Source organism: Phocicoccus pinnipedialis (assembly GCF_903994035.1).
In the GTDB taxonomy this organism is placed as follows: Bacteria; Bacillota; Bacilli; order Staphylococcales; family Salinicoccaceae; genus Phocicoccus; species Phocicoccus pinnipedialis.
In genome coordinates this window covers 173,015-216,322 of record NZ_CAJEWB010000004.1, presented here as the reverse complement: position 1 = coordinate 216,322, position 43,308 = coordinate 173,015, and the positions used below count along the sequence as shown (strand labels likewise).

General features: G+C 37.7%; 49 protein-coding genes (1 of these 49 running past the window's edge). 4 read left to right on the top strand and 45 right to left on the bottom strand.

Annotation, left to right across the window (positions count from 1 at the left end):
• The first annotated feature begins 176 nt into the window (after positions 1-176).
• Positions 177-1,709, top strand: a complete 1,533-nt coding sequence (locus H9D55_RS01720) for a catalase (protein ID WP_186076302.1) — start codon at positions 177-179, stop codon at positions 1,707-1,709.
• Between the two features lie 64 nt (positions 1,710-1,773).
• Here the strand turns inward: H9D55_RS01720 and H9D55_RS01715 are convergent, their stop codons facing one another.
• From H9D55_RS01715 to H9D55_RS01650, 14 genes are all read right to left on the bottom strand, one after another.
• On the bottom strand, positions 1,774-3,921 hold the full coding sequence (locus H9D55_RS01715; protein WP_186076301.1) for a Tex family protein: 2,148 nt from the start codon (positions 3,919-3,921) through the stop codon (positions 1,774-1,776).
• A gap of 35 nt (positions 3,922-3,956) precedes the next feature.
• Positions 3,957-4,751: an RNA polymerase sigma factor SigB gene (sigB, locus tag H9D55_RS01710; protein ID WP_186076300.1), complete on the bottom strand. Its 795-nt coding sequence runs from the start codon at positions 4,749-4,751 to the stop codon at positions 3,957-3,959.
• Positions 4,729-5,202 (bottom strand): anti-sigma B factor RsbW, encoded by a 474-nt coding sequence (gene rsbW, locus H9D55_RS01705; RefSeq protein WP_186076299.1) that lies wholly within the window; start codon positions 5,200-5,202, stop codon positions 4,729-4,731. Before rsbW ends, sigB begins: the two co-directional genes overlap by 23 nt.
• Positions 5,192-5,530, bottom strand: a complete 339-nt coding sequence (locus tag H9D55_RS01700) for an STAS domain-containing protein (protein WP_186076298.1) — start codon at positions 5,528-5,530, stop codon at positions 5,192-5,194. Before H9D55_RS01700 ends, rsbW begins: the two co-directional genes overlap by 11 nt.
• A gap of 72 nt (positions 5,531-5,602) precedes the next feature.
• Entirely contained in the window at positions 5,603-6,625 is a 1,023-nt protein-coding gene (locus H9D55_RS01695) for a PP2C family protein-serine/threonine phosphatase (RefSeq protein WP_186076297.1), read from the bottom strand.
• A 19-nt stretch (positions 6,626-6,644) separates the two neighbouring features.
• A complete protein-coding gene (locus H9D55_RS01690) occupies positions 6,645-7,022 on the bottom strand; it encodes a type II toxin-antitoxin system PemK/MazF family toxin (protein ID WP_186076295.1) in 378 nt (125 codons plus the stop codon).
• Between the two features lie 4 nt (positions 7,023-7,026).
• Positions 7,027-7,185 (bottom strand): antitoxin MazE, encoded by a 159-nt coding sequence (locus H9D55_RS01685; protein ID WP_186076293.1) that lies wholly within the window; start codon positions 7,183-7,185, stop codon positions 7,027-7,029.
• A gap of 55 nt (positions 7,186-7,240) precedes the next feature.
• Entirely contained in the window at positions 7,241-8,380 is a 1,140-nt protein-coding gene (gene alr / locus H9D55_RS01680; protein WP_186076291.1) for an alanine racemase, read from the bottom strand.
• Between the two features lie 14 nt (positions 8,381-8,394).
• Entirely contained in the window at positions 8,395-8,742 is a 348-nt protein-coding gene (gene acpS / locus H9D55_RS01675; protein ID WP_186076289.1) for a holo-ACP synthase, read from the bottom strand.
• Positions 8,739-9,224 carry a PH domain-containing protein gene (locus H9D55_RS01670; RefSeq protein ID WP_186076288.1) on the bottom strand — a complete coding sequence of 162 codons (486 nt, stop codon included), beginning with the start codon at positions 9,222-9,224 and terminating at the stop codon, positions 8,739-8,741. The genes acpS and H9D55_RS01670 overlap by 4 nt, the downstream gene beginning before the upstream one ends.
• A complete protein-coding gene (locus tag H9D55_RS01665; RefSeq protein WP_186076287.1) occupies positions 9,196-10,752 on the bottom strand; it encodes a PH domain-containing protein in 1,557 nt (518 codons plus the stop codon). Before H9D55_RS01665 ends, H9D55_RS01670 begins: the two co-directional genes overlap by 29 nt.
• Positions 10,745-11,212, bottom strand: coding sequence for a PH domain-containing protein (locus tag H9D55_RS01660; protein ID WP_186076286.1), 468 nt, complete (start codon positions 11,210-11,212; stop codon positions 10,745-10,747). The genes H9D55_RS01665 and H9D55_RS01660 overlap by 8 nt, the downstream gene beginning before the upstream one ends.
• 88 nt (positions 11,213-11,300) lie before the next feature.
• Positions 11,301-12,785: a DEAD/DEAH box helicase gene (locus tag H9D55_RS01655; RefSeq protein WP_186076285.1), complete on the bottom strand. Its 1,485-nt coding sequence runs from the start codon at positions 12,783-12,785 to the stop codon at positions 11,301-11,303.
• Between the two features lie 82 nt (positions 12,786-12,867).
• On the bottom strand, positions 12,868-14,214 hold the full coding sequence (locus H9D55_RS01650) for a UDP-N-acetylmuramoyl-tripeptide--D-alanyl-D-alanine ligase (protein ID WP_186076284.1): 1,347 nt from the start codon (positions 14,212-14,214) through the stop codon (positions 12,868-12,870).
• A gap of 100 nt (positions 14,215-14,314) precedes the next feature.
• Here H9D55_RS01650 and H9D55_RS01645 point away from each other — a divergent pair, with 100 nt between their 5' ends.
• Positions 14,315-15,505, top strand: a complete 1,191-nt coding sequence (locus H9D55_RS01645) for an FtsW/RodA/SpoVE family cell cycle protein (protein ID WP_328795558.1) — start codon at positions 14,315-14,317, stop codon at positions 15,503-15,505.
• A 49-nt stretch (positions 15,506-15,554) separates the two neighbouring features.
• Here H9D55_RS01645 and H9D55_RS01640 read toward each other — a convergent pair whose 3' ends face one another.
• Positions 15,555-15,692, bottom strand: coding sequence for an Lmo0850 family protein (locus tag H9D55_RS01640; protein ID WP_186076283.1), 138 nt, complete (start codon positions 15,690-15,692; stop codon positions 15,555-15,557).
• Between the two features lie 131 nt (positions 15,693-15,823).
• Between H9D55_RS01640 and cls the strand changes: the two genes are divergently transcribed.
• Positions 15,824-17,305 (top strand): cardiolipin synthase, encoded by a 1,482-nt coding sequence (gene cls / locus H9D55_RS01635; RefSeq protein ID WP_186076282.1) that lies wholly within the window; start codon positions 15,824-15,826, stop codon positions 17,303-17,305.
• Between the two features lie 159 nt (positions 17,306-17,464).
• Here cls and yidC read toward each other — a convergent pair whose 3' ends face one another.
• From yidC to fsa, 30 genes are all read right to left on the bottom strand, one after another.
• Positions 17,465-18,325, bottom strand: coding sequence for a membrane protein insertase YidC (gene yidC / locus H9D55_RS01630; protein WP_186076280.1), 861 nt, complete (start codon positions 18,323-18,325; stop codon positions 17,465-17,467).
• An 85-nt stretch (positions 18,326-18,410) separates the two neighbouring features.
• Entirely contained in the window at positions 18,411-19,199 is a 789-nt protein-coding gene (gene thiD, locus H9D55_RS01625; protein WP_186076278.1) for a bifunctional hydroxymethylpyrimidine kinase/phosphomethylpyrimidine kinase, read from the bottom strand.
• Between the two features lie 102 nt (positions 19,200-19,301).
• The gene (locus H9D55_RS08230; RefSeq protein ID WP_186076276.1) at positions 19,302-20,147 is read right to left on the bottom strand and encodes a LysM peptidoglycan-binding domain-containing protein; all 846 of its coding nucleotides are present in this window, start codon (positions 20,145-20,147) and stop codon (positions 19,302-19,304) included.
• A 723-nt stretch (positions 20,148-20,870) separates the two neighbouring features.
• Entirely contained in the window at positions 20,871-21,305 is a 435-nt protein-coding gene (fabZ, locus tag H9D55_RS01615; RefSeq protein ID WP_377275330.1) for a 3-hydroxyacyl-ACP dehydratase FabZ, read from the bottom strand.
• A gap of 5 nt (positions 21,306-21,310) precedes the next feature.
• Entirely contained in the window at positions 21,311-21,505 is a 195-nt protein-coding gene (locus H9D55_RS01610; RefSeq protein ID WP_235963075.1) for a DNA-directed RNA polymerase subunit beta, read from the bottom strand.
• A 16-nt stretch (positions 21,506-21,521) separates the two neighbouring features.
• Positions 21,522-22,802, bottom strand: a complete 1,281-nt coding sequence (murA, locus tag H9D55_RS01605) for a UDP-N-acetylglucosamine 1-carboxyvinyltransferase (protein ID WP_186076272.1) — start codon at positions 22,800-22,802, stop codon at positions 21,522-21,524.
• A 72-nt stretch (positions 22,803-22,874) separates the two neighbouring features.
• Positions 22,875-23,081: a DUF1146 family protein gene (locus tag H9D55_RS01600; RefSeq protein ID WP_235963081.1), complete on the bottom strand. Its 207-nt coding sequence runs from the start codon at positions 23,079-23,081 to the stop codon at positions 22,875-22,877.
• Between the two features lie 71 nt (positions 23,082-23,152).
• Positions 23,153-23,560, bottom strand: coding sequence for a F0F1 ATP synthase subunit epsilon (locus H9D55_RS01595; RefSeq protein WP_186076268.1), 408 nt, complete (start codon positions 23,558-23,560; stop codon positions 23,153-23,155).
• A 16-nt stretch (positions 23,561-23,576) separates the two neighbouring features.
• Complete coding sequence (atpD, locus tag H9D55_RS01590; protein WP_186076266.1) at positions 23,577-24,992, bottom strand: F0F1 ATP synthase subunit beta; 1,416 nt, start codon at positions 24,990-24,992, stop codon at positions 23,577-23,579.
• A gap of 23 nt (positions 24,993-25,015) precedes the next feature.
• Entirely contained in the window at positions 25,016-25,891 is an 876-nt protein-coding gene (gene atpG, locus H9D55_RS01585) for an ATP synthase F1 subunit gamma (RefSeq protein ID WP_186076264.1), read from the bottom strand.
• Between the two features lie 33 nt (positions 25,892-25,924).
• Positions 25,925-27,433 (bottom strand): F0F1 ATP synthase subunit alpha, encoded by a 1,509-nt coding sequence (gene atpA / locus H9D55_RS01580; RefSeq protein ID WP_186076262.1) that lies wholly within the window; start codon positions 27,431-27,433, stop codon positions 25,925-25,927.
• 14 nt (positions 27,434-27,447) lie between these two features.
• A complete protein-coding gene (atpH, locus tag H9D55_RS01575) occupies positions 27,448-27,990 on the bottom strand; it encodes an ATP synthase F1 subunit delta (RefSeq protein ID WP_186076260.1) in 543 nt (180 codons plus the stop codon).
• Positions 27,990-28,508 carry a F0F1 ATP synthase subunit B gene (locus H9D55_RS01570; RefSeq protein WP_186076258.1) on the bottom strand — a complete coding sequence of 173 codons (519 nt, stop codon included), beginning with the start codon at positions 28,506-28,508 and terminating at the stop codon, positions 27,990-27,992. Before H9D55_RS01570 ends, atpH begins: the two co-directional genes overlap by 1 nt.
• Positions 28,509-28,600: 92 nt before the next feature.
• Positions 28,601-28,813 carry a F0F1 ATP synthase subunit C gene (gene atpE / locus H9D55_RS01565; RefSeq protein WP_186076256.1) on the bottom strand — a complete coding sequence of 71 codons (213 nt, stop codon included), beginning with the start codon at positions 28,811-28,813 and terminating at the stop codon, positions 28,601-28,603.
• A 47-nt stretch (positions 28,814-28,860) separates the two neighbouring features.
• A complete protein-coding gene (atpB, locus tag H9D55_RS01560) occupies positions 28,861-29,598 on the bottom strand; it encodes a F0F1 ATP synthase subunit A (RefSeq protein WP_186076254.1) in 738 nt (245 codons plus the stop codon).
• A 4-nt stretch (positions 29,599-29,602) separates the two neighbouring features.
• Positions 29,603-29,965 carry an ATP synthase subunit I gene (locus tag H9D55_RS01555; protein WP_186076252.1) on the bottom strand — a complete coding sequence of 121 codons (363 nt, stop codon included), beginning with the start codon at positions 29,963-29,965 and terminating at the stop codon, positions 29,603-29,605.
• A gap of 122 nt (positions 29,966-30,087) precedes the next feature.
• Positions 30,088-31,212 (bottom strand): non-hydrolyzing UDP-N-acetylglucosamine 2-epimerase, encoded by a 1,125-nt coding sequence (wecB, locus tag H9D55_RS01550; RefSeq protein WP_186076250.1) that lies wholly within the window; start codon positions 31,210-31,212, stop codon positions 30,088-30,090.
• 1 nt (position 31,213) lies between these two features.
• A complete protein-coding gene (gene upp / locus H9D55_RS01545; RefSeq protein WP_186076248.1) occupies positions 31,214-31,843 on the bottom strand; it encodes a uracil phosphoribosyltransferase in 630 nt (209 codons plus the stop codon).
• A gap of 23 nt (positions 31,844-31,866) precedes the next feature.
• Positions 31,867-33,102: a serine hydroxymethyltransferase gene (gene glyA / locus H9D55_RS01540; protein WP_186076246.1), complete on the bottom strand. Its 1,236-nt coding sequence runs from the start codon at positions 33,100-33,102 to the stop codon at positions 31,867-31,869.
• A gap of 26 nt (positions 33,103-33,128) precedes the next feature.
• On the bottom strand, positions 33,129-33,677 hold the full coding sequence (locus H9D55_RS01535; RefSeq protein WP_186076244.1) for a TIGR01440 family protein: 549 nt from the start codon (positions 33,675-33,677) through the stop codon (positions 33,129-33,131).
• Positions 33,646-34,074, bottom strand: a complete 429-nt coding sequence (gene rpiB, locus H9D55_RS01530) for a ribose 5-phosphate isomerase B (RefSeq protein ID WP_186076242.1) — start codon at positions 34,072-34,074, stop codon at positions 33,646-33,648. The genes H9D55_RS01535 and rpiB overlap by 32 nt, the downstream gene beginning before the upstream one ends.
• A 46-nt stretch (positions 34,075-34,120) precedes the next feature.
• The gene (locus tag H9D55_RS01525) at positions 34,121-34,543 is read right to left on the bottom strand and encodes an arsenate reductase/protein-tyrosine-phosphatase family protein (protein WP_186076240.1); all 423 of its coding nucleotides are present in this window, start codon (positions 34,541-34,543) and stop codon (positions 34,121-34,123) included.
• A 5-nt stretch (positions 34,544-34,548) separates the two neighbouring features.
• Positions 34,549-35,598, bottom strand: a complete 1,050-nt coding sequence (locus H9D55_RS01520) for an L-threonylcarbamoyladenylate synthase (RefSeq protein WP_186076238.1) — start codon at positions 35,596-35,598, stop codon at positions 34,549-34,551.
• Positions 35,599-36,438, bottom strand: coding sequence for a peptide chain release factor N(5)-glutamine methyltransferase (gene prmC, locus H9D55_RS01515; protein ID WP_186076236.1), 840 nt, complete (start codon positions 36,436-36,438; stop codon positions 35,599-35,601).
• Positions 36,425-37,504 carry a peptide chain release factor 1 gene (gene prfA / locus H9D55_RS01510; RefSeq protein ID WP_186076234.1) on the bottom strand — a complete coding sequence of 360 codons (1,080 nt, stop codon included), beginning with the start codon at positions 37,502-37,504 and terminating at the stop codon, positions 36,425-36,427. Before prfA ends, prmC begins: the two co-directional genes overlap by 14 nt.
• A 110-nt stretch (positions 37,505-37,614) precedes the next feature.
• Entirely contained in the window at positions 37,615-37,836 is a 222-nt protein-coding gene (gene rpmE / locus H9D55_RS01505) for a 50S ribosomal protein L31 (protein ID WP_186076232.1), read from the bottom strand.
• A gap of 135 nt (positions 37,837-37,971) precedes the next feature.
• Positions 37,972-39,300 carry a transcription termination factor Rho gene (gene rho, locus H9D55_RS01500; RefSeq protein WP_186076230.1) on the bottom strand — a complete coding sequence of 443 codons (1,329 nt, stop codon included), beginning with the start codon at positions 39,298-39,300 and terminating at the stop codon, positions 37,972-37,974.
• Positions 39,301-39,654: 354 nt separating this feature from the next.
• A complete protein-coding gene (gene glpX / locus H9D55_RS01495) occupies positions 39,655-40,614 on the bottom strand; it encodes a class II fructose-bisphosphatase (RefSeq protein ID WP_186076228.1) in 960 nt (319 codons plus the stop codon).
• A 123-nt stretch (positions 40,615-40,737) separates the two neighbouring features.
• Positions 40,738-41,997 (bottom strand): UDP-N-acetylglucosamine 1-carboxyvinyltransferase, encoded by a 1,260-nt coding sequence (locus H9D55_RS01490; RefSeq protein WP_186076226.1) that lies wholly within the window; start codon positions 41,995-41,997, stop codon positions 40,738-40,740.
• A 26-nt stretch (positions 41,998-42,023) separates the two neighbouring features.
• Positions 42,024-42,665: a fructose-6-phosphate aldolase gene (gene fsa, locus H9D55_RS01485; protein ID WP_186076224.1), complete on the bottom strand. Its 642-nt coding sequence runs from the start codon at positions 42,663-42,665 to the stop codon at positions 42,024-42,026.
• Between the two features lie 154 nt (positions 42,666-42,819).
• Between fsa and H9D55_RS01480 the strand changes: the two genes are divergently transcribed.
• On the top strand, positions 42,820-43,308 hold the 5' portion of the coding sequence (locus H9D55_RS01480; RefSeq protein ID WP_186076222.1) for a DUF2529 family protein. The gene runs 27 nt beyond the window's last position; the window shows 489 of its 516 coding nt (coding positions 1-489); its start codon is at positions 42,820-42,822; its stop codon lies off the right edge, out of view.

Sequence of the window (43,308 nt, the reverse complement as noted above, 5' to 3'; positions counted from 1 at the left end):
CGTGTTTTCATCTGGATCCTTTTTGAGATATATATAGTAATCTTAATTTTCACGAACTGAATAATAGTCCCTTTTTAATAATATGTATACTGTATTATCTCCAGTGACTTGAAGATTTTATATATACTTGTTATACTTTATTTAGAATGATTATAAATAAAGGTGGAGGTTCTATAATGCACAAAAAACTTAATTCTGACGACAATAAGTTAACTACTCTTTTCGGTAACCCTGTTGGAGATCGAGAGAATACTATGACTGCTGGACCAAGAGGTCCACTTGTTATGCAAGATCCGTACTTCTTAGACATGATGGCACACTTCGATCGTGAAGTAATTCCTGAGCGCCGTATGCATGCTAAAGGATCTGGTGCATATGGTACATTTACTGTAACACATGACATTACTAGATATACCAAAGCAGCAATCTTTAGTGAAGTTGGTAAAAAAACTGAAATGTTCGCACGTTTCTCAACTGTAGCTGGAGAACGTGGAGCTGCGGATGCTGAGCGTGATATTCGCGGATTTGCTCTTAAATTCTACACTGAGGAAGGTAACTGGGACTTGGTAGGTAACAACACACCTGTATTCTTCTTCCGTGACCCTAAACTATTTCCAAGCTTAAACCACGTTGTTAAACGTGATCCAAAAACAAACATGCACAACCCAGAAAGCAACTGGGATTTCTGGACTTCATTACCAGAAGCATTACACCAAGTAACAATTTTAATGACTGAGCGTGGCATTCCGAATGGCTTCCGTCATATGCATGGATTCGGTTCACACACTTACAGCATGATTAATGCTGATAATGAACGCGTTTGGGTTAAATTCCATTTTAGAACTCAACAAGGTATTGAAAACTTAAGTGCCGATGAAGCTGCACAAATCATTGCAAACGACAGAGAATCTTCACAACGTGACCTCTTCAATGCTATCGAAGAAGGGAACTTCCCTAAATGGAAAGTATTCATCCAAGTTATGACTGAAGAAGAGGCAAGAAATCATCCACACAACCCATTCGATTTAACTAAAGTTTGGTACAAAGGTGACTATCCACTTATCGAAGTTGGAGTGTTTGAGTTAAACAGAAACCCTGAAAACTACTTCGCAGAGGTAGAACAAGCAGCGTTTGCACCAACTAACATTGTTCCTGGACTAGGATTTTCACCAGACAAAATGTTACAAGGCCGTCTATTCTCTTATGGAGATGCGCAAAGATATCGTTTAGGAGTCAACCATCACCAAATTCCAGTTAACTCACCTAAGGGTGCAGTAAATGTATGTCCATTCAGCCGTGACGGTGCGATGAGAGTTGACGGTAACTTAGGTTCACATATCAACTATTACCCTAATAGCTACGGCGCACACAATTCACAAAAGGAACACAAACAACCTGTACTTGACTTGCAACTAGGTCATGTAGCTGAGTATGACTTCCGTGAAGACGACGACAATTACTATGAGCAACCGGGTAAATTATTCAGACTACAATCTGAAGAAGGAAAAGAGATTATTTTCAAAAATACTGCAGCAGAAATGCAAGGTACATCTGATATGGTGAAACACAGACATATATTTAACTGTTACCAAGCAGATCCTGAATACGGTAAAGGGGTTGCTAAAGCACTAGGAATCGACATCAACGATGTGGACCTAGAAAAAGGCGATCACCCATTTGAAGGTAAACCAGTAGAAGTTAAGAAGTAAATCTATATAAAATAAGCCTCTTATGGAATTTCCATAAGAGGCTTATTTTTGTTTAAACATTATTTCATTGCTTTTTCATCGTAAGAGAAATTCGTTTTTTATGAATCTCTATGTCCATTACTGTTACTTCTACAATATCACCTGAACTTACTACATCTAGTGGATGTTTCACAAAGCGATTTGAAAGTTGTGATATATGCACGAGCCCATCTTGTCCGACTCCCACGTCTACAAACGCACCAAAGTCTGTAACGTTTCTAACAGTTCCAGATAATTTCATTCCGGGTTTTAAGTCTCTCAGTTCTAACACGTCTGACTTTAGTAATGGCGTGTCGTATTGATCGCGGATATCTCTAAGTGGTGCAATTAAACTCTTCACCATGTCTTCGAGCGTTGGTAATCCGATGTCATTTTCTTCAGCAAAGGCACGTTGGTCTAACTTTTCTAACTTCATCTTGATGTCATCAGTACCAATTTCTTCTATTGATGATCCGATTGTTTCTAATAGCTTCTTAGCATTCTTATATTGTTCTGGGTGGATTTCTGTTTGGTCTAAAGGTTCTTTCCCATCGATGATTCTTAAGAACCCAACACACTGTTCGAACGTCTTAGGTCCAAGTCTAGGAACTTTCTTGAGATCTGTTCTCTTATGGATTCCTTTATTTTCTTCCCTAAACGCTACAATATTTTTAGATATCTGTGGAGATAAACCAGCCACGTGTTCTAAAAGTGTATATGATGCTGTATTCACATCCACTCCTACTTGGTTTACCACTGTTTCTACCACAAAGTCGAGTGCTTCTGATAAATTCTTCTGGTTCACGTCGTGTTGATATTGTCCTACACCAATTGACTTCGGATCAATCTTAACTAGTTCAGATAGAGGATCTTGTACACGTCGTGCGATTGACACTGCACTTCTTTCTTCTACCTGGAAGTCGGGAAATTCTTCACGCGCAACTTCAGATGCCGAATACACAGACGCTCCCGCTTCATTTACAATAATAAACGGCAAATCAAGATTATTATTATTGATTAACTCACTGACAAATTCTTCTGTTTCTCGTGATGCTGTCCCGTTACCAATCGCAACAAGTGAAATGTTGTGCTTCTTAATCATATCTAGCATAATCTTTTCAGATTGCTTTTTCTTGTTTACTGGCATATGCGGATATATCACGTTTTTATCGATGAATGTTCCCGACGGATTAATGACTGCCAGTTTGCATCCAGTTCTAAATGCTGGGTCAACACCTAAAATCATGTGCTTTTTAAGAGGCGGTTGCAGTAGTAAACTCTTCAAGTTTTCTTCAAAGATGTTGACAGCATGACTCTCTCCTATTTCAGTCATACCGTTTCTCACTTCACGTTCTAATGAAGGTAAGATAAGTCTCTTCAGACTATCTTCAATCACGGTGTTTAACTTTTTCGCTATCTTAGATTTTTCGTTGATTACTTTAGAGGATAAATATCCTTCAATTCTTTGCATATTATGTTCAAATTTAAGTGTTAATATATTCATTTTTTCACCACGATTCAGCGCTAAAGTTCTATGTGGTGGAATGTTTTTAACCGCTTCACTATAATCATAGTAAATTTCAAACACTTTTTGCTCGTCTTCTGCATTTTTCTTTTTTGTCGAAATGAGAAGCGATGAATTTTTAATCTCACGTAAAATCACTTTTCTGTATTGTGCATTGTCAGATATATGTTCTGCATATATATCATACGCACCACTTAGAGCATCCTCTACATTACTAACTTCTTCATTTAAATACTTTTCTGCTTCTTTTTCTAAGTCTGATTCAGAGATATCTTGCTTTAGCATCAATTCAAATAGAGGTTTCAATCCTTTACGCACCGCTTCAGTTGCGCGCGTTTTTCTCTTTTGTCTAAATGGACGGTATAAGTCTTCTACTCTCGCGAGTTCTGTCTGTTTTAAAATGTCTGCCTTTAAGTCTTTTGTCAGCATTTTTTGCTCTTCAATTAAACGAATGACCTCATCTTTTCTCTTTTCGAGATTTTCCAGATATCTGTATTCATCTTCGATCTTCTTAATTTGTGTCTCGTCGAGTCCACCCGTTTGTTCTTTACGATACCTTGCAATAAACGGTACTGTTGAGTTTTCTGAGAGCATCGATAATACATTCTTTATGTATTCTGGTTTTATTTTAAGTTCTGTTGATAAATTCTTAATGAGTTGATCGTTCATATGTCCTCCTAAAAAATAAAAACCCAATCTCTCGATCAGGTTTGTGATTCTGTATCTTCTGATTTCAGCATCGCTTCACGCAATTTCTCTAAAGCGTTTCTCTGTAGTCTAGAAACATGCATTTGACTTAGTCCAATGCGTTCTCCTGTTTCTTTTTGACTCAAGCCTTCTAAGAATGTCGATTCGATAATACTACGTTCTCTATCAGAAAGTATTGGTAATAGCCTTTCTATCAACATACGTTCTTCTGTAAGTTCATAATTCTTATCCACATTTCCCATGACATCTAGCAATGTGACTGCTGAGCCTTCGTTATCTGCATCAATGGAATGATCCACACTAAGTGCATTATAACTTTGCCCCATCTCCATTGCTTCAAGTACTTCTTCTTCAGTTGCTTCTATATGATCGGCAATTTCTTTAATTTTAGGTGAACGCTCAAGTTCCGCAGTTAACGTGTCAATCGCATTCTTAATTTTTGGGCCGATCTCTTTAATTCTACGCGGTACATGAACACTCCATGTCTTATCCCGTAGATATCTCTTAATTTCACCAAGCACAGTCGGTACTAAGAAAACTTCAAACTTTCTGTTAAAAGATAAGTCAAAGCGTCTAATTGCACCAAGTAGCCCTACCATTCCAACTTGAACCAAGTCTTCATGATGAGATTGACCACGTGAATAACGATACGCTAGAGAATCAATCAACCTTTGATAATGCATAACAAGTTGTGTCTGTGCATCATCATTTCCGGTTTCCTGATATCTCATTATCAAAGCGTTTATTTCGTCAGGCGTTAATTCAGTTTTACCCTGTGATTGTTTCTCCATCTTTTTGCACCTGACCTTTGCCAACAAACTTAACCATGCTAATTGTCACTCCCGGTGACTTTTTCACATGAACATCGTCCATCAGCGTTTCTATTAAGAATAACCCAAGACCGCCTTCTCTAAGGAAACTCACAGAATCATCTTCCTTATATGGTCCCAGTTCTTCTTTCACTTGTTCGTAATCGAAGCTCTTACCTGAGTCTCTCACAATAATTTCAACACGATCACTAAACACAGCAAAACCAACAATGATTTCGCCTTCTTCATCTTGTTTATATGCATGCTTAACAGCATTAGATACTGCTTCAGATACAGCAATTTTTGAGTCTTCAATTTCCTCAAACGACGCATTCGCAGAAGATAAAATTCCTGATAACGTAAGTCTCACAAGTCCAACATATTTTGGATTTGACGGAATTTTCATCTCAACATATTCAAAGTTATTTTTCAATTTCCTCACCCTCCGGATACTTAGTTATGTACATTAAATCTCTAAGTCCAGTGATTTCAAATAACTTCATGATGCGAGGCTGTACATTTGTCACTCTTAATTCTTTGTCATTTTTATTTAAATCTTTAAGCGTTCCTACAAAAAGTCCAAGACCTGTAGAGTCCATATAGCTTAGGCCCTTCAAATCAACGTGTAAGTTTTTCGTCCCATCTGTTGCAACTGGTTCAAATACTTTTTTTAATTCTGGAGCTGTATAGATATCTAATTCGCCAGCGATACTTACATGAGTAACTTCTGGTTTTTCGTCTACATTAATTTTAATATTCATTTAACGTTTCTACCCCAATCAAATATTACTTTTCAAATACATTTATACCCTTAACTTTAGAGACTAAACATATTAATAATTATTTTTAGCATTCTTAATTATTATCATGGTTAAATCGTCTTTACGTAAGTTATGCTGCATGCGTGTCAGTGTTTCATATAGGTACTGAACAATATCTTGTGGGTGACACTCTTTCTTCTCTCTAATCATCTCTAATATATTATTCATATCAATAAATGTGTCGTCATGCTTACGTAATTCTGACACCCCATCCGTAAAAATAAAAATCATATCATTCTCTTTCAAATGGGCGTTTTTTTCAAAGTATGTATTGCCTTGACGTACGCCGAGTACTAAACCTTTTGTATCGATTTCTTCAAATACATCTTCATCATATCTATAAATAAACCCGGGCTCATGTCCTGCACTCGAGAAGCTTAAATCACCGCTTGTAAAGTCATAGACACCATAAAACATCGTTATAAACATATTTTTATTTACGTTTTGTTCTACGAGGTTATTGAGAGTTTCTAGTGCTTTGGCAGGTCCTCTATTAAGATGTGCAAACTCCATACCGAACTTGAGCATCGTCATCGCAATAGCGGCAGGTATTCCTTTTCCAATCACATCTGCGACTGCAAATGAAATCTTGTCATTATTATGGTGAATGATGTTAAAATAATCTCCGCTCACTTTACCAGCAGGAATGCTAATCGCGCCAATTTGCATAGTATCTACTGCAGGAATTGTCGCTTTTAACATCGTTTCTTGTAAGCTAGCTGCGATGTCTAACTCTTGGTCGTGTAAGTTTAATTTATCTAGCATCGCTCTATAATCTCGATATGTAAATCCAAATGAAATCATAACTTCTTCTAGTATCTCGAGTGACTGTTTCACTAATTCTATATCATTTACATGCATGTGATTTAACATCTGTGTGTGAAGTGATACTATTTCTTCTGGAGATGTATCGATTTCTATTACGTTTCTACTGAATGTATGACACTTTGCAATTGCAGCATCTAAATTATTATCAAAGAGATATAATCGTAATATTTCTTCATAATCGTTTGTTAGATTATCTATATAACTCATGACACTCTCCCTTTAACCTCTACTGAACTTGCTTATGTTTTCTATTCTCTTCCTCATTAATATTAAGACCTAAACTGATCATTAGTGCACAATCGACTTCGGCCATCTTTTCTTCATCTAAATATGTAAGTTTTTCTTGTAACCTAGTTTTATCTATCGTTCTTATTTGCTCGAGTAATATCACAGAGTCCATTTCAAAATGGTATTTGTGCTTATTGACTTCAACATGGGTCGGAATTTTTGCCTTATTAATCTTTCCTGTAATCGCGGCAACAATTACAGTTGGGCTGTATTTGTTACCGACATTGTTTTGAATAATGACTACAGGCCTCTTACCGCCTTGTTCTGAGCCTTGAACGGGAGAAAGATCCGCTAGGTACACCTCTCCTCGCTTCATATACTCACCATCTTTTTTCTTTAATTTGAGATGTGTAATTAGTGTCTACTTCACATTCCATTAAAAAATGTTCTTCTGCAATACAAAGATTCAAATGATGCATCTCTTTATAGCCTTCTTTTAACTCATCTTTAAGTTGTATATTAATGTCATTTGAATTCATATGAGCCTCCTGTAAATACAGTTTAATATTATCACATATAAAGTGTTTTTATCGGTTATTTCAAGATTTCATTGAATATCGCTTTATTTGACTCAGAATCGTAAACTCTCGGTAATCTTCTTGAAAGTAAACATGTCGATTCGTACGAAATAGTATCTACATAATTACTAAAATTTTCTAGTGACTGACGACTGTTTGGATCACTCACAATGATTTTGACAACATCCCCACGCTTCGCGTTTGAGGAAATCATCGTAGCATCCATACATACGCGACCAACTATTTGGCATTGCTCTCCGTTTATTTCTACATGATACCCACTGTGTTTTCTTAACAAGCCGTCACCATAACCGATTGGTATCGTTACAACTGACATATCCGTTTCTGCAATAAATGATTCGTCGTAACCAACTGTCTCGCCCTTTTTAACTTCATGTGTGTCTGCGACTTGGCAAATCAAGTCAAGTGCAGGCTGTAATATTACGTCTGTGTGCTTCTTCGTGTACTCACTTGGATAGTACCCGTAAAGTCCAATGCCTACACGTACAGCATTTGTGAATTCATCTTCGACAAGTAGGGCTCCTGCTGTGTTTGAGATATGGATGTATTCCGGTGTATCCACTGAGTCAACGATTTTCTTGAATTCTTCACGCTCTATTACTGCATGGTCTTTGTCTACGCTCGCCATCGCAAAGTGAGAAAACAGTCCTTCGTACACGAAGTATTTCGAGTTATGAATTAACTCAATCATTTCTTTAATTTCAGCAATATCCTTTGTGCCGTATCGATTCATATGACCATTTACTTTAATGTGAATCCATACTTCTTTGTCATATTCTTCACTGATGCTATCTAGTGAACCGACGAGCCACTCTTTAGAAGGTGCCGTGATTGCTACTCTATGTTGTATCGCCTTGTTGATGTCTTTAGGATTGATGATTCCTAGAACTAAAATCTTACTCTTAATGCCATGCATTCTGAGTTCAATTGCTTCATCTAAAGTTCCGACTGCAAAGAAGTCGACACCCTTCTCTTCTAAGTATCTCGCTACTGCACGAGAGCCGTGTCCGTAAGCATTAGATTTCACAACAGCAATTATCTTCTTATTCACTTCTGCCTTAATTGCATCATAATTCTGACCGATTTTGTCTAAGTCAATATTCACCTGCGCATCTCTATAAAATCTATCGCTCATTTCATCCACTCCAGTTAGTTACTATCTATTAGTATTACAGTTGCTGTTGCATATTCTCTAGAATGAGAGATGGAGATTAACGCACTGCTGCCTTCAATAAATGGTTTCCCCATCTTATCATTCATGATGCTAATTTCATGAAACTGTACATGTGCCCCGATTCCAGTACCTAGTGCTTTACTATATGCTTCCTTCGCACTGAAACGACCTGCAACATATTCATTCTTTCTCGTTTCATTATTTATACCATTGTAAACCTTCAGTTCGTTTTCTGAAAGTATTCTTTGTGCGAGCCTATCTTCATTGTTTGCACGTGTGATTCTCTTAATTTCTACGATATCTGTACCAAGACCTGTAATCATACGCTAGAACCTCGCTTACTTTTATTGATTATTTCTCTAACGTTCTGTCTAAGTGCGGCTGCTTCTTCTTTTTCTAGTTCGGTGATATAGAGGGTTTCACTTGCCGTAGCAAAGGTGATTCCAGAAAGACCAAATTTTCTCATGATCGGCCCTTCAGTGACATCTATATTTTGAATCCTAAACAATGGAGCAACATGCCTTTTACGTGTGAAAATTCCTTCTTCTACGATGAGTTCCCCATTTTCAATCTGGTATCTAAAGTACTTGTACTTCAACATCGGTTCTAAAACAATGAAATACCCCACGTAAATCAGCGTGATTAACAATATGCCACCCATTGCTATATAAAGATAAATATCCACTTCACTCGGGGTAAAAATCAATGCAACGCAAAGTACTACTAAAATTACGATTGGAATAATTAAATAAAGCGCACTTGTTACACGTCTATACTTAATCGCATTTTTCGATATTTGCTTCATCAATAATACCCCCTTCTACAAAGTCCCATATTTCATCAATATCACTTCGTTCTAAATGCTTTAAAGTCACGCTAGAGTCGAGCACTCCACCTGCGGTTATAACTGATACAGTTCCAAGTTGTGCACGTCTCGTGAATGGGTTATTATGCCATTCGACTGTGTTTATCTTCTCTGATTTAATTGCATAATGAGATCTCGCAAAGAATGACGTTTCCATCATATTAATTTCATCTCCATTGATTGTGTACCCTGTATGTTTCGCAGAATAAAGTGCCGAAATAATTTGTAAGATAAACACAAACGCTCCGATTACTGCGATCAGCCAAAATGCAACTGGTACGAAGTATTCGTTACTAACATAAACAAGCGCTCCATAGATCGCGAGTATAATAATGCTACGAATGGTAAAGTATCTTCTGTACGCGTGTTTTTTTACGAACTTTACCGGTCGTTTGATTTCATAATTCGGGAAGAATTGATTCACGATATCAAACAATAATCTTGTCTTGATTAGTGGGACTATCATTACTTTTCCGTCGCTTAACTCTTCTTCAGAGTCACCCATGATCGTGACATATAGCGACTTGAATCCAAACATACGTCTCAGGATGTTATCTTTAATAATGATATTTTGAACACGATTAATATTGACTGTGACTCTCTTTTTTTCAAGCAAACCATATTGAACTATTAAATCGTCATTGTCTTCAAAGACTTTGTAATCATAGTAACGAATCAGCAGAATCACTGTTCCGATAACATATCCAACAATGATCACACCAATTGCTATTACTACAGTAAGTATGAGCATCGACGTGACGAGCTTTTGTAAGTTAACTTCGATATAATTAGCAACAAATGTGTCGATGTTAAACGTCGTTAAAAACGTAAAGAAACCAGCAATAAAGATTCCAAGTCCACCACTCGTCATAGCCATAATGAATAGCTCTTTCATAGACATTTGATGGATGAGTTTCATTTCTGCTTCAGGAACAAATTCAGTCGCTACATTTTTACTATCTTCAACCTGTTCAACATCGGTATATTCATCTGAAGCAACAAAAATGTCATCTTTCTCCTCAGCTTTTTCTTTATATACGCTTCTACGAATTTCCTCAGCCTGTGATAGCTTTATACCGTCGATCGAAATACCGTCGGCTGGTGTTTGAATATCTAATTTACACACACCAAAGATTCGGAGGAATATTGGTTGCGTAATATCTATAGACTGAATTCGATTAATTGTAAGCTCTTTTTCCTTAAGGACAAAAATACCTGTCTTAAAGATAAACTTTCCGTCTTCAATCCAAAATCTTGTCTTATATTTTTGGATGATATCCATAACAATCAAAACAATCATAAATAAAAATACAAGAATCCCTATATACAGAAGATAGGGATTACCTTTGAAACCATCTCCACCAATAAAGTTAAATAGAAATACAGCTGCAGGTATCCAGAATGTTTTTAGCGTTGAGCCAACTGCTCCTAGATAAGCTAATGGATGTAATTTTTGAGGGTTATTCATAGGTAAATTCCTCCTTTACGAGGTCTATCATTTGCGCTTGTAATGCATATGCCTCTTCAATTTTTAATGGAGGTAATTTAAACGATGTACCAGCTGTTGTTACTGTCATGTTTGCTAGACCATATCTTCTTGAAATAATACCATGAGCGACACGCACCCCTTGTACGCGTTTAAGAGGAAGCATTTTATGCTCAACAATAATAAATCCTTCAACTGTAACAACACGTGTTTTAAACACTTGATATTTTGTTACATTTTGATAGATTTTAGGTTTGATTATGACAAAAATAATGAGATGTAACACTGTTAATACTAAAAGACCGAGTAGTATCCACTCTTTATAAAAATCAAGAAAGAAAATTAATCCTGCAATAATTAAATAAAAAATAAGTATAATAAAAAATGTGATTAATGATTTTAATCGTAAATACTTTCTGACGTCGTATGATAATCGAATCATAGTTGCCCTCCCTTATTTTATTAATTATACATGAGATATTTTGCATATAAAAATAAAAATAGCATCCTACTCTGTAGGATGCTTAATTTTATTTCATATGGTCTTTAAAGGTACGTGTACGGTTTGAACTTTTTTTGTTCTTGTGATACCCTTTGCCACCTTGATTACCGCTACGTCTTTTACTCCCACGGTTATCTTTTCTGTTTCCACCGCGTTTATACGGATGTTTGCCATCGCCCTTTGTACTCCTACGAGAAAGTGGTTTTTCAAACGATAGCTGAATGTTATCATCGTCTTTTCTATATAAGAATTCATTTACAAGAGTAGCGATTACTTCTTGTGGCTCAAATTCAGTAACGAGTTCCGTAGCAAGTTTGTATGACTCAGCATTAATTTCTTTTTCTTGCCATTTTCTAATTTTTTCGAAGATGCTCGCTTTACGTGCAGCTTCTACTTCATTTTTGTTTGGCGGACGAAGTGGAGAAATCTTTTTCTTTTTCGTCTCTTCTATTAAACGTACATATCCCATTTCAACTGGGTTAACAAAAGTTAATGCCATACCTTCTTTACCAGCACGGCCTGTACGACCAATTCTGTGCGTATAGCTTTCTGCATCTTGCGGGATATCAAAGTTATATACGTGTGATACGCCTGAGATGTCGAGTCCACGAGCGGCAACGTCTGTTGCTACTAAGATTTGTAATGCATCATTTCTGAACTTCTTGAGTACTTCAAGACGTTTAGACTGCGTGATGTCACCGTGTAAACCTTCCGCTTGGTAACCCTTCGCAATTAATGCGCTTGTTAATTCATCTACACGACGCTTCGTACGACCGAATACAATCGCAAGTTCTGGACGATGAACGTCTAAGAAGTCTACAAATGTGTCGAGTTTTTCTAACTCTTTTACAATTGTGTAGTGCTCTTCGATCTGTGGATCAGAGTCATTTTGATTCATCGTTTTAACAATTTTTGGATCATGCATAAAGCGTGTCACAAGCTCTTGGATCGCTTTAGGCATCGTTGCAGAGAATAATAACGTTTGGACATTCCCTTTTGGTAACTTATCCATGATGAACGTAACGTCATCAATGAATCCCATATTCATCATTTCATCCGCTTCATCTAAAACGAGTGTGTTAATGCTATCTAGTCTCAATGTTCTACGGTTGATGTGGTCGATTACACGACCTGGTGTACCCACGATGATTTCAGGTTTTCTCTTTAAATCACCGATTTGTTTAGCGATGGACATTCCACCAAAAATTACATTTACGTTAAGTTTTTTATACTTAGCAAATGCTTTCAACTGCTCTCCAACTTGTGCCGCAAGTTCGCGTGTTGGCGCTAAGATTAAGGCTTGTACACCTTCACCTTTTTTTACTTTCTCAACTAAAGGAATACCGAAAGCACCTGTTTTACCTGTACCAGTTTGTGCTTGTCCTAAGATATCCTCATTATTTAATGCGAGTGGAATACTACTCTCTTGGATTGGTGTGGGTTTTTCAAAACCCATATCCTCTATTGCTTGAATAGTTTTCTCACTTACACCTAATTCTTTAAAAAATTTCAACTTTTAGTCTCCTTTGACTATTATATACCTCGTAAGTGTACAACTTCTCTATATTACCACTTTTAGCTACACAGTACAAGAATTATTTTATTCTTTCTTCGACCCGTTCTAATTTCATACCACGAGACGCCTTTAGTAAAACAACAACTCTATTTCCAATCACTTTGTTTACTTTCTCTATTAGATCATCGATATCAGTAAAGTGTTCGCTATTTGGTTTCTTAATATTATCGCTAATATTTTTTGCGCCTTCACCAAACGTTAAGATATGAGTAAAGTTATTATCTTGGTTGATATGCGTTGCAATATCATAATGGAGTGCTTCACTATACGAACCGAGTTCTAAGATATCACCAAGTACCAACACTTTACTTTCGTACGGTAAATCTCTCACTGTGTCGATCGCACTTTTCATAGATGATGGGCTCGCATTGTATGCATCATTGATGAGAATCGTACCATTAGAAAGCTCTTTTTGTTCCATGCGCATTCCTGTAACGCGAAGCTTCAGAAGCGCCTCTGCAGATTGTTTATCTGTCACTCCAAGTTCACGCGCAATCATAATCGCATATGACGCATTTAGAGCATTGTGACGACCAAGTTGTGGTATCTTGAAGTTCGCAGTGTCTAAAGTAAATTCTGTGCCCTCTAGTCTCTCTAAAACATTTTTAATATGCATACCATTTTTCTCGTTTTCACCAACAGTCTTGATCGTGTATGGCTTGTTCTTATCTACAATATCTTCTAGCATCTGGTAATCTTTTGAATAAATAAAGAGTCCGTCATCTTTTAAGAAATCCACAATTTCATATTTAACTTCCGCAATTTTTTCGCGTGAGCCAAGTTTCTCTAAGTGAGATTCTCCGACACTCGTAATCACAGCGATGTCTGGATTAGCGATATCAGATAAATAGTGAATATCTCCAACACTATCCATTCCCATTTCTAAGATGAGAATCTCTGTCTCTTCACTTGTAGAAAGAATCGTGAGCGGCATTCCGAGCTCATTATTTAGGTTACCTTGTGTCTTTTCTACCTTGTATTTATGTTGTAAGACACATTCAATCATATCTTTAGTTGTCGTTTTGCCGTTTGACCCTGTTACCGCGATAACCATTGGCTTAAACGTATTCAGATAGTTTTTAGCGAGCAACCCAAGGGCTTTTCTGGCGTTTTCAACTACTATAACCGGAACGTCATTACGTTCTTTTTCTGATAAAGCGATGGTTGCTCCACTTTCTAACGCTTGTTCAATGAATTTGTGCCCATCCACATTTTCACCAACAAATGGTATAAATAAATTATTTTCCTCGATTGTTCTCGTATCTATTGACACTCCTTTTATACTCACGTCTTTTATCTCTGTGGCTTTGCAATTCATAGTACCATTTGTGAATTCCGAAAGTTTTTCGATCGTTATATTTAACATTTTATTTCCATTCCTTATTATAATTTGTACATGCTATAATTATATGATAGACACTTTGTTATGTCATATTTTCTATATTTAAATAAATTAGGTGACTGATTTGAATTATTCAAAATTTAAACGCATGAATTTTAGCTACTTCGCTCGCGTAGATTGGATATTGGTAATACAGATTGCCGTCTTAGCGATAATTAGTATTACACTGATTTATTCCGCAATGACTAGTGGGCAATATGGTACTAACTTTGCGATACGACAATTTTATTTTTATGTTTTCGGTTTCTTTATTGCATTCATGATAATGGTCATACCCTTTAGACTTTTTCAAGAATATATATGGCTGATTTATGCTGTAGGTATTTTTAGTTTACTATTTCTACACTTCTCACCATTTGATAACTTGACGCCAATCATTAATGGTGCAAAGAGTTGGTATCAATTTGGCTTCTTCAGTATCCAACCATCTGAGTTTATGAAGATCATTTATATTCTGACTATGAGTTATGTGATCAGTCAACACAATAAATATAAACCGCACAATAGTTTGAATATGGATGTTCGTTTACTTGTAAAGCTCGGGCTTGTATCATTAATACCAATGATTTTAATCTTAATGCAAAATGACTTAGGTACTACGCTTGTTATGCTCGCGATTTTCTTTGGTATGGTTGTTGTATCAGGGATCAGCTGGTGGATTATTTTGCCTGTAGTATTCATGGTCTCGACTGTTGGAATATCCCTTATCTTGGGGATTCTGTATCGTCCAGATCTAATCAATAAATTCGGCATTCATTCTTACCAATTAGATCGTATCTATTCTTGGTTAAGACCTGAGGATTACGGATCGGATATCGGATTCCAACTCATGAATTCACTTATCGCGATTGGTTCTGGTGGCGTTAAAGGGCGGGGTTACAGCGATGGTATTATTTATATCCCTGAAAACCACACAGATTTTATTTTCACGATCGTAGGTGAAGAGTTTGGATTTATAGGCACGACCATCGTCGTCATCCTTTTATTCCTTTTACTCGTTCACTTAATCAGAATATCACTTGCAACAAAAGATTCTTTTGGAAGCTACTTTATTATAGGTTATGTTTCACTTCTCTTCTTCCATATCTTCCAAAATATTGGAATGACGATTCAGATTCTACCAATCACTGGACTACCTCTTCCATTTTTAAGTTATGGTGGTAGTGGCCTATGGGCAAATATGGTAGGTATTGGAATTGTTCTCAGTATTTACTTCTATAGAGTTGATGAGAGGAAACATAAGAGACTATTATAAAAAAATAAACGGAAAGTGTATAAAGTATCACTTTCCGTTTAAATATATCTTATTCGTTTAATCTTAGTGTTTGATTTGAACTAATGCGTTTCATAAGCTCGATTCTTGATGGTGTAATAGAAACTCTCACACCCAGTTCACGGAGTATTTCAACAACTTCTTTGATTTTTGAATTGTCATTTTTCATGATAATAAACTCCTTATCTGTTAAGTTAACACTATTATAATATTTATTAGACTCTATTACTATACGTATTTAGTAATAATAGTTACTTCTTTGTCACAAATAGATTAAGTTTAAATGAAAGGAAAATGAGAATGTTCGACACTCTAATCACATTTCTGTCCGGCTCAAGTGCGGCTACTATCATTACTATGACCATCTTACTCATTAACTTTTTCCTTGCGTTAGGTATGATTTTTTGGGAAAGAAAAAGTGCACAAAGTGTATGGGCTTGGTTATTAATCTTGTTCTTCATTCCCATTTTAGGCTTTATACTCTACTTACTATTAGGTAGAACCGTTTATAACCAGAAGATTTTTGAAATTCCCGAAGAAAATAAAATTGGTCTTGAGTATCTTGTTCAAGAACAGTTGGAGGAAATAAGAAAAAATAATTTTGAACTAGATAGTTATGTTGCGACAAAGCATACAAAACTGATTCATATGTTACTCTACAACAACCAAAGTTTCGTCACGTCTAATAACCATATCGACACGTACTATAGAACTCCAGATCTATTTAGACAGATGTTAGAAGATATCAAGAATGCAAAAGATCATATTCATTTTCAGTATTATATTTTTAGGCTGGACAATCTCGGTAAAGAAATTTATGAAGCGCTTCTTGAAAAACAAAGAGAAGGAGTCTCTGTTCGAATTCTTTATGATGATATGGGATCTAGGACACTTAGACTCCGTAACTTTAAAGAAATCCGTTCACTCGGTGGACATGTAGAAGCATTCTTTCCAAGTTTTTTATCAGTAATTAATCCGCGTATCAACAACCGTAACCACCGTAAAATCGTTATCATAGATGGAAGTATAGGTTACACGGGTGGGTCTAACGTTGGAGACGAATACATTGGTAACTCTAAGAAATTCGGTTATTGGCGTGACACGCATTTAAGAATTAAAGGTAACGCTGTAAAGTCACTGCAGTTGAGGTTTATGCTCGATTGGAACTCACAAGGTAGCCGAAACAAGATGGTTCATCACCCAAGATATTTCCCAGATATCGAAAATGTAGGTAATACGACGATGCAGATTGCCACAAGTGGGCCAGATGAAAAATGGCAACAAATTAAATTTGGTTACTTGAAGATGATTAACTCAGCAAAGAAGGACATATATATACAATCGCCTTACTTCATTCCTGACCAATCAATTATGGAAGCCCTAAAGATTGCGATACTCTCTGGTGTGAATGTGAACATCATGATACCAAGTTTTCCAGATCACCCGTTTGTATATTGGGGCACATATCATAACGTAGGAATTCTCTCACAAATGGGTGCTAAAATCTTCATCTACCAAAAAGGATTCTTACACCAAAAGACAGTGATGATCGACGATGAAGTAGTGAGTATCGGATCTACGAATATGGATAATAGAAGCTTTGCACTAAATTTTGAAGTTAATGCATTTATATTTGATAGAAAAGAAGCCGTACAGCAGAGAGAGGCATTTGAAAAAGATGCAATCAACAGTAAACTACTGACACCAGAAATCTATGAAGAAAGAAGTATGTGGATTAAATTAAAAGAAGCAATTGCAAACCTGATTTCGCCAATACTTTAAATGTGTGAACCCCTTGTGTAAGAGCATGAGGGGTATTTTAGTATAGAGAATTATTCTGTCCAAATAATAGAAGTACAACTTCCTGTCACGACCGCGCACATCTCTCTCCTGCGCCTATAAAAAAATACCACAAGCTCTGTGCTCATGGTATTCTAATTATTATTTACGTTTTTTACTTGGTGCTACTTGAACACCTTTCTTTTTACGCTCTTTTTCTCTTTGCTCTTCTTCGTGTCTTGCAATTATTGGTGCCATTTCTTCTTCAACTTTTGTACGATAGTACACGTTACCAATGATTGTTTGTACGATTAAGAAGATACCGCCGACAGCCCAGTATAGAGGTAATGCTGCTGGTGAGATGAATGAAATCCAAAGAATCATAATTGGCGAAATAAACATGAATAAACGCATTTGTTTCTTCTGTTCTTCTGGTAAGAAGAGCGTTGAAACGTATGCTTGTACTGCGTATACGATACCTGCAATCACAACCATGATGTAGTCTACTTCAGTTAAGTTCATCCATAAGAAGTCTGGGTGTTCTACAATTCCACCTTCTGATGGATATTTTAATGCGAAGAACAACGCCATTACGATCGGCATTTGAATGAACATCGGTAAACACCCTACGTTAAGTGGGTTGATATCGTGTTTCTTGTAAAGTCCCATCATTTCTTGCTGAACTTCCATCTTTTCTTCTTGTGTCGTTGCAAGTTTCATTCTCTTTTGAATATCATCCATTTGTGGTTTAACGATTTTCATTTTTTCTCTCATGAGCATTTGGTTTTTATACGTACGCATCATGAATGGAAAAATTGCGAGTCTTACAATCAGTGTTAAAGCGATGATTGCTAGACCATAATTGTTATTTAATTGATCCCCAAGCCAGTGAAGGATGTTATCCATCGGGCTTACAAATGTATTATAAAAAAATCCAGACCTGTTCTCTTCTTTAGAATAGTCACATCCGGCTAAGAATAATACGAGTGTCATCGTCACTCCAAATAGCCATTTCTTCGACATAATTTCACCTCAAAATATTATATACACAAGAGTGATTGTACCATAAATCACAAGTTAGATAAACTAATGTATTAAACTTTAAAAATTAAAGTTCGATGAAGTGACTGATTGGACCATTACCTTTACCAATATCAAATCCATTCTCAATCGCCTTCGTTACAAACATCTTAGCTTTTCTAAATGCACTCTCTAAATCTTGTCCTTTTGCGAGCTCCGCTGTAATTACTGCTGAGAATGTGCTACCCACTCCACGTAAGTTCTTGGATTTAATGATCGGACCAGATAATTTTACTTCTTTTGTGCGCGTATATAGATAATCACACGCTTTTCCTGTCATTTGACTATCGTTAATTAGCACGCTTTTCACACCAATTTCTTTCAGGAAAATATTCGCTGCCGTCTTGATATCTGACTCATCCTTAATATCAATTCCAGTCATTGCTTCTGTTTCTTTAATATTCGGAGTCACTACACTCGCATACGGTAGTAATGTAGTTGCAAGTTTATTTTGTAATCCCGTGTCAATAATTCTTTTTCCTTCTTTTGAAAAGATAAATGGATCCATAACAAACGGGATATCGTATCCTTTTATATACTTTTTGATGATATCTACCATATCTGCACTTGGGACCATCCCTGATTTCATGGCATAAGGAATGGCATCACTAAAAATACTTGATAATTGTTCTTCTAAAAACTCTGGTGGAATTTCTAATATTTCATGGATCCCTTGAGAGTTTTGTGCTGTTAAGTTTGTGATTGCTGCCATACCGAATACATTTAAATTATGAAATGTTTTAATATCAGCGATAACTCCAGATCCACCTGTTGGATCGTTACTCGCAACCGTTAAAGCAATAGGTATATGTGACATGTCATCTCTCCTTTTTTTAAATAATAACACAAGTATCTATAATAACTTAAATAAAAAAATGCCCAAGCGCTTGCTTGGGCAAAAGTTTAAGTGAGTGTTCGATTATAGTCTTGCACCACATACAGGCCATGGACTAGAACCTCTTTGGTTATATAACATTTGCGCTCTCTTAGTTTGTTCAGCAGCTGATGCATTTGATGGAAGTCCAGATCCACCTACTGATCTCCAAGTTTGAACGTCAAACTGGTAAAGACCGTGGTACATACCGTTTGCTGAAACGATGCTTGGGTTTCCACCTGATTCACATGCAGCTAATCCTGACCAGTTTAGACCACCGTTTGATGGTTGCTGAGCTTGTTGTGCTGGTTGTGATGGTTGCTTTTGTTGTACTGGTTGTGAATAGTTATTGTTATTATTAGAAACATTTTGAGCTGGAGCTTGTTGTACGGGTTGCTTTTGTTGTTGTGTTGGTTGTGAATAGTTATTGTTGTTTGAAACATTTTGAGCTGGAGCTTGTTGTGCTGGAGCTTGATTCGTTTCAGATGCTTTTACAACAAAACCTTCAGGTTTAGAAACATTTAATACTTGACCAACAAAGATAAGGTCCGCTGATTCTAAATCGTTCCATGCAACAACGTCTGATACATTAACTTCATATTTATTAGCAATCTTAGCAACAGTGTCACCGGATTTTACTTTATGTGTCTTAGTTTCTTCTTTAACTTCAACCTCATCAATTTTAAGTTCTTGACCAGTTAAAATTAAGTCAGAGCTTAATTTATTTTCTTTCTTTAAAGCTTTAACTGTAGTGTTATAATCTACTGCAATTGCAGATAGTGTATCTCCACTTTTAACTTTATGTGTTGCAGCCTCTGCAATTTCATCATTTGCCATGATTGCACCTGATACTAATGCTACTGCACCTAAACTGATAATACTTTTCTTCATAAGAATAAATCCTCCAATAAGTGTCTCGACTTAATTCGATGTCGGTTTCGATAATATATATACGTAATCTGCTTTTTAAAGTAACAGGCTGAGTCATTTGCTCAACCAACTGTTTATAATACTATCATGAAAAAAAGTTACATAGGTTACAGTAGTATAAAAGATTTCGTGCTGTGTTACCGTTTCATTACATTGATGTTGCTTTACAAATCCTGCATGACATATAAATAATTTAATAATGTGACATTTCATTTTCATATATACAAACCCTGTCATATCAAGGTTTATTTGAAATTAATTTTACGCATCAAAATCTGACAATTGTAATGTAAGAGAGTTTTGTTACAAACTAAAAACAAAAAACAACCTATTTTACACGCGCTGAGTAAAAATAAGTTGTTTTATTTGAGTTGTGAGTATGAAAGTGAGGTAATTCTAAAATTTGTTACACGAAGTAACAGTAATCAAGGTGAATTTCTTATGTTAGGGGGGAATATCTTATTGATTTTACAATCGAGGATTATCGATCAGATATTTCGATACTTGATAAGTTCTCCTTTCTTATCTGTACTATATAAAATTTTTACTGTACAAGCAAAATGCAGTTTTTCAACTTTGGATTATACAATATCAAATAAGCCGCAGTAAATGAAAAACTGTGTAAATAGAATAGGAATCTATATATTTAGATTCTAAAAAACAAAAAAACCAGTTGAGTAAAATTTACTCAACTGGTTCACTAATTGCGAATGTAATTTCACACTGGCAAGCAACTTTACCGTCTACTTTTGCTACAGCAGTACCTTTCCCAATTGGACCTTTGATTCGAGTAATCTCAACTGTGAGTTCTAGAGTATCTCCAGGTGTTACTTGATGTTTAAATCTGCATTTATCAATTCCTGCGAAGAATGCAAGTTTACCTTTGAATTCCTCTTGCTGTAATAATGCAACTGCTCCTGTTTGTGCAAGTGCTTCTACGATTAACACACCAGGCATTACAGCATACTCCGGGAAATGTCCTACAAAATATGGTTCATTACCTGATACTTGTTTTAATCCAACACATTTTTCACCAGGTACTAGTTCAGTTATTTTGTCTACTAGTAAGAATGGTGGTCTATGTGGAATAATTGCCTTAATTTGATCATACGTTAACACATTCATCATTCCTTCGTTAAATCAATAATATGTTCCCATGTTTCAATCCTAAAAACTTCAAAAGGATTATCTAAGATACCATAACCGATCATCAGTCCGATAATAGACAACATGAGCGCTAAATATAAATATATTAAAATTCTAACTAAGAGTGGGAATTTACGATGTACAAGTTTTCTATCGTCCGTATTCGTTGCCAAATTCATCACACTTTCTTTAATACTCTATCTCTGTCTCGTCAGATACACGCTCAATGTTTGCACCTAATCTTTCAAGCTTGCCATGAAAATCAACGTATCCGCGATCTAGATGTTTAAGTTCAGTTACAATAGTAAAGCCTTCTGCAATGAGACCAGCTAAGATTAGTGCCGCTGCACTTCTTAAGTCTGTTGCTTTAACACGCGCACCATGTAGTTCACGGCCACCACGGATAACTGCGTGATTATCCTGTAGAGAGATATCCGCGTTCATACTATTGAATTCTGTGACGTGCATAAATCTATTTTCAAAAATAGTTTCAGTTACAATACTTGTACCATCAATAGATAAAAGTAAAGCCATCATCTGACTCTGCATATCCGTTGGGAACCCTGGGTGAGGTAATGTCTTTATATCTGTTTCTTTTAACGTCTCATTTGGAATGACACGTACGTTTTCTCCATCTTCGACAAATTTTACACCCATTTCCTCTAGCTTCGACACAACAGCACTTAAGTGCTCGATCACAACATTTTGAATTTCAATTTCACTTCTTGTAATTGCAGATGCAATCATAAATGTACCTGCTTCGATTCTATCTGGAATAACATTATGTTTTGTTCCAACGAGCTTTTCTACACCGACGACTCTCATACGCCCTGTACCTGCACCGCTTATCTTGCCACCCATGCGATTGATATAGTTAGCGAGGTCTACAATTTCAGGTTCCATAGCTGCGTTCTCAATAACAGTGACACCATCTGCAAGCGCTGCTCCCATCATTAAGTTCTGAGTTGCACCCACACTTGGGAAGTCGAGTAAAATCTTGGCACCTTTAAGTCGTTGTCCATCTACTCTTCCTTCAATAAAACCATCAGTTGTATTGAAAGTCGCACCCATTTTTTCGAATCCTTTTAAATGTTGTTCAATGGGCCTAGAGCCGATTGCACAACCACCTGGCATTGCAACCTCACATTTACCATAACGACCAAGTAATGGACCCATTACGAGCATCGATGCTCGCATTTTACTTACGAGTTCATATGGCGCATTCGTACTCAGTTCATTGCTCGCATCAATTTTAACTTTGTTTTTATCTACTTCAACATCTGCTTTTAAGATCGACAGTAAATCTGCTAATGTAGAAACATCGGAGAGTTCCGGTACATTGCTGATAACGGATTTCCCTTCAGAAGCTAAGAGAGAGGCTGCAAGGATGGGTAACACTGCATTTTTTGCACCTTCAATTTTAACTGAACCACTTAATTTTCTTCCACCCTTAACGATAATTCTTTCCATACTCTCACTCCATAAAAATATCAATTATATCTTAATTCTATAGTGATAATAGGTTACTGTAAAGCAATTACCCTAACCAAACAATAACGCTACTACTTGTATTTCCGTAAATAAATCCATAATAAAATTACTCAGGGATGTTCCGAGTAATATTGCTAAAAGGATTATCACAAGCCTAATTTTTTCAGGTTTGCTCTTTTTAAATAACACTTCTATATTTAAGCAGTCTAACAAATAGAATGCAAATATCGTACACACAATGTGTAAAATAATATGCATTAATGCTAATTGTGAGGCAATCATTTAAAAACTCCCTTAAAAAAAGTCTAAGGTTTCCCTTAGACTTTGTATCAATTATATTGAGCAACTTTGAGTCTGTTTGCTGCACGTTCTAGTGCAAGGCTCGCACGAACTTGATCAATATGCTCAGCTTCTGCTTGCTTCAGTAATGCTTCGGCACGTTCTTTAGCAGCTCTTGCTCTGTCCGTGTCAATATCATCTGCAAACTCACCCGCTTGAACAAGTACTGTTACATGATCAGGTCTGATTTCTGCAAACCCTTCAGTAACAGCAAGATATTCATACTCACCATTGATTTTAACTCTGACGCTTCCAATTTTTAATGGTGTAACAGTTGGAATGTGCCCAGCCATGACACCTAACTCTCCCTGTTTCGCTTGGAGAATAATAATCTCGCAATTCTCTTCTTTAAACACAGATCCGTTAGGAGTAACTACATCTAATGCAATTGTACTCATTGTCTAACCTCCCTGTTTAAACTTCTACACCCATTTGACGTGCTTTTTCGAGAGCTTCTTCAATGTTACCTACAAGACGGAACGCATCTTCTGGAATGTGGTCATATTTACCTTCAAGAATTTCCTTGAAGTTTTGTACTGTTTCTGTAACAGGTACATAAGAACCTTTTTGGCCAGTGAATTGTTCTGCTACGTGGAAGTTTTGAGATAAGAAGAATTGTACACGACGTGCGCGTCCTACTAAAGCTTTGTCTTCTTCAGATAACTCATCCATACCTAAGATTGCAATAATATCTTGTAATTCGCTATATCTTTGTAATGTAGATTGTACTTCACGTGCTACATTGTAGTGTTCTTCTCCAACTACTGCTGGTGAAAGTGCACGTGATGTAGATGCTAATGGGTCTACCGCAGGATAAATACCCATTTCAGAGATTTTACGCTCTAGGTTTGTTGTCGCATCTAAGTGTGCAAAAGTTTGAGCTGGTGCTGGGTCAGTATAGTCATCGGCAGGTACGAATACCGCTTGGATAGATGTAACTGATCCTTTGTTCGTTGAAGTAATACGCTCTTGGAGTTGTCCCATCTCACTTGAAAGTGTTGGTTGATAACCAACAGCAGACGGTACACGTCCGAGTAATGCAGATACTTCCGAACCAGCTTGAGTGAAACGGAAAATGTTGTCGATAAACAGAAGTACGTCCTGTCCTTCAACATCACGGAAGTATTCCGCCATTGTTAAACCACTTAATGCAACACGCATACGTGCTCCAGGTGGTTCGTTCATTTGTCCGAATACCATTGCAGTTTTACTGATTACTCCTGATTCTTCCATCTCGAAGTAAAGGTCGTTACCTTCACGAGTACGTTCTCCAACACCAGCAAACACTGAAATACCTCCGTGTTCTTGCGCGATGTTGTGGATTAATTCTTGGATTAATACAGTTTTACCTACACCGGCACCACCGAATAGTCCAATTTTACCACCTTTAGTATATGGTGCTAACAAGTCCACTACTTTAATACCTGTTTCTAAAATTTCAACTGACACCGAAAGATCCTCGAATTGAGGTGCTTCACGGTGAATTGGGTTTCTAAGTTCAGTTTCTGGAATTGGTTCACCTAAGTCAATGTGTTCGCCTAATACGTTGAATACACGACCTAATGTAATGTTACCTACTGGTACAGAGATTGGTTTACCTGTGTTTACAACTTCCATACCACGTTGTAATCCATCTGTAGAACTCATTGCAATAGTTCTTACAATATTATCTCCACGGTGAAGTGCAACTTCTAATGTAAGCTCGATTGCTTGTTGACCTTCTTTTTTATGATCGATTGTGAGAGCGTTCATTAATGCAGGTAATTCTCCCTCTTCAAAACGCACGTCAACAACTGGTCCCATAACTTGGACCACGTGTCCTAAAGCCATTAGAGTTCCTCCTATAATTATTTTTATTGTTGTGCTTGTGCACCACTTACGATTTCAGTAATTTCCTGAGTGATTGCCGCTTGTCTTAGTCTGTTATAAGAAAGCGTTAAGTCGCCAATCAATTCGTTTGCGTTATCTGTAGCAGCTTTCATTGCTGTCATACGAGCAGCATGTTCACTTGTTTTTGCTTCAAGTAATGCGCCGTAGATAATTGCTTCTGCATATTGTGGTAGTAATGTCTCTAGAATTGATTCCTTATCGGGTTCAAATTCATAAGATGCGAGACTTGAGAATTCAGATTGTGTTTCAAGGTCAGATTCTGACATTGGTAAGAGTTTTCTTACTTTTACATTCTGTTCAAGAATCGATACGAACTCATTATAAATAATGTATAGTTCATCGATTTCTTCTCTTTCAAAACCTCTAATAGAGGCATGTGCAATTTTTTTCACATCCGAAAATGATGGCTGATCAGGTAACCCGACTCTATAATCATCTACAGTATAGTTACGCGTTCTTAAGATGTCATAACCAATCTTACCTAAGACAATAAGTGAAACTTCGTCTTGGTTACCTTTATGGCGTTCATGGATTTGTGTCGTAATTGCCTTGATAACATTCGCGTTATAAGGACCTGCTTTACCAGTATCACTCGTGATTAAAAGATAACCAACGCGCTTTACCTGTCGCTCTTGTAACATTGGGTGCAAATTACCTGCACCACTTGAAGCAATCGCTTGAACTGTTTCTTGCATGCGGTCCATGTAAGGACGGAACTTCTTCGTGTTCTGTTCAGAACGTGCATACTTAGAGTTTGCTACCATGTTCATTGCACTTGTTAGCTGACTCATTTTTTCAGTTGCAGTAATACGACTTTTTATCTCTCTTAATGAAGCCATGATTTCACCATCCTTTTTCTAATAATGGGTCATTTATTTGCTTGTACTAAATAGCTTTTTGAAGCTAGTAATCGCTGTATCATACTCATCTTTGTCTGGTAAATCATGTGTTTCACGGATCTTAATTAGAAGATCTTCGTTGTTGGATTTTAACCAGCTTAAGAATTCGTCTTCAAATCTGTTTACATCTTTAACTTCGATGTCATCAAGATAACCATTAACTAATGCGTATAGAATAACAACTTGTTGTTCTACTGGAAGTGGCTTGTTTTCACCTTGTTTAAGCACTTCCACAGTACGCTGACCACGTTTAAGTTTTGCAGCAGTTGCGGCATCTAAGTCAGAACCGAACTGAGCGAATGCCTCAAGTTCACGGTATGCTGCTAAGTCTAGACGCAATGTACCTGCTACCTTTTTCATCGCTTTTATCTGTGCAGAACCACCTACACGTGATACTGAAAGACCGGCGTTGATTGCTGGACGTACACCTGAGAAAAATAGGTCTGATTGTAAGAAAATCTGACCGTCTGTAATTGAGATTACGTTAGTAGGTACGAATGCTGAGATATCTCCTGCTTGTGTTTCTACGAATGGAAGTGCTGTAATAGATCCTCCACCGAGTTCATCATTTAATTTCGCTGCACGCTCTAGTAAGCGAGAATGCAAGTAGAAAACGTCACCTGGATATGCTTCACGGCCTGGTGGACGACGAAGTAATAGTGACATCTCACGGTAGGCTTGTGCTTGTTTAGATAAGTCATCGTAAACAATCAATACGTGTTTTCCGTTAAACATGAACTCTTCACCCATTGCAACTCCTGCATATGGAGCTACGTATAGTAGTGGCGCTGGTTCTGATGCACCCGCTGATACTACGATAGTGTAGTCAAGAGCACCGTGTTGTCGGAATGTTTCTACTGTTGCACGAACTGTAGATTCTTTTTGACCAATTGCGACGTAGATACAAATCATATCTTCGTTCTTTTGGTTTAAAATTGTGTCAATTGCAAGTGTCGTTTTACCAGTTTGACGGTCACCAATGATTAATTCACGTTGTCCACGTCCAATTGGTACTAATGCGTCAATTGCTTTAATTCCAGTTTGTAATGGTTCGAAAACTGATTTACGATCCATTACTCCTGTTGCTGGGCTTTCTACCGGGCGTGTTTTTGTGGTTCCAAGAGGCCCTTTACCATCGATTGGTTGGCCAAGTGGGTTAACTACACGTCCAATGAGTTCTTCTCCAACAGGTACTTCCATGATACGACCTGTACGTTTTACCTCATCGCCCTCTTTAATGTCTTGATATGGTCCTAGAATAACGATACCAACATCGCCTTCTCCAAGGTTTTGAGCTAAGCCTAGTACACCACTAGGGAATTCTAGTAATTCTCCAGCCATCGCATCGTTTAAACCATGAGCAACGGCAATGCCGTCACCAACTTCAATAACTGTACCAACGTCTGATACTTGTAAGTCTGCTTCATAGTTTTCTATTTGGGATTTTAGGAGAGCACTAATTTCATCAGCCTTGATTGCCATAGAAATTTCACTCCTTAATTATTCTTAATTCGTTTAAATCTATTACGGATAACGTTCAATTGACTTAAGATTGATTCATCGTAAACTTTAGAACCGATCAGAACTCTGAAACCACCGATAAGAGATTTATTGATTTTGTTTGTGATCAGTAATTTCTCATAGCCCGTTTTAGCTATGAAAATTTTACCTAATTTGTCTAATTCTTCTGTCGATAATTCGTAGATAGATTCTACTGTAACTCTCGCTTGATTGTTGAATTCATCATATAGTAGTTCGAATTCATCTTTTATGCTTGGTAACAAAACTGTGCGACTTTTCTCCGTTAAAATCAAAATTAGATTTCGTAGGTACGGATTCACATCTTTAAAAGCTGATTTCACTGCTTCTAGTCTTGTGTTTTTTGAGATACGTGGATTCGTCATGAAGTCATCGAAGTTTTCAACAGATTCTACTGCTTGTAATACTTCATTGAATTCTGTTAGCGTATCTTCTAGCTTATCGTGTTTTTTTACTACTTGAAACAGTGCATCGGCATACTGTCTTGCTGCCTCAGTCATTATCTATCCCCTGCTTCCTGTAGGTACTTTTTCACGAGTTCTTGTTGATCTGTTGCAGTTAATTCTTTTTGAATCACTTTTTCAGCAATTAACACAGATAAGTCTGCAACCTGATCGTTTATTTCACGCATTGCTCTTTCTTTCTCACGTTCAATGTCCGCTTTTGCTTCTGTAATTAAATGACTTGCACGCGCGTTAGCTTCTTTGATAATGAGCTCTTGCTCAGCGTTAGCTTGTTTACGAGAGTTCTCAAACATCTCTGAAATCTCAGACTGCGTTTGCTTTAAGAGTGCTTCATTCTCGTCTCGTAAACGAGCTGCATCTTTTTTGCTGTTTTCAGCATTCTGTATATCGTCGTGAATGACTTTTTCACGGTCATCCATGATTTTTTTAACTGGATTCCATACAAAGTATGAAAGCGCACCGAGTAGTACTAAGAAACTGACTAACAGTACAAGTGACGTACCAAAAGCTGTTGCCATAGTTTCACCTGCAGCGCCTAAAATAATTAGATCCACTTATGTACACTCCTTTCAAGAAAGTTCACATAGACTTAAGTTCATAAAAGATATGGCGAAATCCCGTAAGACTTCGCCTATATAAATGCTTATTATCTGAAGAGTAATAAGAATGAAATAACGATTGCAATAATTGGCACGGCTTCTACTACACCAAGACCGATGAACATGATCGTCATTAATGGACCACGTGATTCAGGTTGACGTGCTACACCTTCAACTGTTTTCGAAACTACTAAACCGATACCAATCGCACCACCAAGTGCTGCTAAACCTGCTGCAATACCAGCTGCTAATAAGCTCATTAAAATTTCCTCCTAAGAAAATTGAATTATTTTTTTAATATTTTATATTAATGGTCTTCGCTCACTTTGTGAGACAGATAAACCATTGATAACATAACGAAAATAAATGCTTGTAACGCTCCGATGAACGTCTTAAATCCTTGCCATACCATCATAGGAATAAATCCACCAACTGCTGCAATTACAGAACCTGATGTCACTAATCCAAGAAGGAGTGTAAGTAAAATTTCCCCTGCAAAAATGTTACCGTATAGTCGCAATCCAAGAGTTAGGTTGTAAGTAAACTCTTCTAAAATCTTGATTGGTACTAAGAAAGGTAGTGGTTTTGCATAAGCTTTTGCGTATTCTTTAAATCCTCTCGCTTTAACACCGTAATAGTGAGTCATAACAATCATCAGTGCCGCAAGCGTTAATGTAACAGTTGGGTCTGCTGTTGGTGACTTCCACCATAATGTGTGTTCCGCGTCAGGAGCAACGAATGTAAATGGAATACCAATTAAGTTTGCCGCAAAGATAAACACAATCATAGTGAGTGCTAAGAAGTGGAATCGTCCGCCATCACGCCATGCCATGTTGCTCGTGATAATACCGCGTACAAAGTCCATAAGCCACTCTACTAATACTTGCGCTTTCCCTGTAGGTTTGATTGCAAGTCTACGTGTCATAAAGAACAGTACAAAGAAGACAATCAAACTGGTTACAACGATCATAAAACATGTGGCTAAATCAAATACGATTGGTATACCAAACAAGTTTGTCTGAAACGTTGGAGTTCCGTGATCCATTTCTTCACCTCTTTCTAAAAATTTGCGTAGTTGTCGCATGATATAAAATAAGTATATATGTAAGTAATAATCCAAAGAGCACACCAAAAATGTTGATGTATTCATTAAATTTGTACCATATTACACATGCGAGAATTACTAATATTATTCTCGTAGCCGAGCCTGTTCTGATGTTTGTTTCATCTTCATCATATGCTCGCCTCAAGTTAACATACCAACTAAATGCCATAAAAATCGATATCACTGTACCGAGGATTAACCCAAGTGCAATGCTTGATTTTGTGATGAAGTACCACGCTAAGAATATAAGCATAAAAATAGCGAAATATATCACGAAATGTCTTAAAAAAGCTTTAAATACCGTCACTTAGTATACGTCTCCTACAGTAAATCAATATGAAAAGAAAGCTTTTACATACCTATTAGATTTTATCGAATTACTACCCTAAGTGTCAACCGTATTGAGAAATACACTTAAAGTTGACACATTCAAAATTCTTTTGGATATCCATAACTTAAACCATAATGATACTTTATAACGTCTACAATACGTTTCGACGCGTTTCCATCACCATACGGGTTTTGTAACTCTGACATTTTTTTATATGCAACATTGTCATCTAATAGTGCGTCTGCCGATTCAAAAATGCTTTCTCTATCTGTGCCCACGAGTTTTAAAGTGCCTGCCTCTACCCCTTCAGGACGCTCTGTTACATCGCGTAAAACAAGAACTGGTTTACCGAGAGACGGTGCCTCTTCTTGAATTCCGCCTGAGTCCGTTAAAATCAAATAGCTTTGTGAAGCAAAGTTGTGAAAATCAATAACATCTAGCGGTTCTATGAGCTCAATTCGTTCATGAACGAGATGTTCCATTGCTAAATCACGCACTTTAGGATTTTTATGCATTGGATAAACAACAACGACGTCTGAATGACCGTCAACAATATCTCGCACTGCTTTAAATATATTCTCCATTTTTTCACCGAGATTTTCACGACGGTGTGCTGTTAAGAGTACAATTCGCTTATCTTTATGTCTATCTAAAATTTCGCTCTTGTATTCATCATGAACAGTTGTATGAAGCGCATCTGTCACAGTATTGCCCGTAACAAAGATTTTAGACTCATCTACGTTTTCTTTAATTAAGTTTTCTTTTGAAAGTGCAGTCGGAGCAAAATGAAGGTCTGAAAGTCTTGTCGTCATTTGACGGTTAAGCTCTTCCGGATATGGCGCATATTTTTGATATGTCCTAAGCCCTGCCTCTACATGACCAACATCAATTTCTTGATAGAACGCTGCCAGTGCCCCTGCAAAAGTTGTAGTTGTGTCCCCATGAACTAAAACCATATCTGGGTTCACTTCTTTAATGATAGATTCAATACGTGTTAACACTAGTGAAGTGATGCTAGAGAGCGTTTGCTCTTTCTGCATCACATTCAAGTCATAATCTGGTTTTATATCAAATGTTTGTAAAACTTGATCGAGCATTTCGCGATGTTGCGCTGTTACAACAACAATTGGCTCTAAGTGTTCGTCTTTTTGTAATTCGTGTACAAGCGGTGCCATTTTGATCGCCTCTGGACGTGTTCCGAACACCACCATAATTTTCTTCATCTTATCTCGTCCCAAATAATCTATCCCCTGCATCACCAAGACCAGGAATAATGTAGCTATGTTCATCAAGTCTTTCGTCTAAAGCAGCGATGTAAATATCTACATCAGGATGGGCTTCTTTTAACGCTTCTACACCTTCCGGAGCAGCAATTAAGCAAATAAATCTAATCTTAGTTGCTCCACGTTTTTTAACCGCATCAATCGCTTCTATCGCACTGACACCAGTCGCAAGCATTGGGTCGATAACCAAAATGTCTCGTTCTTCGATGTCTTTAGGGAATTTCGCGTAATATTCAACAGCTTCAAGAGTTTCAGGATCTCTATATAATCCAACGTGCCCGATACGCGCAGAAGGAATTAAGCTATGAATTCCATCAGTCATTCCTAGTCCCGCACGTAAAATAGGCACGAGACAGATCTTTTTGCCGCTTAGCCTCTTGGCTGTAGTTGTTTTGATTGGTGTGTCAACTTCAACATCTTCTAATGTTAGGTCACGAGTTACTTCATATGCCATTAGCATACCTACTTCATCCACGAGTTCGCGGAATTCTTTAGTTGACGTGTTTTTATCTCTGATATAACCAAGTTTGTGCTGAATTAATGGATGATCCATTACTTGTACTTTTGACATAGTGTGCCTCCGAAAAATATAGATTAGTCTTCATAAAGTGGATACTTGCTTGTCAGAGCTTCAACTTTATCGTGAAGTCCATCTAAGCTTTCGCCATTTTTATGACGTGTTAAAGTTTCTACAATTAAATCTGCAACTTCTAACATGTCTTCTTCTTTGAAACCGCGAGTTGTCATTGCTGGTGTACCCATGCGGAGACCACTTGTCACAAATGGTGACTCAGTTTCAAATGGAATTGTGTTTTTGTTACATGTAATACCAATTTCATCTAGAGCTTCTTCAGCAGCCTTACCTGTTAAACCAAATCCTTTAGTATCAATTAAGAATAAATGATTTTCAGTTCTACCAGAAATGATTCTAAGTCCATTTTCTTGTAGACGGTTTGCTAAAGTTTGTGCATTTTTAATAACTTGTTCTTGGTAATCTTTGAATTCAGGTTTCAATGCTTCACCAAAAGCAACTGCTTTAGCTGCGATTACGTGCATTAATGGGCCGCCTTGAATTCCTGGGAAAATATTTGAATCAATTTTTTTTGCATGCTCTGCCTTAGTTAAAATCAAACCGCCACGTGGTCCACGTAACGTTTTATGTGTTGTAGAAGTCACGAAGTCTGCATATGGAACTGGATTCGGATGAAGACCAGCAGCAACAAGTCCTGCAATGTGTGCCATATCAACCATCAAGTATGCGCCAACTTCGTCGGCAATTTCACGGAATTTCTTGAAATCGATCTTAAGTGAGTACGCACTACCTCCTGCGACGATTAATTTCGGTTGCTCTTTAATTGCAACTTCTTTTAATTCATCGTAGTCGATTGCTTCCTCTTTATTCACTCCGTAGTTGACGAAGTTGAATAACTTCCCACTGAAGTTAACAGGTGCGCCATGAGTTAAATGTCCACCGTCACTTAAATTCATACCTAAAATTTTATCCCCAGGTTTTAATACTGAGAAATATACTGCCATGTTTGCTTGGGAACCTGAGTGTGGTTGAACGTTCGCATGCTCTGCACCAAAGATTTCTTTCGCTCGGTCACGCGCTAAATCTTCAACGATATCTACGTATTCACAACCACCGTAGTAACGCTTACCTGGGTAGCCTTCTGCATATTTATTTGTAAGAATAGAACCTTGTGCTTCTAGCACAGCCTTAGAAACAAAGTTTTCAGAAGCAATAAGCTCGATGTTGTTATTTTGTCGATCAAATTCTTTCTGAATCGCGTCATATAATTCTTTGTCGTTGTTTTCGATGTAAGACATTTCAAAACTCTCCTTTTGATATGTAATCATTTATATTGCGCACGTTCGCCACCAATTAGTTTTGGACGTGTCTTCGCTATTGTAATGTATGCAGAACCGAGAACCTTAGTAGGTATTCGAACAGGAACTGCAACGTGTTTCATGTGCATACCAATCAATGTTTGTCCGATATCAATACCGATATCTGCTTTCGCAAACTCTACAACTACCGAGTCCTCTAACCTTCGGTACGCCACTTCACTCAAGCTTCCACCTGCACTTCTATGAGGAACAACAGAAACAACTTCGTAGCCGAACTTCGTGCTCGTGTCACGAGTTGTAGTAAGTGCGCGGTTAATGTGCTCACACCCTTGAAATAACAGGTGTAAATTATACTTCTTTCTAATATCGCCGAACACTTCGAAAACCACTTCTGCCACTGGCATAGAACTGTGCTTTCCAATATGCTCACCGATAATTTCAGATGTAGAACATCCGATTACGAACTCTGCACCATCAAAGAAAAAATTGATTTCTTCAAGCTCTTTAATGATCGTTTTTAATTCATCCTTCAATCTTCTCAATTCTTCGCTCATGTCTACCACCCTCAAATTCAGTATTTAACCAAATATCAACGATGTCTAAGGCAAGTCCTTTTCCGATGACTCTCTCACCCATATTTAAAATGTTCGAGTTATTGTGCGCTCTAGTTGCATGTGCTGAAAATGTGTCATGAACAAGTGCTGCTCTAATACCTTTGTATTTGTTTGCTGCAATATTCATCCCAATACCTGTACCGCAAATTAAAATCCCTCGATCGTATTCGCCTTTTTGTACTGCCTCAGCTACTGGTTTTGCGTAATCTGGATAGTCAACAGAATCTAAATTGAAAGGTCCGACATCTTTGATTTCGATACCTTTTCCTTCTAAATGTTTAACCACTGTTTCCTTAAGATTAAAACCACCGTGATCTGAACCTATGATAACTTTCACACTATCATCTCCTACACATTTATTATATATGTCACACTAGACCTATTCAAAAGATATCAGACTTAAAGTCTACTTTGTCAATAAATCGTCTTAATTCCTGATACGTATACTCATAATCTTCTTCAGTTCCGCCATAAGGATCACTTATATCCGTGTGTTCGCCGGAAAGTTCACCTAGTGTATAAACGATGGCATTTGGATAATTCATCAATATTTGATTTTTATGCCCTGCTGTCATGGTGATTAAAACAGCATTTTCCGTATCCTCATCTGTGAGTTGTCTTGGTAGATGTGGCATCTTTAAAGATTCTCTCTCAATGATTTGTAGAGACTTGATGTTCGTGCTCCCACTCGTCACAGAGAGTCCTCTAGAATTAAAGACGTGTCCATCGACGTGCGTGTTTGCATAGCTTTCAGCAAGCGGACTACGACACGTATTACCAGTACAAACAAATATGATTTCTTTCATTATGTTCACCCTTTAATGACAGTGCTGCCCGTCGCTTTGTATATGCGATTCATGAGCGCTTCTGTCTCATCATTTACATCGAATCCATAGATAAAGATCTGTTCCACATCAGAAGAGTCCATGAACCTCAGTGCGGCATAAAGATTTTTAGAAGCTTCTCTGTAGCTATATTCATCTTTACATAGACTTACGAATGTTACATCTTCATCGATATATTCTCTCATCGTTTCAGGTGCAATCACGCCGTTTTTCTTGTTTTTATCGTATGAAAAAGCCTTAAGTCCTGAATTGACTTGCCCAAAGAACACAGTGAGAGGCTGACGTGGTGCATAGTGTTTGTACTTCATACCTGGAGAGATCGGACGTTCTGTCGTATCTTGATGACGCTCAATATCTTCTTTTAACACCTCACGTAACTCTGTAATGGAGATCGATCCAGGACGTGCGATTCGATATGGAAACTGTGTGCAATCTAAGACTGTACTCTCTAATCCATACTCAGCAGGTTCACTTTCAATAACACCATAAATCTTGCCCTCTAAATCATCATATACGTGTTCAAATTTTGTGGGCGACGGCTTACCACTTAAGTTGGCTGACGGTGCAGCAAGTGGGATGTCTACATATTGTAAGACTTTACGCCCTGCTGGATGGCTCGGCATACGCACTGCAATGCTATCGAGCTCCGCAACTACATTAGACGCAATGTAGTCTCCTTTTAAAGGTAAGATAAAAGAAATCGGACCTGGCCAGAACTTATCCATCAACTTCTTCACATTCTCATGAACCGGTCCAACAAATGCCTCCATCTGCTTCTTGTCATGAATATGTACAATTAACGGGTTGTCACCTGGGCGACCCTTAGCTACAAAAATCTTATGGATTGCCTCACTGTTCGTCGCATCTCCTGCAAGACCATAAACCGTTTCTGTTGGCAATCCCACGACTTCACCGTATGTAATCGCGACTTTAATTTCCTCTAATGTATTTAGCGCATCTTCTGACATTGGCTCTTCAACGTCTTTAGATGTTAGTTTCCATTTTCGTGTCGTCATTTAATTCACCCACTTTGCGTAAATAATTCTGTCTAAACCATTGATATCTTTGATAATTTCCACAGTTGAGTTTGGCCAACGCGATAAAAACAAACCCTTGACCTTGTCTCCTTGGTTAAAGCCAATTTCAAAGAACACTTGTCCATCCATGTTTAAAACTTCATCTAGACCCTCTATTATTTGTCGATAAAAATAAAGTCCCTCTTCGCGAGCAAACAATGCTGAATGAGGTTCGTGCTTCAAAGTACTCTTGCTCATCAAATTTGTCTCAAAGTCCGCAATATAAGGTGGATTTGAGATTAAAACATCCACTCTGATTTTTTTTCGAATCAATGGTGAGAGTATATCTCCTTGCAACACAGTTACGTCTGTTTTAAGTGCCTGTTTGTTCTTCTCAGCAATTTGTAACGCCTCTTCACTAATGTCTGTGATAATTACGTCGAGTTCAGGGTTCTCTAACTTTAATGTTATTCCAATCGCCCCTGTACCGGTTCCGATATCGACAACTCTTCCATACTTCACTTTGTCTAAGACGTGATATACGAGTTCTTCTGTCTCGTTTCTGGGAATCAATGTACTTTTTGAAACAGAAAATTTTCTACCGTAAAAATGTGCGGTGCCCGTAACGTATTGATAAGGGTAATCCGCTATGACACTATTGATTGCGTGACGGTATGTTTGTAGGTCTTTAGCCGAGATAGGATCTGTACCACGAGATATTAGCGCTGTACGGTTTAGTCCAAATAAATCTTCAATAAGAAGAGAAGCGATGCGTGTCTCTTTTTTATGAGAATCCAAGCGCAATTGTGCCTCTTTTAACGCGTCATTAAAACTCAGCATTGTTTAATTCTTCAAGTTTTGACGTTTGTTCCTCGATTGCTAATGCATCGAAAATTTCGTCTAAGTTACCATCGATAATTTGATCAAGCTTGTTGATAGTCAGACCAATACGGTGGTCTGTCACACGATTTTGCGGATAGTTGTAGGTACGGATACGTTCAGAACGATCACCTGTACCAACCGCAAGTTTTCTCTGTGCAGAATACTCATCTTGAGCTTCTTGTTGCATCATATCGTAAATTCTAGAACGTAGAACTTTCATAGCGTTTTCTCTGTTTTTTATTTGTGATTTTTCATCTTGTGAAGTCACAACTGTCCCTGTTGGTAGGTGTGTAATACGTACAGCAGAGTCCGTCGTGTTAACGTGCTGACCTCCTGCTCCACTTGAACGGTACGTATCAATTTTTAAGTCTTCATTCTTAATGTCAACTTCTACTTCTTCAACTTCTGGCAGTACCGCAACTGTAGCTGTTGATGTATGAATACGACCACCAGACTCCGTTTCAGGGACCCGTTGTACACGGTGCGCCCCGTTTTCATATTTAAGCTTAGAGTATGCGCCATGACCATTGATCATAAAGCTGATTTCTTTATACCCACCTTGGTCAGATGCACTTGCGTCAACGATTTCTGTCTTCCAGCCTTGAGCTTCAGCGTAACGAGAGTACATACGGAATAAGTCACCTGCAAAAATCTGCGCCTCATCGCCACCAGCTGCTCCACGAATTTCCATGACAACGTTCTTTTCATCATTTGGATCTTTTGGAATAAGTAGCACTTTAAGTTCATCCTCAAGTCCTGGAATTTCTTTTTCAGATGCTGAAATCTCTTCTTTAAGTAATTCAACCATCTCTTTGTCATCAGTTTCGTTTAACATCTCTTTAGATTCTTCAATCGTTTCTTTGTGTTCTTTATACACTCGATAAACATCAACTATCCCTTGAAGGTCTGATTGTTCCTTTGAATATTCTCTTAATTTATTGGGGTCTGACACTACGTCAGGGTCGCTTAATAATTCATTTAATTGTTCGTATCTATTTTCAATAATTTCTAATTGATCAAACATAATTTTGCACGCGTCCTTTTTTTAATTTCGTGAATTTATTATACCATAGGCTATAGGATATTTTTCACATAAAAAAAGTCGTACTGAATAGGTCAGTACGACTCTTAATGTTATTGTTCTTCGTTTGCTGATTTGAGACCAAACTTCTTGTTGAAACGTTCAACACGACCGTCAGCAGAAGCGAACTTTTGACGTCCAGTATAGAATGGATGACATTCAGAACAGTTTTCTACTTTAATATCGTTGCTTAAAGTTGAACCAGTTTCAAATTCATTACCACATGAGCAAATTACGTTAACTCTATGGTATTCTGGGTGAATTCCTTGTTTCATAATTAACATTCTCCTTATGCCCTGAACCATCTGGAACAGAGTTTTTCTTGGGTTTATCCCTACAATACTTACAATATTATACATGGATATATACCATAAATCAACCATATGGCACAGATTTATTTCATTGAAATACTAGATTACTGGTTTGCCTGACTTCGCACTTTCCAACATTCTATGACGCAATTCATCGAAGAATGCTTCATTGGAGTTGGTCTGCTTCACAATTCTTAAAAATCGTTCTGTAAAGTCTGATGAGTCTGTGAATAAGTTTCTAAGCTGCCATAATACGTCGAGCTCTTCTTTTTGCAAAAGAAGGTCTTCACGACGCGTGCTTGAGCGTCTGATATCAATCGCTGGGTATACTCTACGCTCAGCAAGACCGCGGTCAAGATGAAGTTCCATGTTACCTGTACCCTTGAACTCTTCATAGATCATGTCATCCATACGCGAGCCCGTATCTACGAGAGCTGTTGCTAGAATCGTTAAGCTACCACCGGCTTCAATGTTACGCGCTGCACCAAAGAACGCTTTTGGTTTATGAAGAGATGCTGGGTCTAGACCGCCCGACAAGGTACGTCCGCTTGGTGGCACTACTAAGTTGTATGCACGCGCGAGTCTAGTTATCGAATCCATTAAAATGATTACATCTTCACCCGTCTCGACTAATCGCTTTGAACGCTCAAGTAGTAGTTCAGCAACTTTAACATGGTGCGTCGGGTGCTCATCGAATGTTGAATGTACTACCTCTGCGTTCTCAACTGAACGTTCGATGTCCGTAACCTCTTCAGGACGTTCTCCAATTAGTAGAATGAAAAGTTTCGCATCTGGGTGATTCGTAGAAATAGAGTTCGCAATCTCTTTAAGAATCGACGTCTTACCAGCCTTTGGTGGCGCGACGATCATACCACGCTGACCAAAACCAATTGGAGTAACAAGATCCATTATACGAGTTGAATAATTTCTCGGTTCTGTTTCAAGATGGATTCTTTCATCAGGATATAAAGGCGTTAGTGCCTGGAAGTGAGGGCGCTTTTTAATCTCCTCAGCGTTGAGGTCGTTAACGAAGTCTACTTGGAGTAATCCGTAATAACTTTCTTTTTCTTTTGGTTTTCGTACTTTACCAGTAACTTTGTCTCCTTTTTTGAGTTCAAAGCGTCTGATCTGCGATGCAGAAATATAGATATCTTTTTCACCTTTAGAATAGTTAACAGTTCTTAAGAAGCCGTAACCATCTGGTTGAATATCATCTAAGATACCTTCCATATAATACTTTCCGTCCTTCTCCATCTCAGCTTCTAAGATAGCTAGGACAAGCTCTTTCTTGTTCAATTTACTATAGTTCTCTAGGCGAAGGGACTTCGCTCTAGCAGTTAGGTCTTTAGTCGTATTGTTCTTATAAAGTGAGTCGAAGGTCTCATACTTTTGCCCTTCGTGTTCTTTATTTTTATCAGATTCCGACATTACTACACGTCCGTTCTTTTCAATGATTACTTTAAGATTATACTATACCATAAAGGGATTTTGTTAAAAAACTTTGAGATTAAGGTGGTGTTACGGGTCAGAACTGATAGACATAAACAGGGGCATTATGGGCAAGTAACCATTCAACTTTATAATTATTACAATCAATATTCTGTATGTATTATTTAATACTCTATCCTTTGAACATGCATGTCGACCATTAAGATTTCAAACACGTCATTTAAATATATAAGATCTGCATAAATTTTTCTACAAGTTTTTCAGAATTAGTGTGATTCATAAAACAAAAGCAAAAAAGGACCCTAATGGGCCCTTAAATACACCACTACAAAATTAGAGAATCATCTTAGGTTTTTTAACCATTGAGTGACGTCCTTTTACGAAACGTACTGTTCCTGATTTGGCTCTCATCACAAGGCTTTCAGTTTCAACATAATCACCTTTGAACTGAACACCTCTCATTAACTCACCGTCTGTTACTGCAGTTGCAGCAAAGATCGCATCGTCACCTTTAACAAGTTCGTCTAATTGGAATTTTTTCTTATGATCCACACCCATTGACCTACAACGTTCAGTTTCTTCGTCAGTCATAGGTACGAGACGACCTTGGAAGTCTCCACCTAATGCTTTAATACCAACAGCTGCTAGGACACCTTCTGGAGCTCCACCTGAACCAAACATGATGTCTACACCAGTGTAGTCAAAACACGTGTTAATTGCTGCAGCAACATCACCGTTCTCAACAAACTTGATGCGCGCACCCACACGACGTGCTTCATCAATAATATGTTGGTTACGATCACGTTTTAATATTGTTACTGTTACATCTTCAACGTTTTTGTTTTTCGCTTTCGCTACAGCACGAATATTATCTTCAACCGAGTTATCTAAATCAACGAGTCCTTTAGCTTCAGGTCCAACCGCGATTTTATCCATGTACATGTCTGGTGCATGTAATAGATTACCTTTATCAGCAATCGCAATTACAGTTAGTGCATTCCAGCCACCTTCTGCAACGATTGTCGTACCTTCTAATGGGTCTACTGCGATATCGATCTCAGCACCTTCACTAGTACCAAGCTCCTCACCGATATATAGCATTGGTGCTTCGTCCATTTCACCTTCACCAATAACTACTGTCCCCTTCATCGGAATAGTGTCGAACACTTTACGCATAGCCGTCGTTGCGGCATCGTCCGCTTCGTTCTTTAATCCCTTACCAACCCACTTAGCACTCTCAAGTGCAGCAGCTTCAGTCACCCTTACGAGTTCCATAGAAAGACTTCGTTCCATTTAAACGCCTCCTGAAAATTTGTCATTATTATTATATCACAGTGAAAAACACATTCGCATTAAAAATTGGCTACGTAGAATTTGTGCCTTAAAAATAAAAAAAGAGACACTTAAGTGTCTCTCCTACTTCGTCACTAATTCGATATCTGCACCAAGCTCAGTAAGCTTTTCAATGATACCTGAGTATCCGCGCATAACGTGATGTACGTTATGAATTGTTGTCGTACCTTCAGCAATCAGCCCTGCAGCGACTAAACAGAAACCTGCACGCAGATCGCTCGCATACACTTCTGCTCCATTCAGTTTTGATGGGTGGATAAAGACAGCGCCACTACGTTGCTCTAAATGTGCGTTCATACGCGACAGCTCATCAATATGACGGAATCTTGCTGGGTATACCGTCTCAGAAATCTTCGATGTACCTGTTGCCTGCATGAGTAATGGTGTGAGCGGTTGCTGCAAGTCAGTTGGAAATCCTGGGTACACCTGAGTCTTTATCTCGACAGGATTGTAGTTAGAGCCACTATTAATTACAACTTCGTCGTCATCGATAGTAAAGTCTACACCAATTTCTTCCAATTTAGAAAATAATGATTCTAAATGTTCCGGAATAATATTTTTAACTTTAAAATTTTTACCCACTAGTGCTCCTACTGAAATATAAGAACCCGCTTCAATGCGGTCTGGAATGATTGTGTGTGATGTGCCATGTAACGATTCTACACCTTCGATACGAATCGTTTCAGTTCCTGCACCACGAATGTTAGCACCCATTTTGTTAAGAAGCGTCGCAACATCCACGATTTCTGGCTCACGCGCTACATTTTCTAATATCGTACGTCCTTTCGCCATTGTTGCAGCAAGCATCACGTTAATCGTTGCTCCAACAGAAACTACGTCAAAGAAAATCTTTGCCCCAGTCAGTGATTCACTTGAGAGATGCATCACACCATGTTCGTTTGTGACCTTAACGCCAAGAGCCTGAAACCCTTTGATGTGTTGATCGATTGGTCTGGGACCTAAATGACATCCCCCCGGTAAAGCAATTGCTACTTTTTTAAATCGTGCAAGCATTGCACCCATCATGTAATACGATGCGCGCAATGATTGTACCTTGTCGTTTGGTAATGGTGTATTATGCGCGTTTTCAGCGTTTACTGTTAACACATCACCTTCTAGTTTAGCGTCAATATCTAAATCAGATAAGAGACTAACGAGTGTTGATACGTCTGAAATTTCCGGAATGCCTTCTAGTTCAACCGTCCCATTTTGTGCCATGAGTGAAGCTGGAATAAGCGCTACTGCACTATTCTTCGCACCACTAATCTTGATTTCACCCGTAAGTGTGTTTCCACCATTAACCTTAATAACTTTATCTGTCATTACTTCACTCCCAATCGTTAACAGATTTATTTGTTATTCCAATCTGCTAAAAATTGTTCAATCCCTTTGTCTGTTAGAGGATGGTTCGTCAATTTTTTAATGACAGCGTATGGAATCGTTGCAATATCTGCTCCAGCTAACGCCGCCCCATGGACGTGTCCTTCGTTACGGATTGAAGCTGCAATGATTTCAGTATCAATATCGTGAATCGCAAAAATATCTGCGATATCTGCGATGAGTTGCATACCTTCTAAACCGATGTCGTCTAAGCGACCAATGAATGGTGACACGTAAGTTGCTCCAGCTCGCGCTGCTGTTAATGCTTGTACTGTATTAAATACGAGCGTTACATTAGTTTTAATTCCCTCTTTTGATAAAACAGAAACGGCCTTCATACCTTCAGATGTCATTGGGATTTTAACAACAATGTGCTCATGTAATTTCGCGAGTTCACGTCCTTCTTCAATCATACCGTCTGCTTCAAGTGAGATAACCTCTCCGCTCACAGGTCCACCAACAAGCTCACAAATTTCCACTAATCTATCGTGAAAAGAGATGTTCTTTTCTTTTGCAACAAGTGATGGGTTTGTCGTAACTCCTGCAAGTACACCCCATTCGTTGATTTCTGTAATTTCTTCCATATTAGCTGTATCAATAAAATATTTCATTTTAATATATAGACTCCTTTAGTTTATCTATATCAATTATAATTAAATTTCGTAACAATTCAAATATTAGACTATCTAACAGCTCCTTTCATTGCACCAGAGAACAACTGTTTGATAGTATAAATATAATCTAAAGAATCAGGATGATAGAATAATGGACAAAATTTTACAAACTCAAATGACAAATGTATATAACAAAATTTATGATCAGTCAGAGGAGATAGAAATCGCTGCGCGTTTACTTGCACAAGCTGTTGGTACTGATGGAAATATATTACTTAAGACCTTTCATGACTTCAAATTTTTAGAATCGTTTCTTATTGAAGGTGAAGAATCATTACCGGATATCAAGGTATTTGAATCGATTCAAAATGTAACTACTCCAGATCGCATTTTAGTCGTTGCAAAGGATTTTGATGAAGAGGTCAAAGCATTTGTTCAAGAATTAAATCATAAAGATATGGACTACTGCTTAGTTTGTAACAAAAATAAAGAAGACGCTGATTTTTTTAACAGCATCTTCCACTACATCGACCTGAGCAGCGCAAGAAAACTCGTACCAACTGCAGACTTTGACCGCATCATTAATCCTTATGTATCAGCATTTTTATTCATTTACTACACTCTCTATATCTTTATTGAT

Coding starts and splice junctions, on each gene's coding strand:
- H9D55_RS01720 (WP_186076302.1), top strand. CDS start 177: ATGCACAAAAAACTTAATTCTGACGACAATAAGTTAACTACTCTTTTC.
- H9D55_RS01715 (WP_186076301.1), bottom strand. CDS start 3,921: ATGAACGATCAACTCATTAAGAATTTATCAACAGAACTTAAAATAAAA.
- sigB (WP_186076300.1), bottom strand. CDS start 4,751: ATGGAGAAACAATCACAGGGTAAAACTGAATTAACGCCTGACGAAATA.
- H9D55_RS01700 (WP_186076298.1), bottom strand. CDS start 5,530: ATGAATATTAAAATTAATGTAGACGAAAAACCAGAAGTTACTCATGTA.
- H9D55_RS01695 (WP_186076297.1), bottom strand. CDS start 6,625: ATGAGTTATATAGATAATCTAACAAACGATTATGAAGAAATATTACGA.
- H9D55_RS01690 (WP_186076295.1), bottom strand. CDS start 7,022: ATGAAGCGAGGAGAGGTGTACCTAGCGGATCTTTCTCCCGTTCAAGGC.
- H9D55_RS01685 (WP_186076293.1), bottom strand. CDS start 7,185: ATGAATTCAAATGACATTAATATACAACTTAAAGATGAGTTAAAAGAA.
- alr (WP_186076291.1), bottom strand. CDS start 8,380: ATGAGCGATAGATTTTATAGAGATGCGCAGGTGAATATTGACTTAGAC.
- acpS (WP_186076289.1), bottom strand. CDS start 8,742: ATGATTACAGGTCTTGGTACAGATATCGTAGAAATTAAGAGAATCACA.
- H9D55_RS01670 (WP_186076288.1), bottom strand. CDS start 9,224: ATGAAGCAAATATCGAAAAATGCGATTAAGTATAGACGTGTAACAAGT.
- H9D55_RS01665 (WP_186076287.1), bottom strand. CDS start 10,752: ATGAATAACCCTCAAAAATTACATCCATTAGCTTATCTAGGAGCAGTT.
- H9D55_RS01660 (WP_186076286.1), bottom strand. CDS start 11,212: ATGATTCGATTATCATACGACGTCAGAAAGTATTTACGATTAAAATCA.
- H9D55_RS01650 (WP_186076284.1), bottom strand. CDS start 14,214: ATGTTAAATATAACGATCGAAAAACTTTCGGAATTCACAAATGGTACT.
- H9D55_RS01640 (WP_186076283.1), bottom strand. CDS start 15,692: ATGAAAAATGACAATTCAAAAATCAAAGAAGTTGTTGAAATACTCCGT.
- cls (WP_186076282.1), top strand. CDS start 15,824: ATGTTCGACACTCTAATCACATTTCTGTCCGGCTCAAGTGCGGCTACT.
- yidC (WP_186076280.1), bottom strand. CDS start 18,325: ATGTCGAAGAAATGGCTATTTGGAGTGACGATGACACTCGTATTATTC.
- thiD (WP_186076278.1), bottom strand. CDS start 19,199: ATGTCACATATACCTATTGCTTTAACGGTTGCGAGTAACGATCCAACA.
- H9D55_RS08230 (WP_186076276.1), bottom strand. CDS start 20,147: ATGAAGAAAAGTATTATCAGTTTAGGTGCAGTAGCATTAGTATCAGGT.
- murA (WP_186076272.1), bottom strand. CDS start 22,802: ATGGAAAGAATTATCGTTAAGGGTGGAAGAAAATTAAGTGGTTCAGTT.
- H9D55_RS01600 (WP_235963081.1), bottom strand. CDS start 23,081: ATGCATATTATTTTACACATTGTGTGTACGATATTTGCATTCTATTTG.
- H9D55_RS01595 (WP_186076268.1), bottom strand. CDS start 23,560: ATGAGTACAATTGCATTAGATGTAGTTACTCCTAACGGATCTGTGTTT.
- atpD (WP_186076266.1), bottom strand. CDS start 24,992: ATGGCTTTAGGACACGTGGTCCAAGTTATGGGACCAGTTGTTGACGTG.
- atpG (WP_186076264.1), bottom strand. CDS start 25,891: ATGGCTTCATTAAGAGAGATAAAAAGTCGTATTACTGCAACTGAAAAA.
- atpA (WP_186076262.1), bottom strand. CDS start 27,433: ATGGCAATCAAGGCTGATGAAATTAGTGCTCTCCTAAAATCCCAAATA.
- atpH (WP_186076260.1), bottom strand. CDS start 27,990: ATGACTGAGGCAGCAAGACAGTATGCCGATGCACTGTTTCAAGTAGTA.
- atpE (WP_186076256.1), bottom strand. CDS start 28,813: ATGAGCTTATTAGCAGCTGGTATTGCAGCAGGTTTAGCAGCACTTGGT.
- atpB (WP_186076254.1), bottom strand. CDS start 29,598: ATGGATCACGGAACTCCAACGTTTCAGACAAACTTGTTTGGTATACCA.
- wecB (WP_186076250.1), bottom strand. CDS start 31,212: ATGAAGAAAATTATGGTGGTGTTCGGAACACGTCCAGAGGCGATCAAA.
- upp (WP_186076248.1), bottom strand. CDS start 31,843: ATGTCAAAAGTACAAGTAATGGATCATCCATTAATTCAGCACAAACTT.
- glyA (WP_186076246.1), bottom strand. CDS start 33,102: ATGTCTTACATCGAAAACAACGACAAAGAATTATATGACGCGATTCAG.
- H9D55_RS01535 (WP_186076244.1), bottom strand. CDS start 33,677: ATGAGCGAAGAATTGAGAAGATTGAAGGATGAATTAAAAACGATCATT.
- H9D55_RS01525 (WP_186076240.1), bottom strand. CDS start 34,543: ATGAAAGAAATCATATTTGTTTGTACTGGTAATACGTGTCGTAGTCCG.
- H9D55_RS01520 (WP_186076238.1), bottom strand. CDS start 35,598: ATGACGACACGAAAATGGAAACTAACATCTAAAGACGTTGAAGAGCCA.
- prmC (WP_186076236.1), bottom strand. CDS start 36,438: ATGCTGAGTTTTAATGACGCGTTAAAAGAGGCACAATTGCGCTTGGAT.
- prfA (WP_186076234.1), bottom strand. CDS start 37,504: ATGTTTGATCAATTAGAAATTATTGAAAATAGATACGAACAATTAAAT.
- rpmE (WP_186076232.1), bottom strand. CDS start 37,836: ATGAAACAAGGAATTCACCCAGAATACCATAGAGTTAACGTAATTTGC.
- rho (WP_186076230.1), bottom strand. CDS start 39,300: ATGTCGGAATCTGATAAAAATAAAGAACACGAAGGGCAAAAGTATGAG.
- glpX (WP_186076228.1), bottom strand. CDS start 40,614: ATGGAACGAAGTCTTTCTATGGAACTCGTAAGGGTGACTGAAGCTGCT.
- H9D55_RS01490 (WP_186076226.1), bottom strand. CDS start 41,997: ATGACAGATAAAGTTATTAAGGTTAATGGTGGAAACACACTTACGGGT.
- fsa (WP_186076224.1), bottom strand. CDS start 42,665: ATGAAATATTTTATTGATACAGCTAATATGGAAGAAATTACAGAAATC.